The 55,818-nt window shown below is 60.7% G+C and carries 52 protein-coding genes, 3 tRNA genes and 1 other RNA gene (1 of these 56 running past the window's edge); 38 read left to right on the top strand and 18 right to left on the bottom strand.

What is annotated here, in order from left to right; genetic code table 11:
* Together H585_RS21775 and H585_RS0118765 are read left to right on the top strand one after the other, a co-directional pair.
* Window positions 1-595: PKD domain-containing protein (locus H585_RS21775; RefSeq protein WP_034628494.1), on the top strand; the 595-nt coding region annotated here is incomplete at its 5' end.
* 381 nt (window positions 596-976) lie between these two features.
* Window positions 977-1,378 (top strand): Ros/MucR family transcriptional regulator, encoded by a 402-nt coding sequence (locus H585_RS0118765; RefSeq protein ID WP_027368964.1) that lies wholly within the window; start codon window positions 977-979, stop codon window positions 1,376-1,378.
* A 161-nt stretch (window positions 1,379-1,539) separates the two neighbouring features.
* On the opposite strand, the gene H585_RS22760 is transcribed toward H585_RS0118765, so the two are convergent.
* From H585_RS22760 to H585_RS23315, 3 genes are all read right to left on the bottom strand, one after another.
* Window positions 1,540-1,815, bottom strand: a complete 276-nt coding sequence (locus H585_RS22760) for a tail fiber assembly protein (protein WP_081678712.1) — start codon at window positions 1,813-1,815, stop codon at window positions 1,540-1,542.
* On the bottom strand, window positions 1,700-2,872 hold the full coding sequence (locus tag H585_RS21765; RefSeq protein WP_051183207.1) for a CHC2 zinc finger domain-containing protein: 1,173 nt from the start codon (window positions 2,870-2,872) through the stop codon (window positions 1,700-1,702). Before H585_RS21765 ends, H585_RS22760 begins: the two co-directional genes overlap by 116 nt.
* Before the next feature lie 118 nt (window positions 2,873-2,990).
* Window positions 2,991-3,114 (bottom strand) — tRNA-Leu (locus tag H585_RS23315).
* Between the two features lie 203 nt (window positions 3,115-3,317).
* Here H585_RS23315 and H585_RS0118755 point away from each other — a divergent pair.
* The 8 genes from H585_RS0118755 to H585_RS0118720 all read left to right on the top strand — a co-directional run bounded on the left by H585_RS0118755 (window position 3,318) and on the right by H585_RS0118720 (window position 10,181).
* Complete coding sequence (locus H585_RS0118755; protein WP_161628437.1) at window positions 3,318-4,322, top strand: tyrosine-type recombinase/integrase; 1,005 nt, start codon at window positions 3,318-3,320, stop codon at window positions 4,320-4,322.
* 743 nt (window positions 4,323-5,065) lie between these two features.
* Entirely contained in the window at window positions 5,066-5,938 is an 873-nt protein-coding gene (locus tag H585_RS22270; protein ID WP_027368962.1) for a phage minor capsid protein, read from the top strand.
* A gap of 11 nt (window positions 5,939-5,949) precedes the next feature.
* A complete protein-coding gene (locus tag H585_RS0118745; RefSeq protein WP_027368961.1) occupies window positions 5,950-6,279 on the top strand; it encodes a hypothetical protein in 330 nt (109 codons plus the stop codon).
* Window positions 6,280-6,361: 82 nt separating this feature from the next.
* Entirely contained in the window at window positions 6,362-6,547 is a 186-nt protein-coding gene (locus H585_RS0118740; RefSeq protein ID WP_027368960.1) for a hypothetical protein, read from the top strand.
* Window positions 6,548-7,114: 567 nt separating this feature from the next.
* Window positions 7,115-7,306 carry a ribbon-helix-helix domain-containing protein gene (locus H585_RS23985; RefSeq protein WP_027368959.1) on the top strand — a complete coding sequence of 64 codons (192 nt, stop codon included), beginning with the start codon at window positions 7,115-7,117 and terminating at the stop codon, window positions 7,304-7,306.
* A gap of 1 nt (window position 7,307) precedes the next feature.
* Entirely contained in the window at window positions 7,308-9,359 is a 2,052-nt protein-coding gene (locus H585_RS23425; RefSeq protein WP_027368958.1) for a hypothetical protein, read from the top strand.
* Window positions 9,360-9,361: 2 nt separating this feature from the next.
* On the top strand, window positions 9,362-9,787 hold the full coding sequence (locus H585_RS0118725; protein ID WP_027368957.1) for a hypothetical protein: 426 nt from the start codon (window positions 9,362-9,364) through the stop codon (window positions 9,785-9,787).
* On the top strand, window positions 9,777-10,181 hold the full coding sequence (locus H585_RS0118720; protein WP_027368956.1) for a hypothetical protein: 405 nt from the start codon (window positions 9,777-9,779) through the stop codon (window positions 10,179-10,181). Before H585_RS0118725 ends, H585_RS0118720 begins: the two co-directional genes overlap by 11 nt.
* Window positions 10,182-10,186: 5 nt before the next feature.
* Here H585_RS0118720 and H585_RS0118715 read toward each other — a convergent pair whose 3' ends face one another.
* Window positions 10,187-10,597: an HNH endonuclease gene (locus H585_RS0118715; protein WP_027368955.1), complete on the bottom strand. Its 411-nt coding sequence runs from the start codon at window positions 10,595-10,597 to the stop codon at window positions 10,187-10,189.
* A 317-nt stretch (window positions 10,598-10,914) separates the two neighbouring features.
* On the opposite strand from H585_RS0118715, the gene H585_RS0118710 reads away from it, so the two are divergent.
* The 7 genes from H585_RS0118710 (at window position 10,915) to H585_RS0118680 (ending at window position 16,712) form a co-directional block, all read left to right on the top strand.
* Entirely contained in the window at window positions 10,915-11,361 is a 447-nt protein-coding gene (locus H585_RS0118710) for a hypothetical protein (protein ID WP_027368954.1), read from the top strand.
* Window positions 11,342-13,003, top strand: coding sequence for a hypothetical protein (locus H585_RS0118705; protein WP_027368953.1), 1,662 nt, complete (start codon window positions 11,342-11,344; stop codon window positions 13,001-13,003). The genes H585_RS0118710 and H585_RS0118705 overlap by 20 nt, the downstream gene beginning before the upstream one ends.
* Window positions 13,004-13,006: 3 nt before the next feature.
* A complete protein-coding gene (locus tag H585_RS0118700; RefSeq protein WP_027368952.1) occupies window positions 13,007-13,273 on the top strand; it encodes a hypothetical protein in 267 nt (88 codons plus the stop codon).
* Between the two features lie 17 nt (window positions 13,274-13,290).
* Window positions 13,291-13,686, top strand: coding sequence for a hypothetical protein (locus H585_RS0118695; RefSeq protein WP_027368951.1), 396 nt, complete (start codon window positions 13,291-13,293; stop codon window positions 13,684-13,686).
* 45 nt (window positions 13,687-13,731) lie between these two features.
* On the top strand, window positions 13,732-15,042 hold the full coding sequence (locus tag H585_RS0118690) for a hypothetical protein (protein ID WP_027368950.1): 1,311 nt from the start codon (window positions 13,732-13,734) through the stop codon (window positions 15,040-15,042).
* A 10-nt stretch (window positions 15,043-15,052) separates the two neighbouring features.
* Complete coding sequence (locus H585_RS0118685; protein WP_027368949.1) at window positions 15,053-15,400, top strand: hypothetical protein; 348 nt, start codon at window positions 15,053-15,055, stop codon at window positions 15,398-15,400.
* A gap of 400 nt (window positions 15,401-15,800) precedes the next feature.
* Window positions 15,801-16,712 carry a major capsid protein gene (locus H585_RS0118680; protein ID WP_034628488.1) on the top strand — a complete coding sequence of 304 codons (912 nt, stop codon included), beginning with the start codon at window positions 15,801-15,803 and terminating at the stop codon, window positions 16,710-16,712.
* A 102-nt stretch (window positions 16,713-16,814) separates the two neighbouring features.
* On the opposite strand, the gene H585_RS0118675 is transcribed toward H585_RS0118680, so the two are convergent.
* On the bottom strand, window positions 16,815-17,819 hold the full coding sequence (locus H585_RS0118675; protein WP_027368947.1) for a hypothetical protein: 1,005 nt from the start codon (window positions 17,817-17,819) through the stop codon (window positions 16,815-16,817).
* A gap of 831 nt (window positions 17,820-18,650) precedes the next feature.
* Window positions 18,651-18,737, bottom strand: a tRNA-Leu gene (locus H585_RS0118670).
* A gap of 108 nt (window positions 18,738-18,845) precedes the next feature.
* On the opposite strand from H585_RS0118670, the gene H585_RS0118665 reads away from it, so the two are divergent.
* The gene (locus H585_RS0118665; protein ID WP_014260530.1) at window positions 18,846-19,535 is read left to right on the top strand and encodes a DUF554 domain-containing protein; all 690 of its coding nucleotides are present in this window, start codon (window positions 18,846-18,848) and stop codon (window positions 19,533-19,535) included.
* A gap of 2 nt (window positions 19,536-19,537) precedes the next feature.
* Window positions 19,538-20,440: a delta(1)-pyrroline-2-carboxylate reductase family protein gene (locus H585_RS0118660; protein ID WP_027368946.1), complete on the top strand. Its 903-nt coding sequence runs from the start codon at window positions 19,538-19,540 to the stop codon at window positions 20,438-20,440.
* Between the two features lie 227 nt (window positions 20,441-20,667).
* Here H585_RS0118660 and icd read toward each other — a convergent pair whose 3' ends face one another.
* The 3 genes from icd to H585_RS0118645 form a co-directional block, all read right to left on the bottom strand.
* On the bottom strand, window positions 20,668-21,822 hold the full coding sequence (gene icd, locus H585_RS0118655) for an NADP-dependent isocitrate dehydrogenase (protein ID WP_027368945.1): 1,155 nt from the start codon (window positions 21,820-21,822) through the stop codon (window positions 20,668-20,670).
* Window positions 21,823-21,960: 138 nt separating this feature from the next.
* Window positions 21,961-22,602: a CatB-related O-acetyltransferase gene (locus H585_RS0118650; protein WP_027368944.1), complete on the bottom strand. Its 642-nt coding sequence runs from the start codon at window positions 22,600-22,602 to the stop codon at window positions 21,961-21,963.
* A gap of 79 nt (window positions 22,603-22,681) precedes the next feature.
* Window positions 22,682-23,215 (bottom strand): D-glycero-alpha-D-manno-heptose-1,7-bisphosphate 7-phosphatase, encoded by a 534-nt coding sequence (locus H585_RS0118645; protein WP_027368943.1) that lies wholly within the window; start codon window positions 23,213-23,215, stop codon window positions 22,682-22,684.
* 349 nt (window positions 23,216-23,564) lie between these two features.
* Between H585_RS0118645 and H585_RS0118640 the strand changes: the two genes are divergently transcribed.
* Window positions 23,565-24,545 carry an EF-hand domain-containing protein gene (locus H585_RS0118640; protein ID WP_027368942.1) on the top strand — a complete coding sequence of 327 codons (981 nt, stop codon included), beginning with the start codon at window positions 23,565-23,567 and terminating at the stop codon, window positions 24,543-24,545.
* Between the two features lie 586 nt (window positions 24,546-25,131).
* Here the strand turns inward: H585_RS0118640 and H585_RS0118635 are convergent.
* Both H585_RS0118635 and H585_RS0118630 read right to left on the bottom strand, forming a co-directional pair.
* On the bottom strand, window positions 25,132-25,485 hold the full coding sequence (locus tag H585_RS0118635) for a hypothetical protein (RefSeq protein ID WP_027368941.1): 354 nt from the start codon (window positions 25,483-25,485) through the stop codon (window positions 25,132-25,134).
* Entirely contained in the window at window positions 25,478-26,956 is a 1,479-nt protein-coding gene (locus H585_RS0118630) for a sigma-54 interaction domain-containing protein (protein ID WP_027368940.1), read from the bottom strand. The genes H585_RS0118635 and H585_RS0118630 overlap by 8 nt, the downstream gene beginning before the upstream one ends.
* 154 nt (window positions 26,957-27,110) lie before the next feature.
* On the opposite strand from H585_RS0118630, the gene H585_RS0118625 reads away from it, so the two are divergent.
* Window positions 27,111-28,331: a SpoIIE family protein phosphatase gene (locus tag H585_RS0118625; RefSeq protein ID WP_027368939.1), complete on the top strand. Its 1,221-nt coding sequence runs from the start codon at window positions 27,111-27,113 to the stop codon at window positions 28,329-28,331.
* A 163-nt stretch (window positions 28,332-28,494) separates the two neighbouring features.
* Here the strand turns inward: H585_RS0118625 and H585_RS0118620 are convergent, their stop codons facing one another.
* From H585_RS0118620 to H585_RS0118610, 3 genes are all read right to left on the bottom strand, one after another.
* Entirely contained in the window at window positions 28,495-30,177 is a 1,683-nt protein-coding gene (locus H585_RS0118620) for an FAD-dependent oxidoreductase (protein WP_027368938.1), read from the bottom strand.
* A gap of 147 nt (window positions 30,178-30,324) precedes the next feature.
* Window positions 30,325-31,293: a signal peptide peptidase SppA gene (gene sppA / locus H585_RS0118615; RefSeq protein ID WP_027368937.1), complete on the bottom strand. Its 969-nt coding sequence runs from the start codon at window positions 31,291-31,293 to the stop codon at window positions 30,325-30,327.
* A gap of 160 nt (window positions 31,294-31,453) precedes the next feature.
* A complete protein-coding gene (locus tag H585_RS0118610) occupies window positions 31,454-31,717 on the bottom strand; it encodes a hypothetical protein (protein ID WP_005988906.1) in 264 nt (87 codons plus the stop codon).
* A gap of 272 nt (window positions 31,718-31,989) precedes the next feature.
* On the opposite strand from H585_RS0118610, the gene H585_RS0118605 reads away from it, so the two are divergent.
* The 3 genes from H585_RS0118605 to H585_RS0118595 all read left to right on the top strand — a co-directional run bounded on the left by H585_RS0118605 (window position 31,990) and on the right by H585_RS0118595 (window position 34,308).
* The gene (locus H585_RS0118605; protein ID WP_027368936.1) at window positions 31,990-32,673 is read left to right on the top strand and encodes a class I SAM-dependent methyltransferase; all 684 of its coding nucleotides are present in this window, start codon (window positions 31,990-31,992) and stop codon (window positions 32,671-32,673) included.
* On the top strand, window positions 32,670-33,482 hold the full coding sequence (locus H585_RS0118600) for a hypothetical protein (protein ID WP_244432636.1): 813 nt from the start codon (window positions 32,670-32,672) through the stop codon (window positions 33,480-33,482). Before H585_RS0118605 ends, H585_RS0118600 begins: the two co-directional genes overlap by 4 nt.
* Before the next feature lie 199 nt (window positions 33,483-33,681).
* A complete protein-coding gene (locus H585_RS0118595) occupies window positions 33,682-34,308 on the top strand; it encodes an HPP family protein (protein ID WP_034628482.1) in 627 nt (208 codons plus the stop codon).
* Between the two features lie 226 nt (window positions 34,309-34,534).
* Here H585_RS0118595 and H585_RS0118590 read toward each other — a convergent pair whose 3' ends face one another.
* The 3 genes from H585_RS0118590 to H585_RS0118580 all read right to left on the bottom strand — a co-directional run bounded on the left by H585_RS0118590 (window position 34,535) and on the right by H585_RS0118580 (window position 38,128).
* Complete coding sequence (locus tag H585_RS0118590; protein WP_014260516.1) at window positions 34,535-34,969, bottom strand: ferritin-like domain-containing protein; 435 nt, start codon at window positions 34,967-34,969, stop codon at window positions 34,535-34,537.
* Between the two features lie 379 nt (window positions 34,970-35,348).
* On the bottom strand, window positions 35,349-36,473 hold the full coding sequence (locus H585_RS0118585; protein WP_027368933.1) for a glycosyltransferase: 1,125 nt from the start codon (window positions 36,471-36,473) through the stop codon (window positions 35,349-35,351).
* Between the two features lie 2 nt (window positions 36,474-36,475).
* Window positions 36,476-38,128 (bottom strand): glycosyltransferase family 4 protein, encoded by a 1,653-nt coding sequence (locus H585_RS0118580; RefSeq protein WP_027368932.1) that lies wholly within the window; start codon window positions 38,126-38,128, stop codon window positions 36,476-36,478.
* A 228-nt stretch (window positions 38,129-38,356) separates the two neighbouring features.
* Between H585_RS0118580 and H585_RS0118575 the strand changes: the two genes are divergently transcribed.
* The 7 genes from H585_RS0118575 to rnpB all read left to right on the top strand — a co-directional run bounded on the left by H585_RS0118575 (window position 38,357) and on the right by rnpB (window position 44,433).
* Window positions 38,357-39,835, top strand: a complete 1,479-nt coding sequence (locus tag H585_RS0118575) for a GGDEF domain-containing protein (RefSeq protein WP_027368931.1) — start codon at window positions 38,357-38,359, stop codon at window positions 39,833-39,835.
* Between the two features lie 232 nt (window positions 39,836-40,067).
* Window positions 40,068-40,775, top strand: a complete 708-nt coding sequence (locus H585_RS0118570) for a queuosine precursor transporter (protein ID WP_014260512.1) — start codon at window positions 40,068-40,070, stop codon at window positions 40,773-40,775.
* A gap of 124 nt (window positions 40,776-40,899) precedes the next feature.
* On the top strand, window positions 40,900-41,811 hold the full coding sequence (locus tag H585_RS0118565; RefSeq protein WP_027368930.1) for an NAD(P)/FAD-dependent oxidoreductase: 912 nt from the start codon (window positions 40,900-40,902) through the stop codon (window positions 41,809-41,811).
* Window positions 41,812-41,878: 67 nt separating this feature from the next.
* Window positions 41,879-41,954: transfer RNA gene (locus tag H585_RS0118560), tRNA-Ile, on the top strand.
* Between the two features lie 129 nt (window positions 41,955-42,083).
* Window positions 42,084-43,097 (top strand): Nif3-like dinuclear metal center hexameric protein, encoded by a 1,014-nt coding sequence (locus H585_RS0118555; RefSeq protein WP_027368929.1) that lies wholly within the window; start codon window positions 42,084-42,086, stop codon window positions 43,095-43,097.
* A gap of 140 nt (window positions 43,098-43,237) precedes the next feature.
* Entirely contained in the window at window positions 43,238-43,981 is a 744-nt protein-coding gene (locus H585_RS0118550; RefSeq protein WP_005989747.1) for a zinc ribbon domain-containing protein, read from the top strand.
* Between the two features lie 92 nt (window positions 43,982-44,073).
* Window positions 44,074-44,433: RNase P RNA component class A (gene rnpB, locus H585_RS22295), an RNA gene on the top strand.
* A 167-nt stretch (window positions 44,434-44,600) separates the two neighbouring features.
* Here rnpB and H585_RS0118545 read toward each other — a convergent pair.
* A complete protein-coding gene (locus H585_RS0118545) occupies window positions 44,601-46,067 on the bottom strand; it encodes a right-handed parallel beta-helix repeat-containing protein (RefSeq protein WP_027368928.1) in 1,467 nt (488 codons plus the stop codon).
* 248 nt (window positions 46,068-46,315) lie between these two features.
* Here H585_RS0118545 and ispD point away from each other — a divergent pair, with 248 nt between their 5' ends.
* From ispD to H585_RS0118510, 7 genes are all read left to right on the top strand, one after another.
* Window positions 46,316-47,560: a 2-C-methyl-D-erythritol 4-phosphate cytidylyltransferase gene (gene ispD, locus H585_RS0118540; RefSeq protein WP_027368927.1), complete on the top strand. Its 1,245-nt coding sequence runs from the start codon at window positions 46,316-46,318 to the stop codon at window positions 47,558-47,560.
* A 489-nt stretch (window positions 47,561-48,049) separates the two neighbouring features.
* Complete coding sequence (locus H585_RS21755) at window positions 48,050-48,592, top strand: YeeE/YedE thiosulfate transporter family protein (RefSeq protein ID WP_154658861.1); 543 nt, start codon at window positions 48,050-48,052, stop codon at window positions 48,590-48,592.
* On the top strand, window positions 48,589-49,116 hold the full coding sequence (locus H585_RS0118530; RefSeq protein ID WP_027368926.1) for a DUF6691 family protein: 528 nt from the start codon (window positions 48,589-48,591) through the stop codon (window positions 49,114-49,116). The genes H585_RS21755 and H585_RS0118530 overlap by 4 nt, the downstream gene beginning before the upstream one ends.
* 128 nt (window positions 49,117-49,244) lie before the next feature.
* The gene (locus H585_RS0118525; RefSeq protein ID WP_034628477.1) at window positions 49,245-51,962 is read left to right on the top strand and encodes a cation-translocating P-type ATPase; all 2,718 of its coding nucleotides are present in this window, start codon (window positions 49,245-49,247) and stop codon (window positions 51,960-51,962) included.
* 217 nt (window positions 51,963-52,179) lie between these two features.
* The gene (cysS, locus tag H585_RS0118520; RefSeq protein ID WP_027368924.1) at window positions 52,180-53,637 is read left to right on the top strand and encodes a cysteine--tRNA ligase; all 1,458 of its coding nucleotides are present in this window, start codon (window positions 52,180-52,182) and stop codon (window positions 53,635-53,637) included.
* 896 nt (window positions 53,638-54,533) lie between these two features.
* Window positions 54,534-54,968: a YsnF/AvaK domain-containing protein gene (locus tag H585_RS0118515; protein ID WP_027368923.1), complete on the top strand. Its 435-nt coding sequence runs from the start codon at window positions 54,534-54,536 to the stop codon at window positions 54,966-54,968.
* A gap of 77 nt (window positions 54,969-55,045) precedes the next feature.
* A protein-coding gene (locus tag H585_RS0118510; RefSeq protein WP_027368922.1) for a DUF2382 domain-containing protein crosses the window boundary here: on the top strand, window positions 55,046-55,818 show its 5' portion. 49 nt of this gene lie beyond the right edge of the window; the window shows 773 of its 822 coding nt (coding positions 1-773); the start codon lies at window positions 55,046-55,048; its stop codon lies beyond the right edge, outside the window.

Here is a 55,818-nt window from a genome sequence, read left to right as displayed (position 1 = left end):
TGACGACAAGATCGCCTGGTACGAGAACACGGACGGATTGGGCGCCTTCGGCTCGCAGCGGGTCATCAGCACCGCCGCGGACGGTGCCCAATACGTGCAGGCCGCGGACCTGGACGGCGACGGCGACCTGGACGTGCTCTCGGCCTCGATTTATGACCACAAGATCGCCTGGTACGAGAACCTGAACACGCCGCCCGTGGCCGATGCCGGGCCGGACATATTCGTCCTGGAGGGCGAACTCGTCACGCTCTCCGGCTCGGGCTTTGATGCCGACGGCGGGATCACCGCCTACGCCTGGACGCAGACAGGCGGCCCTGTCGCGGCGCTCACGGGCGCGGCCACGGCCACGGCGTCCTTCACCGCGCCCGAGATCGGCTCGTCCGTGACCGTGAGCCTGACCTTCAGGCTCACGGTCACGGACGAGCAGGGCGTCTCGGCCACGGACTTGGTAAACGTGATTGTCACCGACAGCGGTTCGGGCGGCGGCGGAGGCGGCGGGGGAGGCTGCGCCATGAATCCCACGGCCTCCTTTGGCCTTGAGTGGCTGCTGCTGTTTGCGCCGGTCCTCCTGTCTCGACGGAGCAGAAGACCCTAGCGACGCATCCCTGTCAGACACAGATAAAAGGAAAAGCCCGGCCTCGGCCGGGCTTCCTTCTGTTCTTACTCTGCAGCCGGCTCCGCCGGCCACGGCACGGCCGGATCATCCACCCCCACTCCACGAAAACCCTTCCTGCCCCGGCATGTCTCGCTTGACCTGCTCACTTCTCTCGCAGTTGCCTTGCAAACTGATAGCAGTAGGCGAAATTCGCTACATTTTTGTTGCAGTAGTTGTGCGACCAGAATTCGACACACTCCGACTTTGCGCAGAACATCTACTGGACTGAGTAAGTTAAAACTTATTTAAATTGACAAGCCTAGCCTAGAATGATTGGGAATTCGCCAGCCGACGACTATTAATAACTTTTGGGGGACAAGCATGGGAGATGCATTGAAAGAAGCGCTAGAGATTGTAGCGGCACAAGCTCGTGTTCGCCATATGACAGAGGATGAGATTGTCGCGATGACGAAATCCTTGGTCATAAGCTTGAATCAGATTCTGGGGGAAAGCTCCACCGACTCCACCCAGGATCAGGAGCCAGTTATCGACCCTGCCAAGCACAGGCGGGAGAAGTCCATTACCTGCCTGGAATGCGGCAAGAGCTTTAAGTCGATCACCTCCAGGCACCTCAAGTTGCACGGGTTGGACAAGAAGTCCTACCTGGCGAAATGGGACTTGCCGAAAGGCACCTCTCTTACCTGCAAGGCATTGGCTCGGGAGCGACGCGATAGGATGAAGGAAATGAAGCTCTGGAACTACAGAGAAAAAGAGAACAACTAAAATCCTGACGCCTTGTGATGATACATACTCAATGACGCCACGGGCGAATGCCAGAACTTGGGTTCCGCTGGATGCTTCTAGGGACAAAGGGGGAGTCTCGGAGGCATCAAGCGGAACCCTTTTTGTGATCAAAGGTCGATTGTCGGAACTACCCTTACTCTCTAACTAACCGGCTCCGCCGGCCACGGCACAGCCGGATCATTCGCTCCGCCCCACGGGAACCCTTCATGCTCCGGAACATTCCGCAAGGCCTGCCGGTAATCAAGCCAGGCCTGCCGCTCGGTCTCGTCCGTGTGGGGATAGTCCGGCAGGGCATAACGGTCAGAGGCCGTCAGCCGCCGGTCGCGCTCGAAGCGGATACGTATCCCGCGAGCTTCGGGACTGTTGTACTCGGCCAAAAGGCGGGGCTTGAACGAGATCCGGCCGCCCAGGCCCATGGCGAGGAACTGCCCGGGACCGGCCTCGGAGGGGGACGGGGGGGCCGAACGGCTCGGCCTGGGCGATGAGTTCGCGCAGGTCGTCGGGACCTTTGCCGTGCTTGACGAAAAAGTCGGTCAGGTCCTCGCCGTGCTTCTTGGGCCAGTTCCCGTGGAGCAGGCGGCCTATGAAATCCGGCCAGGTCAGCAGGCGCACCGACCTGGCCACGTCGGCCAGGGCCTTGGCGTGCTTGGTCGCGTATTCCTGGCCAGGTTCGTCCGCGTCGTAGCAGATGACCACGTCACGGCCGCGGAACTTGGCCGCTTGGTCCTTGGAAAAGGTGTTCGTCTTGGAGGTCTGCGTGATGGCGTTGAAGCCGTGCGAAAGCGCGCAGAGCGTGTCCGGCTCTCCCTCGCACAGCAAAATGGTCTCGTCCGGCCGTGGCTGGGCCGGAAAGAGCCTGGCCGACCCAAAAGCCTTGGCCCAGGAGATGATCTTGGGATCACCTCCTGGCTTGTAGAGCCGGATGTTTCGGAGCTTTCCGCCCGTGTCTCGCACCGGCATGGCGATGCGCTCTGGCCTCTCGACCTCGATGAGCTCGCCGGACTTGTTCAGCCGGACCGAGCCGACGCGCAGATCCAGGCGGCGGATGATCTCGGCGGTCCAGCCGCGCGTCCTGGCCAGCCTGTCGAGCCAGGCCTGCGGCATGGGCTGCATCTGCTGCCAGACGTCCTCGGATATGGTCTGCTCGATCTTGCGCGGCTTGGCCGGCCTGCTCTCCTGCTTCTCGTCAGCGCCCTGGCCAAACTTGGCCTTGAAGTCCTTGAAGCCCTCTCGCTGATCGAGCTGGTGGACCTGGCAATACAGGTTGATCAGGTCGCCATCAGGCGAACACCCAGCTTGGCAATGGTAGACGTCTTGCTTGAAGTTGTAGCCGAACGAAGGACGCTGATCGTCATGCAGCGGGCACTTGCCGTTAAGCCATTCATCGGTGGACATGTTTTCGTCCACCTCGAACAGCCCACGGGCGATCCGTTCACGATCAGATTCAGAGAGATGCTTGCCTGCCCAGCCCATGCCCTACTCCTTTCCTCTTGATAGAAAAGTGGGACAGGAGTGGGACAAATAGCCTTGAGAGCAAAAAAACAGGCGCCAGTCTCTTCCTATGGAAGCTACTAACGCCTTGAAATACTTCTGGTACCGGGAGGGGGAGTTGAACCCCCATGGCCTTGCGACCGGCGGATTTTGAGTCCGCAGGGCGGTCAGTATTCCGCAATTGATTCGGCATGTTACAGGTAGAGACTGGCGGCTAACCCGGCTTGACTCAGGGCTTAGTTCCCCATAGATTCCCCACAGCATAGGCTGATTTTACTGAATTTGTTCCCCTGGAGTATGGGGAACTTGTGGGGAACATGACATGGCAATCAATCTCCGGTGCGGCAACTGCTCAGCAGAGTTCAAGCTAGGCTTGCGTCGCTGCCCGAAGTGCAGCGACGCCTTAGCCACAAATCGGCGCTATCGCGTGGCAGTGAAGCTGCCTGACGGTAAATGGTTCAAGAAGACTGCCGACAGCCTGGAGGCTGCCCAGCGGCTTGAACGCAAGGTCCGGGCTGAAGTCTTCGAAGGCAAGTTCTTCGACGTTCAGCGCTCCCCTACCCTCGACGGGATATGGGAAAAGTATGAACCATGGGCCAAGCAGCATAAGCGCTCCTGGGATGACGACAAGACCCGCTATGAGCTGCACATAAAGCCGCACTTGGGAAGCCAGGAGATAGCCAAAATAAAGCCTCAGGACGTGGAGAGCGTCCTTCAGGCCATGCGCGAGAAGACGACGCCGCGCGGCAAGCCCTACGCTCCAGCCAGCATCAAACAAGTTCTCGTGCTCCTGAAGAGGCTCATCAACTGGGCTCAGGACCGGGAGCTATACCAGGGCAAGAGCCCTTGCGCTCGCATCAAAGCGCCTACCTTCGATAATCAGCGGACAACCTACTTGAGCAAGGCTCAGGCCCAACGGCTCTTCGAAGTGCTGGACGGCTGGAAGAACCGGCCCGTTGCCCTGGCCGTCTTGTTCGGCCTTGCCACTGGCCGGCGCAAGGGCGAAATCCTTGGGCTTACCTGGGACGGCGTAGACCTTGAAGCCGGCCTGATTACATGGCGGCCCGAGAACGCGAAGAACAAGCGGGCTCAGACGCTCCCAGTGAACAAGAAGGCCCTGGAAATCCTGCGAGAGTGCTGGAAGCTCCGGAACAGCGAATATGTCTTCTCGACCAGCAAGGGAAAGAGCCTGACGAGCTTAGACAACGCCTGGAAGCGCATCCGCGTTAAGGCAGGCCTGGACGGCTTCCGGTATCATGACCTGCGCCACAGCTTTGCAAGCTGGCTTGCGAGCAGCGGCCAGGCGAGCTTGTACGAAATCGGCAACCTCTTGGGCCATCGAACAGTCACGATGACGCAGCGCTATTCCCACTTGCTTGACGAAAGCCTAAGGCGAGCGGCGGCGACGGCAGATAGCATCTTCCCGGAATAGGCCTAGCCCTGTACTCTTTTAGCGTATAAAACTGACGCTGTATAGGTTTTTCTAATGGCCTCGAAAACGTCAGCGGCAATGCTGGCTCCCAGCCGGCAAGCAAAAGGCCCTTGGGCTACTCAAGCCAAGGGCCTTTTAATTTCAAGCACTTATAGCATACACCGCGCTACGCGGCCGGAAATGGCCTAATTTTCAATTTTTGCCTTATCCTGGCCCATGAATCGGATTCTTCTCGAAACGCGATTCTAGGGCCATTTCTGCGCGAATTAGAGGCATGCAGGAGGCATCGCCGGATGGAGCAAGGGCATATACCCGAAAACGGAGCGAAAGGCAACCCTGTGGGGAGGGCTGGGCGGGGCTCTTCCAGCCAGCCGGCTTCCAGGCAAGCCTGCAAGCGCTGCCTGGGATGTACTCCCGAGCCTCAGTAGCCTATGGCTAGCTTCAGGAGCCGCAAGACTCGCTGGGATGAATTCACCGTCCCAGGTGAAAGCGAAGCTCACGCGCGGCGGCTTTGGGCCGCGCGGCCGTTTTCCGAGTCTTCGAGGAAAACGGAATCTTAATGCCTTTCTCTTCTGCCTTTGTCTTCTCTTAATTCTTATTCTTAGATTCTTAATATACGCGCGTGCGCGCGCACGCGCGCGTCGTATTGAACGCATGAGGCTTTCACGGCTCCCAAACCTACGGGAAAATTTTCCCGCATGTTTCACCCGGCAGATTCGACCCGAGCGCTAGGAGGGCTCAGCATGAGCAACGCACTTACCAAGTTCAAGCAAGAGTACGCTAAAGGCGTACCTATAGAAAATCCTGATAGGTCAGCCGATATAGCCCAGGAGGCAGAACGGCGCATCCAGCAGGCATACGAAGACGCCTATAACAAGATTTTCAAGCTCCTGGCCGTCGAGCGCCGGGAGTTGTCCTATTCGGCTTATAGCAAGCAATCTGCCTTGCTCAAGCAGATTGCCGGCGAACTGGACCGGCTCAAGAACACGGCGGGCCGGGAGCTGAAGCGAGCAATGCTTGCCCTGGCTGATTATGTCACGGCGCAAGGCCTCGAAGACCTAACACTTGCAGGAGCCGCGCCGAAGCATCCGGAAAACTTCTTTCAAGAGCTGAATCGCGAGTACGTCCGGACAGCCTTCCAGGACACTTACAGACACATAGCCGGGCAGACAGAACGGATGACGCAAGAGGCAAAAGAACTGCTCCAGCGGGACGCGGCCATGATTTCCCGCCGGGCCGCCGTGGAAGGCCTCTCGCGCAAGGCGGCTTACAAGCTCCTGAAAGACCAAATCCAGAAGCGCGACCCGAGCTTTACTTTCGTAGACAAGAAAGGCCGCGCCTGGAGCATGAAGGACTATCTCGGAATGTTGACGAGAACGACCATGGCCGAAACGCAACGCGAGGCTTACACAAACACGCTCACGGCCGCAGGCCATGACCTTGTGAAAATCTCCAGCCATGGCGCAAAAGACGCCTGCCGAGGCTGGGAAGGCAAAGTCTTGAGCCTCACAGGCGCAACGCCTGGCTATCCGACGCTTGAAGAGGCCAAGGCATCGCGCGATATCTTTCACCCGAGATGCCGGCACAGGTTTACGGCATATCATCCCGAAGCATAGGAGAATCCATCATGGCAAAGATACTGCTCCAGGAAGCGACTTTTGACGCCTTCGGAAACCCTCAGGCCGGTGCATCGCATAGCCTGGACGCTTTCATTTCCGAGACCTTCCAGCGGCATGTTCAAGACAAGGACGCCCGGCGCATCGAACGCGGCCTGAAGGCCCTTGTTTCGCCTGTCGAGCTTGCGCCGCACTTGGCTTTTGCCTTCGGCGAAGCGGCACTGTACCAGCACGAAGGCAAGCTGTACTCGCTCCGCAGTATGAAGGAGAAACCCGGATTTGACGGCAAGACGGCCTATTATGAGCTTGTCCTAGTCGAGCAACTGCAAGCAACAGCATAGCATAAGCACTTACTTATTAAAGATTTTACTTGCACGATGCTTGGAACATGATAAGAGCAGCACAAACACGGAGGATGACTCTATGACTACTGCACTTGCCTTCATTGGCGCTGCCTTTATCACGCGCATCGTGGACCTTGAGTTTTTCTGCCGTTACAATTTCGAAGAGACAAGCATTCCAGGCCTGTTTATCTGTCCCGAGCTTGGTTCACTGGCAATGCTCCAGGGCTCGCATTGCGTGCTTCTTGAGATTCCCGCGAGGGAATAGCCCTTCATCTTTTCCCAGCGCATGCAGGGCGGACAGCTTTCTTGATTAGGAGCTGTCCGCCCTGCTCTTTCATGCGCTACCTACCGCCGAAAATTTTCTTTGCCAGCATTTACACGACTTCGCAGCCGTAGGCCTGAAAACGGCCAAGTCTCCAGGCTATAATATCTATGCAGCTGGCAGCATCGGCCATGCAGCAAAAGATACGGGAAAATTTTCCCGCAGGTTGCCCGAGCAGTTTTGCAACGCCGAAAAATTTTTTCGGCCAGTATTGACGCGACTTCGCAGTCGACAGGGCTTTTTCGAGCATTTCACCAGGCTATAATACAGTATCGGCATAGCGCGTTTACCCTTCGCCGAAAATTTTGTTTGCCAGGACTGACGCCGCTTCGCAGCCGCCGGGCTCAAATCGACCGTTTCTCCAGGCTATAATACATACAGGATGTCGGCTTCTGCGATTGGTCATTGCGAAGCTCCTATACGCGCGGCCTCTTGCCGCACTCCGGGCCGTCCTTCGGGGCGGCCCTTCTTTTTGGCTCATCATGTTTAACTCAGTGCCACGGAGGCCCTATGCCTCGACTCAATGACTTTACCGCATTCCGATGCGCCGAAGATACAAAGCGAAAGTTGGACGAAATGGCGCAACGTCTTGAAATGCCTCGCTCCGAGCTTCTGAGGCGTCTTGTCGAAACAATCCTGAACGCACCGAGCCAGGCCATTAGCGTTCAGCAGCTTTTAAAGTCCTGGACGAGGGGCGGATAGCATGAGCGACTTTGCGAAACTCTCAGGCAAGATAACGCTGGATTCGAGCCTCTTTGAAACTGGAATCCAGCGCGTAATGAACAGCTTCCAGCGCGTTCACGACAGAAGCATCAAGCTGAATCAGACAATCGAGCTGATGAAGAACGCCTGGGCAGGCTTCGGCAACGTGGCTTCTCAGGCCTGGGACTTGGCCGAACGCGGCGCAAAGCGCGCGGACATCGAAGGGACTTTCAAGCGGCTGGCACAAGCTCAGGGCCGGGCCGCCGAAGACATGCTGAAGCAACTCCAGGCGGCCACGAAAGGCTCGTTATCTCAAATGCAGGGCATGGCCCTGAGCACTCAAAGCATGATGGCCGGCATGGACTTTGACCAAACCGTGACGGCCATCCAGTACATACAACGATACAGCAAGGCCGCGAACAAGGACTTCAATCAGCTCGTTTCAACGATTATGACCGGCCTGGCTCGCGGCTCGACTTTGATGCTGGATGACGCGGGAATCCTCATCGACCAGACGAGCTTTCTTGCTCAGAAGTCCCGCGAATACGGCCGGGAGCTAACAGAAATTGAGAAGAAGAGCCTTCTCGTTTCCGAAGCTGTCGCCCAAATGTCACGAAAGATGGGAGCCTTGGGCGATGATACGATGACGGCCTATGACCGCTTTCAACAGCTCCGGGCGACCTGGGAGAACTTCAAGGACTTCCTTGGAAATCTCTCTCTCCGGCTCCTGGCGCTGGGCCAGCAATCAGTGGACGGCTGGAATCTCATCCTGAAGAGCCTTCAATTAGGCGTGGTGAACTTGCGCCTTTCCCTGGAAGAGGGCTTCGGCGCGGCCATGTCCGTTATCCGTGGCTTCATCCGGGAAGCTCTGGCAACGCTCCGGAACTTCAGCTTCTCAGTTGCCCAGGCCGCCCTTGAATCGAACTCGGAAGCCGTCCAGTCCATCGGCATGGGCTTCTTGAACCTGACTAACGCCTTGAACGCAGGCATTCGGGGCATGATTGAAGCCGAAGAAGGCGGAACTGGAGCGCTCAGGACACAACGGGGCGCTCTGGTCAAGGAGCTAGACGAACTCGCAACGGCCGTAGACGAACGCTGGAACGTCATCCTGGGCAATCTTTCAAGCGGGCCAGGCTCGCTTCCTATGTTCGACCTGTCCGCCAGCGTGGGCAATACGGCCGCCTTCCAAGCAGATAAGGACGCCATAGAGCGCCAGCGGGAAGAGGTGAAGCGGCTCCAGGAGCAGATTGCCCAGACCGCCAACACCTTCGACCAGCTCTATTCTCAGGTGGAGCAGCAGGAAGACGAGCTTCGCCTTGTGGGCCTCGAAGGCATGGCGCGCGACCTGGAACAGGTCAATATCACTTACGAGCGCATGCTTCAGCGCAATCCCGAGTTTCAGAACTTGATTGACCTTTGGCGCGATAAGCGCGTTGCGGTCATTGAAGCCGAAGCGGCCATGAAGGCTGCCCAGCAAAGAGCGGACTTGCTGCATGAGTCCTTCGGCAACCTGGGCAATTCGCTTTCTGCCAGCCTTACCCAAGCCCTAGACGACGGCAATTTGAAGTTGCGGAGCATCCTTCAGAGCATCGGCAAAGAGCTTCGCGGCTGGGCTATTGGAAAGACGCTTCACTTCAGCATGGAAGCGCTCTTTAACAGCATCATGGCGGCGATGTACCCACAGAATCCGCAGTATGCAAAGAACGCTGCTCTTGCTCAGCAAGGAGCCTTGGCAATGGCACCATTTGCCAGCGGCTCCGCTTTGGCTGGCATGGCGCACGATGGCCTAGATTACATTCCCAGGCAGGGAACCTGGCTGCTCGACAAGGGCGAACGAGTTGTGGACAAGCGCACGAACGAAGACCTGAAGGACTTCTTGCGCAGGCCAGAACAGGCGATGAACGTGCAAATCGTGTTGAAGAATGAGTCCGGCGAGAATCTGAAGCTATCGCGACAGGAAACGCAAATCGACCATCAACAGGTCGTCGTTTACGCCTGGCTCGACGCATACCAGAACAACAAGCACGGCTTACGGACGGCCATGGGCGGGTAGCCATGAAGATTGAATTTCAATTCGACCTGGACGAAGCCCGCCGCAAGCTGAAGGCCTTCGAGCGCAAGTCAGAACAGGACATTCTGAAGGCCATGCAGAAGGTTGAAGCCGCCGCACTGGAAGAGGCAGTCAAACGAGCTCCGATTGACGAAGGCAACTTGCAGCTATCGCTTCAATCGAAAACAGAAGTCCGCTTCAGGGCCTATGTCGCAATCGTCTACGTTGCGACGAATAGCCCGGCCTCGGACTATGCCCTTGTCATGCACGAAGACGATTACGAGCTAGGCCCGCTGTCTCAGCAAAAGCAGGCGGCGCTTCCAGGCGTCCGAGTCGGCCACAAATACTTGGAAAGGGCCTTCACCGAAGAAAAGGCCAAGTACGTCAAGATACTCGAAACCGAGCTGAAGGAGGCCTTCCGTGCTGATTGACCTTGCGCTTGCAACGCACATTGAACCCGTGTTCCCCGAGCTGGAGCTAGGCCGCAATCTCTTCGCCGGTAAAGCGCCGCACGCAACCCGCGCGGCCGTCTTCCGGATTACTGACCTGTTCCCAGGCGCGGACATCGACCAGGAAGACTTCCTGATTAAGATGGCCCATGTGCAGCTCTCGCTTTATGGCTTCGCAGACGGCGAAGCGGCCCTGCTTGGCGAGCGGATAGCCGAAGCGCTCAAGACGGCCGTAAACAAGGACATCGCCCTGGACCTTGTAACCTGTCGGGTTGCTTCGCTCGTGCGCCTGAATGGCCCGCTGCCAGTACGGGAAGGACTCGTCACGCTGAACTTCCGCGTGATGTACCGGCTTCTGGAACTCGCCGCGGCTTAGGCCGGCTAGTAATCGTCGTCATCATCGCCGCGGCGGTCTAGCCAGTCTTCGAACTCTTCGGCCAGGATGGACGGGTCATACTTCCAAACATTGTCTTCGCCGTATATCGCTGCAGCCCAGCCAAATAGCCGAGCGTCATATAGTTGCTCTGCTGCATAGCGCCGGGATTCTTCTGCTCGATTGGAATCCTCAATAGCATGGCAGTGACGACATAGGGCAAGAACGTCTTCCAGGCGTTCCCTACCAAGCGTCCTGTAATGCTTATGATGAATTTCCAGCTTATCGCGTGGAAAGTCCCATCCGCAGCGCTGGCAATGGTACTTGCCGAAGTAGAAGTTGTTCTCAAGCGCCTTTTCACGGAACTTTTTCCATTCAGGGCTAGCGAGATAGGCCTCATAGACTCTCTTGTCTAACATGCCATAAGAACTAGGACGATTCACGCGCGAGGGTCAATAGTTACCGTGCGGTAATTGGAAGTGACTTCATCCCTAAACCGCTGCCCAGGTTGAACAAATCAGAAGCAGCGGCCAGGCGAAAAAAGTGACCGGCGGATTCACAATCCCGCGTCACTCCTGGATTTCTACTGCATTTCAAGGGCTTACAGAGTCTTAATTTATACTGGGGAATGTGCGGGGAAACGGGCAAGGTATAGGCCCAATACCCGCTCATTCTATCACATATCCGGCCCGCCTTGGAACTGCTCCAGGGCGGGCTTTCTTTTGGAGCATGCACAATGAGCGACAGCACTTTGAAGAAGGCAGGCAGAAAGCGAAAGGACGGAACATACCGCGTGGACAAAGAGATTGAAGCAGCCGCCAGGCAAGACAGGCTGGACGGCAGGACAAAGGCCGCGCGGGAGATGCGGGAGATACAAGAGAGCTTGATTGCCGGCCTCGAAGATACAGTTATGGCAGGCTTGCGCCGTGATTATGCAATCCTGGACTACTGCGAAGGCATGCTGGTCAAGTTCATTGTCAACAATCCGGAGAAGGTCATTGACGGTGCAACGGGCAGCCTGAATGAGCCTATCACGAAGGAGTTGCTACGCTACATTGAAGCAAGGCGGCGCGTATCGTCTACGCTGACCCAGCTCCAGGAGAAGAACGACGGCGAGCCAGGCGGCGTGGTCTACGACCTTGCAGAGAGCGGCGGCGGTAAAGATGAAGATAAAGATAACTAAGGCAAAGCTCGAAGCCTGGAGCAACGGCGCGGCCGGCTTCTTCAAATGGCTTGCCGACATCAAGCCGCGCATCCTGGGAGGCGACAACCGCTTCCAGGAAGTCGAGTTGGAGCCCTGGCAGCGTGAAGCCGTGGAAGGCATCCTGGAAGCGGATGATGACGGCCGCTTCTTGCGCTCCATGGCCCTGCTCGTCACGCCCCGAAGGCACGGCAAGACGAACCTGTTTGCCCTGATAGTGCTCTGGCTCTTCACCACGCGCCAGAACCAGACAATTCAGGTACTCGGCACCTCAGAAGCCCATACGGACAAGGTTCAGCTCCGGACCTTGCGCCGGATAATCCAGAACACGCCAGGCTTGAAGGCCATGGTAGGCGAAGCCGGCCTGCTCAAGAGCCGCATAGAGCTTCAGGCCCTCGGAAACGTAATTCAGGCAGACGCCGGCACGCTCGCGAACGCCTTTGGCGACAAGCTGAACGTGCTTTGGGTAGGCGATTTTCACGCCTGCCCGGATACAGCGCCCTTCGAGGCCTTTCAGGCAAGCCTTCTGGACTCCCAGGACACGCTTTGCTTGATAGACGCGAACCCGGACGCTGAAGGCGGGCATGTCCATGCCCTCGAACAGGCGGCCGCGACAGACGCGAAGCTCTACTGCCGACGCATAGAGTATGCGGATTTCGAGACGTACAAGAGGACGGCTCCCAAGTGGATTAAGCGGCATGAGGCCGAACGCCTGAGGAAGACTCAGCTTCCGGCGGCCTTTGACCGTGACATCCTGGGCAAGCGCTCTTGCGCCGTGAATGCGCTCTTCCAGCCGGCGGACATCGAAGCGGCCAAGGCAAGCTATCGAATCCCGCTGGACGGCAAGACGCTTCCAGGGCTCTTTGCCGGCCGTAAGTACGTTACAGGCGGCGGCCTTGATAGAGCCTACGGCTTCTCGCTCCACGGCGACAACACGATATGGACGAGCGTTGCCAAAGTCGCAGGCGACAACGAAGAGCCGGAATACTGGGTTCTGAACCAGAAGAAGGTTCCCTTCTCATCCGGCAAGGGCATCAAGCAGGAGCTAGCCGCCGACTTCGAGCGCTACAGGCTCCAGAACGTAGTTATCGAGCGCTACAACTCGCAGGACATTCTAGCCTGGTGCTCTGACGCGAAGATTCCTGCAGAACTGGCGAACGCTTCCAGTAACGAGCAGGTAAGCGCCTTCACGGAGCTGCACCGGATTATCTCCGAGCGCCGGCTTCACTTTCCGCGAGAGCTGCAAGCCCTGGCCGAAGAGCTGGGCGCCTTCCGGTATGACTCATCCGGCCGGAAGGTATCCTTCGAGGCCGCCAAGGGCTTCAAGGATGACCGCATTTACTCTCTCGCCTGGGCAATCTGGGCTTTGAGAGAGCAAGAGCTTCATACATACGAGCTGCCCGGCTTCGCTTGCGCTTCACGTAGCAGGCATGCCGGGCTTTGTTTCTTGCGCGGCGGCGAGCTGTCGCACCTGGCATGCTGCCAGACCTGCGAGGCTCACAAGCGCGTCGAGGCCATGCACCTGCAATATACGCGATTCAAGACGGGCGAAGAGCTGAGCCTGCCCGAGTTCTACAAAACCAAAGTGCGGCTTGTAGGGCCGCGCATAATCCAAGGAGTCTAAGCCATGTCCAGCGTTATCAATCTCGACCAGTTCAGCACAGGCAAGGTCTTTGAAATTCAGGGCAAGCGGTACCAAGCCCGGCCCATGACCGTGGAAGAAATGATTCAGAGCAGCAAGGATGCCAAGCAGATGGAAGGCGGCGGCGAAGCTGAGCAAATCGACTTCATTCTGAACATGCTTGAGAAGCGGACGGACATCCCGCGTGACGTGCTGCTGAAGCTGAACTTCCCGCAGTTCAACAAGCTGGCCCAGGAGATAGCGGGCAGCTAGGCCCAGGAGCGTAAGCGATGCAAGCCCCATTCATCGACCCCATGGAAGCGGACGCCATCCTTGAAGCGCAGTTCGGAACAGATGCCTGGTTTACCCTGGACGAAGCCACAAAGGCGAAGCTCCTGCAGGTTGCGAGCTCATACTTGCGCCTACTGCTCCAGGAAGCCCTTCCCGACGTGGACCCGGAAACCCTGGCTGATTCCGTGGCCCTTGAAGCCCTGTACCTCTACGAAAATCGGGAAGTCATGCGGCAAGGGCTTTCGGACAGGGCCTTAGGCGTCCAGAACAAGAGCCTGGGCAGCATGTCCTTGACTCGCGCCGGCGGCTACAGCCTGAAGAGCAACTTCCATCCTCAAGTTCTGCTCATGCTCAGGAAGCATATCCGCAACGGCATCCGGCTTGAGAGGGTCTAGGCCGTGTTCAAGTCATTCTGGAACCTCTTCACCCGAGAAAGGCCTATGCCCGTAACGACAATCCTTCAGAGCCGGCGCAAGCAGGAAGCACAAAAGCGCCTGGACTTCTACAATGACAAGCACCGAGAGCACCTTCTAGGCCTGCTCGCTCAGCGCTTCCAGGAGCCCGAGCGCTTCCAGCCCGTCTTTGTGAACGTGCTGAAGAAGGTCATCAACAACCTTGCTCTGGTCTATCTGGAGCCGCCCAAGCGCGAAGTCTTGAACGGCTCTGAGCAGGACAAGGCCATCTTCTCCGAGATGGCCGAATCTTGCGGCTTGTCTCTCAAGCTGAAGATAGCGGCCCGGCAAGTGAAGCTCCTGAAGACGGTCATGCTTCGGCCCGTGTGGCGACAAGGCCGGATGGAACTGGACCTACTCCAACCTCACGTTCTGGACGTGGAGACCGGAGACACGCCGGAAGAGCTGAAAGCCGTCATCGTGACGCACTTTCCGGAGTCGGGCCGCGATGAAGATACCGTATTCAAGCGCTGGACCGCTGAGAGCGTTACGACGCTGGACGCGCGAGGTCATACGATAGGCCAGGAGCCGAACCCGTATGGCGTTCTGCCCTTCGTGCCTCTCTGGGACGGCATCCCAGCCGGCGACTTCTGGCTTGAAGGCGGCGACGACCTGATAGCCCTGCAAGAGGCCATCAATACGAAGCTGACTGACCTTCTCTTCATCATAGAGAAGCAGGGCTTCGGCGTGGGCTATCTGAAAGGCGGCGAAGGCTCCGAGCTGAACCCGGTCTATCAAGTCGGGCCGGGCTCGCTCGTTTCGCTTCCTGAGAACGGCGAACTGGGCTTTGCGGCTCCGAACGCGCCGATTCTGGACATCCTGAAGAGCATTGACTTCCTCATCAAGCAGGCGGCCATCACGAACGGCTTGCCAGCGTCCAGCCTGTCCACGGAGGCGCGCGAAGAGAGCGGCATATCCAGGCTCATCGAGAACCGAGAGCTTCAGGAGAAGCGAAGCGACGACATAGAGCTTTTCCGGACCTACGAGAAGCGCCTTTTCGAGGTCATGCGCGTTGTCTGGAACGCTCACAACGCCGGCCGCCAGCTTTCCGAGAAGGCGCAACTGTCCGTGGACTTTTACGACCTGAAGCCCAAGGCGTCACAAGGCGAGCAGATTGCCGCCTGGGAGAGCCTGCTTTCCATGGGCATCAAGGACGAAGCCGATATTGTCCAGGAGATGAACCCGGACATCAAAACCCGAGAAGAGGCGGAAGCCTACCTGCTCCAGCGGCAGACCTTCCGGGCCAAGCTCAAGAGCCCGGCTATGGCTAACAATGAACCCGACTTTCTGACCGAATAGGAGAAAAACCATGTCTGACGAGAACAAGCAGGCCGGCGAGCCTGCCGGCAATGGGGAACCCACGGGGAACGGCGAGCCCGCAACCCAGGAGAATCAAGAGCTGAAGGCCATGCAGGACGCCCTTTCGAGCGTTCTGGAAGACCTGAAGGCGGACATTCCCGAGAACATGCGCGAGCTGATTCCCGGCGGCCTTCCGCCTGCCGAGCAAATCAAATGGATTCGGCAGGCTCAGAAGAAGGGCCTCTTCGCCAAGCCGGCCGCGAACAGCCCGGACAGCAAGCAGCCCAGCGGCAAGAAGCCAGCGGACCTGGACGGCATGACGCCGCATCAAATGCTTGCCATGGGCTACGGCAATTAGCTTAGGCCCAGCGCTTTTGACATTGAGTAGTCAGGCGCATTGGAAAGGAACCACTGCCAAGCCTGCTTATTATTGGACTTGTATTGATACTGTGAGTTCGTGTTCCTGAAGGCACCATATTCAGGGTAAACAGCCAATTCCCAATGGCGAGTATCAAGCTGTCATCTGCCCGCAGTCTACCCTTAGGACAAAAGCGTTTCTTGTGAAGTGCGTGGCTTAACGCTTCAAAGATTGTTGGATTCAAGCAGACATTTACGAGCCTTCCATTGCTGAAAGTAACATAGTTCTGGAAGACGTGCTTCACGACATTCCAGTTGTGCTCAGCATAGTCCATCGCCCCTCCATAAAGCCGGCTCAACCGGTTATTCTTTTAACCATACTACCTTTTGGAGTGATTTCAATGCTTACTCTGACCGAGGCCTCTAAGCTCATCCAGAACCCGCTTCAGCGCGGCATCATCGAAATCTTCCCGCGTACCTCTCCCGTCCTGGAGCGCCTGCCGTTCCTGACAGTGAACGGTAACGCCTACAGCTATAACCTGGAGAAGACCCTTCCGGGCATCGCCTTCCGCGACTACAACCAGACCTATGACGAGTCTACGGGCGTCGTGAACCCGTACACGGAGAGCCTGAAGATTTTCGGCGGCATCTCCAAGGTGGACCGCGCCCAGGTCAAGACTCAGGGCAACGTGAACGACCTGCGCGCCATTCACGATGCCATGAAGGCCAAGGCCGCTGCTCTGGAGTGGACGAAGGCGTTCTTCAAGGGCGACACGGACGCCAACACGCTTTCTTTCGACGGCCTGGAGAAGCGCCTTACCGGCTCCCAGGTCATTGACGCGGGCGCTTCCACCGGCGGCGATGCCCTGACGCTCGCCAAGCTGGACGAGCTGATTGATTCCGTCCAGGCTGGCCCGGGCGTGCTCTTTATGAACAAGGCCATGCGCCGCAAGGTGAATACGCTTATGCGGGCCGCCGGCCAGGCTACCGAGGTTGTCTCCGACAGCTTCGGCCGCATGATTCCGACCTATGCTGGCATTCCCATCGGCGTCATCGAAGTGGACAAGGACGGCAACGAAATCCTGAGCTTCACCGAAGCCGACAGCGCCGGCAGTGCTGCTGCCTGCACGTCCATCTATGCCGTCCGCTTCGGCGTCATGGAATGGGTTTCGGGCCTGCAGGCTTCGCCCATGGAAGTCATTGACCAGGGCTTGAAGGACGTCTTCTATCAGACCCTCATCGAATGGATTTCGAGTATCGCCATCTTCCATCCGAAGGCGGCGGCTCGGCTCCAGGGCATCAAGAACGCCTAACGGCATTTCGGGCCGGAGATTGGCTCCGGCCCTTCAATCTGATTCGGTGTAGAAATGAGAGAGGGCCGGGAGATTGGCTCCCGGCCCTTAAATGCATAAACGTTATTCTGTACGAAGAGCGGTCTCTGTCGGCTGAGAAGCCTCTCTGAGGCGGAAATATGAAGTCCAATGCTTAATGCGTTCAAAGGTCCTATAGATGATGTTCTCTTGTTTCTTCTTCACTAGCTCGTTACTCCGACACAACTGCAATCGCAATATCATATCAGGAGTCCATTTCTTTATGACAATATCTTTTGCCAAGCGCAGGAAGATATAGTCTCCAGCCTTACCTAGATAAATTAAAGGGACCTCATCTGTTTTTGACTCGATTTTCAAATCTAGCAATTCTGGAGTCACCTTCGTGTAATAGTATTCTTTATCAACGAAAAAAGCCGCAGTCCTAGACCAAGCAAAGGAACTAAACAACACCATGATAATAACAATAACAATCGGAAAACCAATGTTAATACTTTCCAAAAAGTTTTGAATGCGCCCACTTTTGTATAGCATTTTTACAAGCCCATAAAAAATGAAATACGACAAAAAGGTTAACAAGAGGTCGCTATCAAATTGCCAGACTCCAATCAAAAAGAAGCCTATGAAAGCATACATAATATAAAGAGCAGCTCGTTCCAGGTAGTAAAAAAATTTTCGAGTTTTTGTTATTTTTTCTACATCATTACTAGTAGAATCTAAATGGTGTTCTAATTCATGACACCTGACACAATCTCTCACCTCTCCTTGCTTGCATTGAGTGAGAACTTCTCGCATGCTTTCAGCAGTTTCTTTAGCCTGCTTTGTTTTAGAGATGGCTTGTTCATTGTAAGACATCAACCTAGGCAGAACACCAAAAAGCAGGAATAACCACAGAACAATAGAAAGCCAGCTTGCCTCCATTATTGGAAACAAGGTACTAATAAGCACATCGGAAGGACTCATGTACTCGTATATGTTAATACCAAAAGTATTCCAATATGCAAAGTGGTATATAAATGCACTAACAAATGCCAGCCCAAGAAAGATGAACCAATAGTCACTCTTGGTCAGCTTAATACCATCATTACTCATAGCATTCCTCTAATTAAGGGCTAATAGACTGGCCCAGCAGAGGCCATTTGCTTAATTTTGTTGATTGTATTCTATGTTACTACGAATGCCGAACAGGACAGTCGCCTTCCGCCGGCTAGCTGAATGCTTGCGGCAAGACCTATTTGATACCGCACAATAAGGGCTTAGTGAAAATTTAAGGGTGCCGGGCGGGCCTGACACCCGGCACATATACAGACTACTTCTTTTTGCTGGGCTTCGGGGCGGGAATCTTCTCAATGACCGTGGTTTTCGGGCGACGTTCAGCTTCCTTCACAGGGATAAACTGTCCGTTTCCTGCGTCACGTCCAATCTTGCGGTCGTTAGCCATTTTTATTCTGCCTTTCCAGACAGGGTTAAGGGCTTGCCCATTGCCCGTCAGGCATGATAGCAATTAGTATCCCAAAGCCTCTTGCTATCCAGGCCATGCCTTCGGAGTAATGGCCGGATGCCCTTGTCTAGGATTGAGGGCATCCACCCGTAAAACCGTCTGGTCCGGCAAGGCCAGACGGTTTTACTTCTCAAAGCCTTATTCTAGGGCTTGCGACAAACGCAAATCCCATGAACTGTGTGCACAATAAGTTGCAAGCTAAGTTTTGTATAGTACCTGCGCGCAAATGTACCGAGTTGCACATTGAAGTCCCGAACTGTGCCCAGAGGTACCACTTTCGCTGGAGCCCTCAAGCGCGGCCATGCTTCGCTAGTTCAGCTTTCCCGCCGCCCAGCGAATCTTGTTCCCCATATTTTCCCCAAGAGCAAAAACAAAGGCGCCAGTCTCTTCCTATGGAAGCTACTAACGCCTTGAAATACTTCTGGTACCGGGAGGGGGAGTTGAACCCCCATGGCCTTGCGACCGGCGGATTTTGAGTCCGCTGCGTCTACCAATTCCGCCATCCCGGCGTAAAAAAGGTCTTTTATGGCAGTGAGTGCTTACTGTCAAGCCAGGCCGGTTATTGACAGTGGAAAGCAGTTTCTCCATTGTGACCCCTCTTAAACAGGGGGACTTGCATGCTTCCCGTCGGCACCATCGTCAATGTCGCCGCCATTCTAGGCGGCGGAACCATCGGCCTTGTCATCGGCCGCCGCTTTCCAGAAAACATCCGCAATCTCGTATTTCAGGGCCTGGGCTTATGCACCTTCATTATCGGCGTGCAGATGGCCCTCAAGTTCAGCAATCCGCTGCTCATGATCTTCGCCATACTTTTAGGTGGCGTCACGGGCGAGCTGCTGCACCTGGAGGAATTCTTCGCCAGCCTGGGAGACCGGGTGAAGAGGCTCGTGCGCAGCCGCAACACCATGTTCACCGATGGCATGATCACCGCCTCGCTGCTCTACTGCGTCGGCTCCATGGCCATCCTGGGTTCCTTTGACGAAGGCCTGCGCGGCGACCCGACGCTCCTGTTCACCAAATCCATGCTCGACGGATTCGCCTCCATCGCCCTGGCCTCGACCTACGGCATAGGCGTGCTCTTCTCGGCCGTGCCGCTGTTCCTGTACCAGTTCTCACTGACCATGTTCGCCTCCATGTTCCGCGAAGTCATCACCCCGGGCCTTGTCACCGAACTGACTGCGGTAGGTGGTTTACTCATCATCGGCATTGGCATAAACCTCATGAAACTTACCTACATCCGCATCAGCAATCTCTTGCCGGCCCTGGGATTCATCGTGATCCTGGCCAAAATCTTCGCGGAGGGCTAGACATGCGCGCCTACGACCGCCAGGAAACCTTCGACATGCTCCCCTTCCGGGCCCTGGCCCGGTCGATCGACGCCATGCTCCAGGCCAAGAAGACTGGCAAGGCCGTGGCTCCCGCGCGAATGACCGTGCAGATGGAGGACAAGGGCACGCTGCTGATCATGCCGGCCTCCCAGGGCTCCCTGGCCGTGGTCAAACTGGTCACCGTGCACCCGGACAACTACGCGGTGCGACGCATGCCGACCATCCAGGGAGAGGTGGTGGTCATCGATACCGACGACGGCTCCCGTCTCGGCGTCCTGGATGGCATGGCCCTGACCGCCAGGCGCACCGCCGCCCTGACCATGCTCGCCGCGCGCAAGGTTGCCCCGGACCCCTACGGCCCGATCCTCGTAGTCGGCGCAGGCGCACAGGCCCGCGAGCACCTGCGTGCCTTCCGCGAGGCCCTGGTTTCGGAAAAAGCCTATATCTATTCCAGGCACGGCTCGAGCGCTCGGGAACTGGCTCGAGAGGCCAAGTCCTGGGGGTTGGATGCCGAGGTCGTGTCCTCGCCTGCCGAGGCCATGGACAAGTGCACGGTCATCATAACCGCCACCACGAGCCGCACGCCGGTCATCGGTCCCGAGGTGCGCGACGACGCCTTCATCGCGGCCATCGGCTCCTTCACGCCCGATGCCACCGAGTTGCCGCCGGAGCTCGTGCGCAAGTCCAGGCTGTTCGTGGACACCATGGAAGGCGCGATGGAAGAGGCCGGCGATTTCATCCAGGCCGGCGTGGACTGGTCGACGGTCATGGCCCTGGAGGACGTGGAAGACAAGGACAAGCCCGAGAAGGGTCCGGTGATCTTCAAGTCCGTGGGTCACGCACTATGGGATCTGGCAGCGGCCAAACTAGCTTTCGGACGTTAGAAAATCGGGAGGGGGTGCGACCCTCTCCCGAACCCTCACCCGCCAGGGAGATGATCTCCCTGGACCCACCATCTTCATGCTGTCCGCCTGAGCTTCCCTGTTGCCCGACGTGCATTGGCCAGCCATATTGATTCTGGTGTATTGTGCGTCCAGCGGCCGACCGGCCCGACATAAAAAGGGCCGCTGGCTTTCCACCAGCGGCCCTTGTGCATTCGGGAAAAGGAAGGCTACAGCGCGGCCTGCAGCAGTTCGCCGAACTTCTTGCAGCCCACCTGCGTGGAGCCTGGGATCTGGCCGGCCAAGTCCACGGTGACCTGCTTGCCGGAAAGGACCTTTTCCACGGCCTTGTGGATGAGCTTGGCCGCGTCATGCCAGCCGATGTGCTCCAGGAGCATGGCACCCGAGAGCACCAGGCTGCCAGGATTGGCCATGTCCTTGCCGGCGATGGACGGGGCCGTGCCGTGGGTGGGCTCGAAGAAAGCCAGCCTCTCGGACATGTTCACGCCCGGAGCGAGGCCCAGCCCGCCGACCTGCGCGGCAAGCGCGTCGGACAGATAGTCACCGTTCAGGTTCGGGGTGGCGATGACGCTGTACTGCTCCGGGTACATGAGCACGTTCTGGAACATGGCGTCGGCGATGCGGTCATTGAGGATCAGGCGCTTCTTGGCTCCTGCCTTAGCCTCCTCCTCGGTCATGACCTCGGCGGCGAACTCAGTCTTGGCCATCTCGTAGCCCCAGGCGCGGAAAGCGCCCTCGGTGTACTTCATGATGTTGCCCTTGTGGGCCATGGTCACGCTGGGCTTGTTCTGGTCCAGGGCGAAGCGGATGGCCTTGCGCACCAAGCGCTTGGAGCCGGCCGGGGTCATGGGCTTGATGCCTATGCCGGCGGTCTCGTCCACGTTTTTGCCCAGCTCGTCGCGCAGGAAGGCGATGAGTTTCTTGGCCTCGGGCGTGCCAGAGGCCCACTCGATGCCCGCGTACACATCCTCGGTGTTCTCGCGGAACACGACCATGTCCACAAGGTCGGGCCGCTTGACCGGCGACTCGATGCCCTGGAAGTAACGGATAGGCCGAATGCAGGCGTACAGGTCCAGCACCTGGCGCAGGGTCACGTTCAGGCTGCGGAAGCCGCCGCCCACGGGCGTTTCCAGCGGTCCCTTGAAGGCCAGGTCGGCGGACTTGAGCGTCTCCATGGTTGCATCGGGCAGATAGTTGCCGGTCTGGTCAAAGGCCTTCTTGCCGGCCAGGATTTCCTTCCATTCAAGCTTCTTCTGGCCGCCGAATGCCTTGGCCACGGCCGCATCCAGGACCGGCCGGCCCGCTGCCCACACCTCGGGGCCGATGCCGTCGCCTTCGATGAAATATACTGTTCTGGTTTCCATGCGCTCTCCTTGCGGTGTATGCCGATGGGCTGCGGGGGAATGGTCCCTTGGCAGGGTATGCCGGACCGATAGTGCCGAGTTTCACGAACAAGATTCGGTTTGTAGAGGCAAGCCGGGCCAGGGGTCAAGCCCGAAGCATCACAAGAGCGCCCGCAGCCGCTCCGGATCGTTGCCGTACAGGTCCGCAATGTGCCGCGTGATCTTGTCCGGCGGCCAATCCCACCAGGCGATTTGCAGCAACAGCTCGATAGTCTGCTCGTCGAAGCGCGTGCGCACCACGCGCGCCGGATTGCCGGCCACGATGGCGTACGGCGGAACGTCCTTGGTCACAACCGAGCGCGAAGCCACCACGGCTCCGTGGCCGATCTTCACGCCGGGCATGAGCAGACAGTCATAGCCGAGCCAGACGTCGTTGCCCACAACAGTGTCGCCCCTGAAGGGAAAATCCGGCAGCTTCGGCAGCGCCGTGTCCCAGCCGTCGCCGAAGAGGGTGAAGGGATAAGTGGTGAAGCCGGCCATGAAATGGTTGCCGCCGTTCATGATGAACTTCGCCCCCGCGGCGATGGCGCAGAACTTGCCGATGATGAGCCGGTCGCCGAGGAAGTCGAAGTGGTACAGAACGTTCCGCTCGAAGTTCTCCGACCCGTCGGGGTCATCGTAGTATGTATAGTCGCCCACGAGGATGTTGGGGCGGGTGATGAAATTTTTGAGGAAGCAGAGCCGCTTGACGCCGTGCATGGGATAAGGCGTTTCCGGGTTTGGGCCCTGTGCGCTTGGCATGGTTGGCCTCCATGGGTTGGAATAGGACGCGGGAGGGCAATGCTCTTTCCAGCTCTTGCTTGCCCTTGCGCAAACCGTCTCAGAGCAGTTTCAGGATGACCTCGGCTGCGGCAGCCAGATCGTCCACGGTGTAGTCCGCCCCGGCCTTGGCCTCACAGGTCGCGCCCTTGCCCGTGCGCACAAGGATGCTCACTGCCCCCGCCCTGCGGCCCAACTCGACATCGCTGACCTTGTCCCCAATAACGAAAGCCTGCCTGGGGTCCAGGCCCAGTTCCCGGGCAGCCTGGTCAAGCAGGCCCGTGCAGGGCTTGCGGCAGGCGCAGTCCGCCTCCGGGCCGTGCGGGCAGAAATAGTAGCGCTCGATGTGCACACCATGCTCGGCCAGTACCTCGGACAGCCGCGCGTTGACGAGATGCATGTCCTCCTCGCCGAAGTAGCCGCGTCCGATGCCCGATTGGTTGGTGGCAACGACAAGGCCCAGCCCCGCGCCAGCCAGCCGCGCCAAGCCCTCGACCGCGCCGGGCAGAAGCTCCACGCCCTCGGGGTCCGCGAGGTAGTGTTTGTCCACGATGATGGTGCCGTCCCGATCCAGGACGACATAGCGCTTAGTCATGCGTTTCTACCTGCTCGAAGTTGTACGATTGATTCGTCCCGCTAGTACCCGCCAGGTCTGAAGCGGTCAATCGCATCCACTCATTATGGCCGCCGTGCTGCGCAAGGGCCATGTTCGAGGCCCTGGACGCCGCTGCCCATGGAAACGCCACCGCAAATGTAACCATCTAATTTGTTTTGTAAATATTTGTAAAGAAACGTCCATCGGGCTCACAACTTGCTTCCTGTTGCCTGCGCAACTTCAAAAAGCTTCCTTGCAGGGCAGCCCGCCATAAGCATGGCTTGGAGACGTAAAGCGCATGCGTGAATCATCCTAGACACCTGCATCTCTCAGTAGCAAGGAGTCCCTTATGATCAGCGGCATAGGCGGCAGTACAGGGTATCTCTCCAACATGATGTCTGAAATGCGCCGGCAACAGACGAAGAGCGCCAGCCAGATGTCCGAGGAGCTGTTCTCCAAGGCCGACGCCAACGGAGACGGCGCTGTAGATGAAACCGAGCTGGCTAAGGCCCTGAGCAGCCAGTCCAAGGTCGGGGGCGGTGACGGGCCGAGCGCCGAGGAGCTGTTCGACTTCCTCGATGCCGACGGCGACGGTGGCATCACTGAGCAGGAACATGCCGACGGCCTGCAGACCCTTCAGGACCAGCTGCAAGGCCAGCAGGACAACATGGCCATGATGGGCATGCTGGATATGATGGGCATGAAGGCTCAGTCCGACCGGGATCAGACCTCCGGGGGACTGTTCTCCGAATTGGACGCCAACGGTGACGGTGTCATAGACGAAACCGAGTTGGCCAGCGCTCTGGGAGACAGCTCCAGCGTTGACAACGAAGAAGAGTCTGGTGTGGAGGAACTGATTGCCGCTCTCGATGCGGACGGCGACGGAGCCATCAGCGAGGACGAACTGGACGCCGGTTTGAAGACGCTCATGGAAGAGCTTGAAAGCCAACGCTCCGGCATGGCCATGCAGGGTATGGCCCCGCCCCCACCGCCGGAGCAGGGCCAGACGGACGGCGAGCTGTTCTCCGAGACTGACGCCAATGGCGACGGCGTCATCGACGCGGACGAACTGGCTAGCGCCCTGGAATCCAGGCAGGCCGAAGGCGGCAACGGGCCGAGCGCCGATGAACTGTTCGCGGCACTTGATGCGGACGGCGACGGAAGCATCACCCTGCAGGAGCACAGCGACGGCTTGCAGGTTATGCGCGCGCAGCGGGAAGCCGGCGGGTTTTCCGCTAACCTTATGGCTTCGGCGCTCCAGCAGTACCAGACCATGAGCCAAGGCATCCTGGGAATGCAGGCCATGACGCAAGTCAGCTTCTTCGCCTAGCGATCCTACGGCCGGGCCACTCCGAGCCACAAGGACGGGCTCGGTTCACTCGATTTCATTCACCCTTCCGGCGACGATGGAGCCTGGGTCTCAAGGATGGACCCGGCTCCTTTTCTTTTCTACCCCTTTGCCCTGGCGGCATTCTTTTCCCTTCGGCAACTCTTGCCGACCTACTCTGCCCGAAGCCCTGCTCTCCAGGCACTGCCCTGCCCCACGGGATTCGCTGCCGTACGGGATTCGCTGCCGTACGGGCCAGGATGCCCCGCCCAAGGCCAAGTATCCGTGGGCAGTGAATGAGCTTTGCTCAAGAGTTGCGGAGCTGAAAGAGCCAGAACGGCTTTTTCAATGGTCCGTCAGGGCTGGCTTCGAATTCCTTCTGACTGTGGATTCCCTGAAGCAGCTTGCTAGTGGGAGGGGTCCGAGGGGGACAACGCTCTCGCCCGGTTCACATGCAGCTTAGAGCATTTTGCTTTTGAAAATGCTCTGCAAGCCATGCGTCGGCATGGCTTGCCGCCGCATAGGCGTAGGCGCAATTCACTTGCGCCGTCAACGCCGGAGCGGACGTCTTAATAGCGATCTGCTCTAGTTATCCGAGTTCGTACAGGATGTCGCCGGGCTTGAGCTCGCCTTTAGCCAAGGCCGTGGCGGCCTTGACGCGGGGGCCCAGCACCGAGTCGAAGACTTCCACGCGCTTCCAACGCAGGTATTGATAGAATTCCTCTTCGATGCCGCCGCAGACCAGCGTGCCCACGGCCTCGTGGAGGATGAGATTGCACAGGTTCTCGGCCGAGGCCTGGGGCAGTACAAGCGTGCGCTCATCATGCCAGACTCCATCCTCGCCAAGCACTCCGATCCAGACTTCGGTGGCCAGATCGAAGCGCGGAGCCACGTCGTCGTCGTGTAGCAGAATCAGGACCTTGCTCTTGCGTGGCTCAGCCATGGTGTTCGTCCATGCCGTAGGATTTCATTTTACGCCATAGTGTGCTGCGGCCCCAACCCAGGATCTCGGCGGCCTTGGAGCGCCGGCCTCCGGCGCGCACCAGGGCATCAAGGATCATCCGACGCTCAACGTCCGGCCAGCTTTCGCCCAAGACCGGGTGCACATGCGGGCTGCCGCCTGCCGCGCCGGCAGGGGTCGAGATCGGTTGCAGGGCCTGGGTCTCGGCGGCCGGAACCGGCTCCGACCTCACACCGGAGCAAGCCGGAGCCTCGGTGATGTAGGCTGGCAGGTGCGCGCTGCGGATGCGTTCGCCCGGACAGACGTTGACAGCATATTCCACGATGTTGCGCAACTCGCGCACATTGCCGGGATAGGCATAGCCCGTGAGCAGCTTGAGCGCTTCCTCGCTGAATCCGCTCACGGCTTTGCCGAACTGGGCAGCGATGCTGCGCAGAAAGTGATCCAAGAGCATACGCACGTCCTCGCCGCGCTCGCGCAAAGGCGGCAGGGGCAGATGAACCACATTGAGACGGAAGAACAGGTCCTGACGGAAACGGCCTTCGGCCACCATATGCTCCAGGTCGCGATGCGTGGCCGCGATTACGCGCACGTCCACCTGCGCGCCGCGCGAAGAGCCCAGGGGGTATATGATGTGATCATCCAGGAAGGTCAGCAGCTTGACCTGCAAGGGCAAGGGGAGATCACCTATTTCAGTCAGGAACAGGGTGCCGCCCTGGGCCATGCGGAAGCGGCCCGGCCGGTTCTCCTCCGCGCCGGTGAAGGCGCCCTTGCTGTGACCGAACAACTCAGACTCGAGCAGCGGCTCGGGCAACGCGCCGCAGTTGACCTTGACGAAGGGCCCTTTGGCCCGCCGTGACGCCTTGTGGATGGCCTCGGCCAGCACGTCCTTGCCCGTGCCCGTTTCGCCGGTGATGAGCACTGGGGAGTCGGTCTGGGCGATGCCCGGCAGGATCTGAAAGATGCGCTCCATGCGCGGGCTGTTGCCGATGATGTGGCTGAAACCGAAGGCTTGGTTCTGGCGTGCGCTCAATTCGCGTATTAGCCGCAAGTCCTCCAGGGTCTCCAGATAGCCCGCCAGCCTGCCAGCGGTGTCCACCACGGGTGCGAAGGTCGCCCGCACCGGGATTTTCCGGCGCTCGCGAGTGAGCACATCGCCTTCCAGGCTCGTGGGCCGGCTCTCGGCTCCCATGCCGAGCAATGGGCAGCCTTTCACGCAATAGTTTCCGCGGAAGACATACATGCAAGGCGCGCCTCTGATCTCCTCGCGGGTGTAGCCCGTCAGGGCCTCGGCGGCGAGATTGATGGCCACCACGCGCCGCTCGGGCGTGAGCAGGGCCACGGCCATGGGTATCTCGTCCAGGAGGGGCAGCAGACACACGGGTGCGGCGTACAGGCCGGCGACCCGGGGCGCCGTGGTTTCACGAAATAGGGAAAGCTGATTATGTATCATGAGTGTTCATCCACTGCCGGCCATGATTCCATGGAACAGAACGAAACACAACGCCCGATTGCCGACTGCCTGCCTTTGCCCTGGCATGCCGGCCCAAATACGGTATGCTCGGATAAATACGACAGGCCCAACCGGCCGAACGAGGTCGCGACATATGACCATTGTCATCAATGATCCACAGGAATCCAAAGAATTCCTAAATGCAATCCTGGACAATATGGAGTCCGCGGTGCTGCTCCTGGACGCGGACATGCGCATCCATCATGTCAATCGGCGTTTTCAGGAACTGTTTCGCCATTCAGGGGAAAACGTCGTCGGCATCTGCTGCGGCAACGCCCTGTCCTGCGGCCATGCCGTGGAGGAGAACGTGACCTGCGGAAAATCCTCCCGCTGCGCCGAGTGCGGGTTGCGCGCTGCGGCGAAGCAGGCCTTGACCGGCGAAATCCCTAAGCGAAGCAGGCTGGTGAGGCGTTTCTATTTGCGCGGCACCCCCGAACGCAAGCACCTGGACTTCTGCTGCCGGCCCATGAACTACCGTGGCCGGAACATGGTCCTGGCCGTGCTGCACGATGTGACCGAGTTGGAGGAGCACCGCCTGGGGCTTTTGGAACACAAGGAACGACTGGAAATCGATCTGCGCTCCGCGGCGCTCATCCAGAAGAGCCTGCTGCCCCAGCCCGGCCTGCGCTTCCCCGGCCTGGAGCTGAGCTGGCGCTTCCGACCTTCGGAGGCCGTGGGCGGCGACATGTTCAACATCTTTCGCCTGGACACGCGACGCGTAGGCCTGTTCCTGCTGGACGTGTGCGGCCATGGCGTGTCCGCGGCCATGATGGCCGTGTCCGTATCGCGCCTGCTCTCGCCCGACGCAGGGACCGTCGTGGATGTGGACCAGTCCGTGTCGCCGCCCGAGCGCATCATGGAGCGTCTGGAGCGCGAGTTTCCCTTCGAGCGCTTCGGCAGCTACTTCTCGGCCCAATACGTCATTCTGGATGCGGTTGACGGCAGCCTGACCTATGCCAGCGCAGGGCACCCCCCGCCCGTGCTCGCGCGCGCGGATGGCCGCACCGAACTGCTGGACGTCCATGGTCCGGTCATCGGCCTGGATGCGGGTCTGCCCTTTCCCGCCGGTCAGGCCCGGCTCGAACCCGGCGACCGGCTCTACCTGTACACCGACGGCATTCCCGAACGTCGCGGCTCTGACGGCAGCCTGTTCGGCGAAGAACGCTTGACGCGCCTGCTGTCCACTGACGCCGGTCAGACCCTGGAGCAGGCCGTGGATGCGGTCTTCGCTCAGACCCTGGCCTTCGGCGCCAGCGCGCCAGCCGACGACATCTGCCTGCTGGGCGTGGAACGCAAACTCCTGAATATTACGTAGCTATCAGAAAGCCGCCTCTCGATCAGAGCAGATTGCTTTTAGAGCAGATTGCTTTTAAGACGCCCGCTCCCGCGTTGACGGCGCAAGTGAATTGCGCCTGCGCCTACGCAGCGGCAAGCCATGTCGACGCATGGCTTGCAGAGCATTTTCAAAAGCAAATGCTCTAAACTTCACCGCGCTTGCTCAAGTCCTCGAACAGGGTCAGGGCCGCGGTGGTGCCCTTGCCGATGGCCGTGACTATCTGGCGGATGCCGCCGGTGATGTCGCCGGCCGCGTAAACGCGCGGGATATTCGTGCGCATGCCTTCGTCAACGAGGATGAAGCCGTCCTCGTCGGTCATGACGCCGATCTGACGAGCCAGATCGGAATTGGCCTGCTGGCCGATGGCGATGAACACCCCGTCCACCGGCAGCGAGGATTCCTCAGCCTTGACGAGATCCTTGATCCTGAGGCCGGTCACAGCGGTCTCGCCCTCGATGGCCATGACCACGCTGTTCCAGCGCATGGGAACCCTCTCGCGCACCAGGGAATCCTGCAGGTGCTTTTCGGCGCGCAACTCGCCCCGGCGGTGAATCACGGTGACCTCCGCGCCCAGGTGCTTGAGGTGCAGGGCGTCCGTGATGGCCGTGTTGCCGCCGCCCACCACGGCCACCTTGCGGCCTCGGTAGAAGTAGCCGTCGCACGAGGCGCAGTAGGACACTCCCCTGCCGAAGAACTTCTGCTCGCCGGACACGCCGAGCTGACGCCAGGTGGCGCCCATGGCCAGCACCAGGGCCCGGCAGGTGTAGACCTCGCCGCCCAGGGTGTAGACCTCGATGCGCTTGCCCAGCTTGACTTCGCTGACCTCGGTCAGTTCCTTGACCTCGGCGTACTCGCGGGAGTGCTGGAACAGGATGTCCACCAGCTTGGCCCCGGCTATGGCCGGAAAACCGGGATAGTTCTCCACCACCGGCGTCAGGGCCACCTGACCGCCCACGTTCTGCTTTTCCAGCACCACGGCCGACAGCCCGCTACGCACCACATAGATCGCCGCGGCCAAGCCGGCCGGTCCACCGCCCAGGATGACCACGTCCACATCCTTGACCCCTTCCGGCGCGGCCAAGGCTGCGCCATGCTCCTTGAGCCACTCCTCGGCGGACTTGAGCGTGACCAGCTCGACCACGAAGCGCACCTCGGGCTCCTGGCCCAAGGCCACGAGAGTGTCGTTGAAAACTGTATGCGGCACCGAGCCCACGTTATAGCGATCGGCCAGTTCAGAATTTTCGCCGATCTCCACGTAGCGGAAGGAGACCAGATCGGGCCGCTCGATGGCCGCGCGTACGCCGTTCATGACCTGCCCTGGGCAGTAGGGACAGGTAGGGCTGGTGAATACCTTGGCTTCGCGTGGCTCCTTCAGAGTGGCCAGCAGTTCCTTGGAGGGCTGGCTCAGGCCGCTGTCGCCCGTGGAGGCCAGCATGATCGTCTCGATGAACGAGCGAGCTTCCTCGCCAGCCGGCGCGCCGGTGAAGCGCAACTTGTAGCGGTCGGGACTGACCAGGATTTCGGGCGTGAAATCGATGCCCGCCTCCCGGAAGCGCTCGTCATCCGGGCCGTAATGCCGCACCTCGATCTTGTCCGAGATACGCGCCAGGTCGCGCAGAAGCTTTTCGCAGAACTCGCTGAACTTGTCGTTTTGACCCGGACGGGTGAACAGCTCCAGGATTACCGGCTGCTTGAGCTGGCCGAACAGACCGCGCAGGTAGTCGCGGGTATCCAGCGGCAGAAACCACTGCTCCTGCTCATCCCGCGCTGCGGGAGTGTCCTGAGCCGGCTTTTCATCCTTCCTGCTTCCGAAGAGAGGGCTCATGGCTGCTCCAGTACGCTTGGGGTTAAACTCAAATACTTGCCGCCAAGCTATAACAATCCCTTAATGAACTACTCGGGCCCAGGGACGCACGCGCACCTAGTGGAGTCCGGGGAGGGCAAGCCCATCCCCGGTCTTACGCAAAACGCGCTAATAGCCGGGTTCCCACAGGTAATAGAAGCCGGTTCGCCTGCGCAGCAGGTCGCCGGCCGCGCCCAGGTCCACCAGCGCGGGCTGGGAGGCCATGCGCGTGAGCAGCGAGTTGTACGGGTTGTCGTCGGCGTACTCGGTGCGGCGGTAGACCACCAGCCGGGCGTTCTCGGGCAAGCCGGCCTGCTTGCGGGCCGTGGCCACGGCGAAGTCGATATTCCCGATCTCGTCCACCAGCCCGACCTTGCGCGCCTGGTTCGCCGTGAACACGCGGGCCGTGGAAACCTGACGCATGTTCTCGTCCGAAAGCTTGCGGTGCTTGGCCACCAGGGACAGGAAACGGCTGTTCATGTCGCCCACGATGCCGTCGAACATCTCGACCTCTTCGCGCGAAGGTTGGCGGAAGGGCGAACCCATGTCCTTGTTGACCCCGGACTTGGTCACATCCACGTCCACGCCGATCTTATCCATGAGCCCCACCACCTTGGGCCGAATGAATATGGTGCCCACCGAGCCGGTGATGGTCGTCGGATGGGCCACGATGACGTCGGCCGGCAGCGATATGTAGTAGCCGCCGCTGGCCGCCACTTCGAGCATGCACACCACGAGCTTGGCCTTGGTCTTTTCCTTCCAGGCCAGCAGCTCGCCATACAGGATATCGCTGGCCGTGGCCGTTCCGCCGGGGCTGTCCACGGCCAGAACCAGGGCCTTGACGGATGGATCGGCCGCGGCCTTGTCGAGTTGGGACACGGTTTCCTGAACAATGCCAGGCTTCTCGCGGAAGGTCTCCTCGTCCGGACCGGTCTCCAGCGTGCCACGCACGGTGACGAGCACGACCTTGGGCTCGGCCGTGCCTTCAAGGGTGAATTCGCGCAGGGGCTCGGAATAGTCGGGGAACAGGTTGACCGACGCGCAACCTGAAAGCGCCGAGGCAAGGAGCAGGAACAGGAGCATATAGGCAGAACGCATGGCGAACCTCCGCTGAGGACGTGAAATGAATCATCATTCTATGACCCAAAGGAGGTTGGAAGGCAAGCTCGGGCGGATTTGACCCAGGGTTCGGTCAAGAGAAAATCAGAGCGCCCCGGATGGCCGGGGCGCTCTGGAAATACGAGGCGGTAGAGAGAGGTTATCTGTCAGCCAGGCGGCTGCGCATCTCGGGCGTCATATCCAGGCGATCCATGCGAGCGAGGCCAACGGACGCCTTGCCGGCCAGCAGCCAGTTGTGGCTGCTCTTCCAGCCTTCGTTGCGCAGGCACAGAACCAGCCACACAGGCAGCCAAAGCCCCAAGGTCAGAGCGGTCATAAGCATGTGCGCCGCGTGGTTCAGGTTGCGCCGACGGGCCAAGGGATTGCGGGCCGAGGTCTTACGCAAAGCTTTCATGATCTTCATAACGGCAACTCCGGAAATAGTGAGTCCATGGCTATGGCTACTAAGACCTCCACGTGGGCTCGTCAAGCAGTTCCAGAGACTATTTATTAGATTATACTTATTAATACAGAATAAAATTCAATAAAAAAACCACATAAACGAACGAAATTCTCACATTATTCCTGGAGAGTTCCTTTTGCACTTCTCCATCAAGGCTGCCCAAAGCCGCGCGCCTGGTGTATGTTCGTCTGACCCGTCCCGTTTCCGGGTCCACCGAACACGAGGAGGTATGCATGCCCACGGCGCGCAACAGGCTGGCCCAGGAAATCTTCGCACCCATTGCCGTCGACTACGAACGCTGGTCGCGCGCGCTCAGCTTCTGGCAGGACCCGCGCTGGCGACAAGAGCTGGTGAACGGCCTGGGTCTGCCGCCCGGCTCTCGGGTACTGGACGTGGCCGCCGGCACCGGCCAGATCAGCCGCCTGCTGGAAAAGCAGGGCCTGCGCGTGGTGTCATTGGACCAGAGTCTGGCCATGCTCACGCGAGCCAGGGCCAGGGGGGCTGCTGCCGTGGCCGCCAGGGCCGAGGCCCTGCCCTTCCCGGATGCTAGCTTCGACGGTCTTACGGCAGGATACCTGCTGCGCTATCTGGAAGATCCCTTGGCCGGTTTGCGCGAGCTGGCGCGCGTGGTGCGTCCCGGCGGCCGCGTGGCCCTGCTGGATTTCGGTCGGCCGCGCGGCGTGTGGGGCGGCCTCTGGCGGCTGTATACAAGCCTGGGATTGCCCGCGGCCGGCGCGCTCATCTCGCCAGGCTGGCATCGAGTGGGAGCGTTCCTGGGCCGCAGTATCGACGATTTCCACCGAGCTTGGCCCAAACCGGCGATGGAGCGGCTCCTGAGCCAAGCGGGCCTCAGCCATGTGCGTTCGGCCAACCCCTCCCTGGGCGGAGGGCTTATTCTGTGGGGGACACGCCTGTGAGCGAAACAACCGGCACGACAAACATGACTGATGCGACAGGCCTCGCCGCGAAGAATCACACTGCGAACGGCGGGCTAGGCGCAGCGGCGATCACTCCGGCCTACTACGCCCGCAAGGGCGGCTTGTGGGCGGATTTCTGGACCATCCTGCACCCGCCCTACACCCTCTGGAACCTGTCCTTCGTGGCCATGGGCGCGGCCCTGGCTCCAGCCCTGGACTGGCACATGCTCGCGCTCATGCTCACGGCTTTTCTGGCCGGCACGGGTGTAGCCTCGCACGCCCTGGACGAGCTCAACGGCCGTCCCCTGCGCACGGGCTTCAGCGACCGGGCGCTCAAACTCATGGCCCTTGCCGCCTTGGCAGCGTCCCTGGCATGCGCCCTGCTCAGCCTGCTGTTCGTCTCGGCCTGGATCATACTGCTGGCCCTGCTCGGAGCGTTCCTCGTGGCGGCCTACAGTCTGGAGTGGTTCGGAGGGCTGCTGCACACGAACTTGGGATTCGCCCTGAGCTGGGGCGGCTATCCGGTGCTGGTGGGCTATTGGGCTCAGACCGAAGCCCTGACGCCTGGCGTGCTGCTGCTGGCCGCTGCGGCAACGCTCATGAGCCTGGCCCAGCGGGAGTTGAGCACCCCGGCGCGCTTCCTGCGGCGCAAAGCCAACGCTGGAGGGGCCACCTTCGCCACGGCCGAAGGCGTTGCGCAATGGGACATGCAATGCCTGCTGGCTGGCTACGAGCGCCCCTTGCGCCTGCTGTCCTGGATGGCGCCGGCCCTGGCCGCAGCCATGCTGCTGGCCAAGCTGGGCCAGTAGGGCGATTCCCGCCGCCTGTGCGTGGGCCGAAACGCATTTCAGACAAAAGCCGCGAAGCTCCATGCTTCCTACTCGAGCATGGTTATTCTCGGGTAAGCCCGGCGCAAAAACATGTCTTCCGTGACCCAGGTCACGGTCTGACGGGACAAGTCGTTATAGCCTTGGCCTTGGACAGCCATCGATCAAGGAGAATATGTCTATGAATAATAAAGATATCCCCACCGCGACTCTCGACAGCCGCTCTCTCCGGCCTGAAGAGTGCGAGGGGAACTCCTGTCGCGAGTCAGTCCTGCGCTATCTGACTAAAATGCGCGGCAAGAGCGTCGCACCGCCCTGCCCGTGCCTGCGCGAAGTCTGCTGGTCCTGGCTCGGGGCCTTCCTCGGCATTCTCGCCGTATCCTTCCTGAGCCATAAGATGATGGACGGCACCGGTCCGCTCATGCTCGTGGGCTCCTTCGGAGCTTCGGCCGTGCTCATCTACGGGGCCGTGGAAAGCCCCCTGGCCCAACCGCGCAACCTGCTGGGCGGCCATGTGCTCTCGGCGCTCATCGGCGTGGCAGTGGCCAAGCTGCTGCCCGAAGCCGTGTGGATCGCCGCGCCGCTGGCCGTGGCCACGTCCATCGCGGCCATGCACGTCACGCGCACCCTGCACCCGCCCGGAGGGGCCACGGCGCTCATCGCGGTCATCGGCGGCGAGCCTGTGCGCGCCCTCGGCTTCATGTACGCCCTGGCGCCCGTGGGCCTGGGCGCGCTCATCATGCTCGCCGTGGCCCTGGCGGTGAACAACCTCTCGCCCAGGCGCTGCTATCCGGTATTCTGGCGCTAAGACCGGCCTTTCAACTGCTTACGGGAGAGGCGCCGCCCCTCTCCGTGCCGCAATCCGCCAGAAACCGCGGGCCTTTGACCCCTGTGCTTTACCGTGGGATGTTATAAGGCGCGGTTAATCGACACCGATCAGTGGCTTTAAAGACACGTCTCAAGCCTGCCTAATTTTATATTTTTGATCTGAGGGGCCTGACGGCCCCTTTTCCATTCATGCGTGCATCCGGTCCTCAGCTCTCCTCCAGGAACCCCGTGAACGTGTTGTGGTGTTCCTCTTCCTGGCCCAGGATGTCGCGGAACATGTCGGCCGTGACCTTGTCGTCCTCGCTCTCGGCCTTGGCGATGATCTTGCGGTACAGTTCGATTGCCCCCACTTCCTGGCCGGCGTTGATCTGCATCATCTGTTTGAGGTTCTCGCCGACCTTGATTTCCGTCGGCTGAGTCGTGGGCTTGCCGCCCAGGTACACCAGCCGCTCGGCGATTTCCTCGGCGTGCTTCATCTCCGCGATGGATATCTTCTTGATCTCGCCCCGGACCGCGAAGCCCTGGACGCCGGTCATGAGCACATGCTGCCACATGTACGAAATGGACACCGAAAGCTCGCGGGCAATCGCCTCGTTGAGCATGCCTTTCAATTCATCCGACACCTTGATGGGCACCGCCATTGCTTCCTCCTTCATCTTTCTGAGTTGCCGCCGCCGGGCCTGGATCCGCCGCCTTGTGCCATGGGCAGGAGGCTCAGGATGACGAAGAGACGAAGAGCGCGTTCTCCGCAGAGCCTCCTTTGGGGGCATGCTACCAGAAATCCCTCCGGATGCATCAAGCCAGAGGACGAATAATCTCTCAGTACATGGAATCCGGCGCAGGGGGCTGCTCGAAGTAGGTTCGATTTTGTGGGCGGATCGCCCGTGGGGATGGCTGGAAGCGGCGAATGAACAAAACTGGAGCGCTTCGCGAACGAACTGCGCGGGTCTAGGGCGTCGTCACGCCCTGTTGGGTGGGGCTGGGGAGGGCAAAGCCCTCCCCAATTCTCGTGCGAAATGCTTAGTCGGCTACGGCCTGTGCGTAGACGCGCAGGTAGTCGGCGGCCATCCGCTGGAGCGAGAAGCGTGCGCGGCCCGTCTCGAAGGCATTGATGCCCATGGTTCGCGTCTGTCGGGGGTGCGCAAGCAACGTCGCTGTCCGCTCGGCCAGGGCGAGCCAGTCGCCGCGCACCAGTGCGCCCGTCTCGCCGTCGCGGATCTGCTCCGGAATGCCGCCCACGGCGGTGGCGGCCACGCAGGTCCCGGCTGCCATGGCCTCCAGCACGATGAGCGGATGATTGTCCGCGCGCGAGGGATAGACAAGCACATCGGCCGCGGTGAGGAATAGCGTCATGCGCTCACGGTCCACGTAGGGCCACAGGAAAACGTCGCCTCGGCGCTCCTGCTTTTCCCCGCCCAGCATGCAGGCCACGGCTCGCGGTTCGCGGGTCTTGATGAGCTTGAACATGTCCATCCAGATGTCGCCGCCCTTCCAGGCCGCGGACGTGCCGCCGTGGGCCACGAACAGGGTCAGGCGCGCTTCGGCCGCCAAGCCCAGACGCCTCCGGGCTTCGACCTTGTCCGGCCGGGCTTCGGGCCACTCCACGCCATTGGGAACCACACGCAGGTCGAGCCAGGGGAAGCGTTGCGCCGCAAGATCCCGCAACCAGCGCGAGGGACTGACCGCCAGCGGCGACAGGCTGCGCAAGGCCTGCTCGATGTGCTCGCGGCGTTCCCGCACCTGCCCGTGGCTCCTGGGGCAAGGCTCCACGCAGCCGAAGGCGTAATGGGGGCAGTTCAAAATGTAGATGCACCCGCCCGTAAGGAGCGCGCAATCGTGCAGCGTGAGCACGGGCTTGGGCAGCGGCGGAATTTGGCCGGCCAGACCTTCCAGCAGCGCCGGCCAGTCGCGGGTGGCGTGCAGGTGCACAAGACCGCCGCTCCTGGCGGCATCCCGCAAGTCATCCAACCAGATCCTGGACTGCTGGCGTTGTCGGCCGGCTTCGGTCTCGGCCAGCTCGAAGGTATGCCCTACGCGCATGCCGGACCCGGCCTGCCAGCCGGCAAGCATGTCTGCCACGCGGGCCGCGCCGCCGCGCTGCTCCAGACAGGTGTGGTGCGTAACGGTCAAGGCGCTTGCGGTCATGCTCAGGCAGTCTCCGCGCGTTCGAGGAAGTCCTGTTTGAGAGTCCACAGGAGCAGGAACTCGGCGCGCTCCAGGCTCAGATCCGGCTTGGCCTCGCGCAGCCGCGTCAGCAGATCAAAGGCCTGCGCGGGCTTGCGGGCCAGGAAGATCAGCATGCGCAGGAGCCTGGGATCGACCCACTCCGCCACGCCTCCATAGATCAGCGGGAACTCCCGCTCGCGCAACACTGCCTCGCCGGCCTTGGTACAAACAAGCCGGACATCGGGCGAGAGCCGGGAGCTCGGATTAGCGGCAAATATTTCCGCATAGGGCGCATGCAGGGGGTGCGCGGCAGCCAGGTCTCCGCCGGGCTCAACATCCCACAAGGCGTCCCACAGGGCCACATGGCGCTGGATCACCGACTCCCAGGAATACTCGCGCTCCACGCGGCGCCGGCCCGCCGCGCCCATGTTCAGGCGAAGACCGGGATCGGCCGCCAGACGGCCCAGGGCCTCGGCCAGAGAGCGCACGTCCACGACAGTACCCTGACCGAGCAGCAGGTGGTACTGGTTATCGAAGAGCACCCGCGCCTGGGCGTCGAGCTCGCCGCTGCGGGCCATCCCGAGGGTGGGCGCGAGCAGTCCGGTTTCACCATGAACCACCAGGTCCCGGTAGCCGTCGTAGTCCGAGGCTACAATCGGCAGTCCCATGGCCGAGGCCTCCAGCATGGTCAGACCGAAGGTCTCCTGCGGGTTGTCCGAGGGTGAGCAGAACACGTCGGCCGCGCCGAACAGCTCGCGCTTTTGCTCGTCCGTGGGCCGCAGGACCACACGCATGTGCAGGCCGGCATTGGCGGCGATCTCCTGCAGGGTTGCGTGGAATGCATCGCCCTTGTCCGCCCAGCCTCCGAGCACCAGGCCCACCCGATCCCGTCCCAGGCCCATCGCGGCCAGACGCTGAAAAGCGCGCACCATGGGCAGCAGGTCCAACTTGGAATGATGCTGGATGCGTCCGAACACGAGCACCATGACCATGTCCGGGCCGAAGCCCAGGGTCTTACGCACCTCCGCCCGGCGCTCGCCGGGCAGCGGGGCCATGGCCGCAAGGTCAACGCCCAGAGGGATGCGCTCCACCTTCGGCTCGCGGAACCGCTCGGAATCCAGGCCGAGGCGCTGGCGCAGCTCGCGGAAATAGGCCAGCACGGCCTCTTGGCCCGAGCGCGACGTGGCTACGATACAGTCGCGCGCCGTTGTCCCGGGCCAGAGGTGCTGGAGCATGGCCGTCATGTGCTCGGAATAGCTCAAGGAGTGCGTAGGGCCCGTGACCGGGAAGATGCGCCCGGAATAGAGGTTGCGCAGCCGGGCCATATGCGGCTGGCTCACGATGCAATCCGAGAGGTGGAAGCAGTGATAGTCCGTGGCGTGGAGCATGCGAGGCAGGTCCAACCTGGAAAAAAAGCGCAATCCGCCTTTCCCGGCGAGGCCGGGAAAGCGCTGCTCCAGGAACTCGCGCAGGGCCTTTTCCTGACTTCCGCCAGCCAGGAAGAAATGATGCTCATCAAAAGCCCCGGCGGACAGCAGGGAGCATAGAAAGTGCTCGTTGGCCACCCGGCGGCCCAGAATCGCGCCGGGCTCATGATAGGGGTCCAAGGTGGCCCAGATACGTCGTGCGTGCATGAGCTTCCAAAGACATACAATGTGGGCGATGTCAAATACTGCACACGACGGAATTTTTTGCCCCCCTTTCCTGCCAGCTTCCCGACTAGCGCGGTTCTACTACATTGGATTTACCTCGCTTCCTGGCGGATTGACCTGGTTTTAACACGAGCCGGCGCCATGGCCCCATATTTGCTTTGATACCAGCGGAAAACTTGTCTTGATCTCCAGTGCATCCAGGAGGACGGAATGGATCTCGGTACGAGCGTGGAGCTCATGTGGGGCCTGGGATTGGCCGAATACGAAGCCACGCTTCTGCAGTCCCTTGCCGGCGATGAGTACCAGTTGCGCAACTGGCCGCTTTCGGCCCTGCCCAACCCGGCCGACATGCAGGGCGAGAGCCCGGCGTTGGCCTGGATTTCCGCCGACGCCTGGGACGGCCTGCCAGCCGAGCACAGAACCGCCCTGCAGGAATGGGATGCACCGTTGCGCATTCTCATCCTGGACGAAAAGGCCACGGACCTCTGCTATGAGGATGTGGCCGAGCAGGGCTTCCTGACCACCATACGCTGCCCCCTGCGACGCGAGGCTGTCCAGGACGTATTGTTCCGGGCCCGCGAAATCCGCACCATGTACACGGACGTCATCTCCATGACCAAGGAGATACTCCTGGAACGCGAGTTGCTGGCGCGCAAGACGGACCAGTTGCAGTTCCTCAACCGCATCCTGACCCGCGCCTCCGAAAGCCTGGACCCGCGGACCATCATGAACCGCGCCCGCGAGGACATGGACATGCTCTTCCCGGTGCAGGCCGTGCAGGCTCTGTTCTGGCGCGAAACCGCGGCCGGCCCCGAGGCTGAGCTATATCTTTCGCCCGGCCTTTCCGCCGAGAGCCGTCGCCATTGGTGCGCTTATCTCCTGGAGCAGGCCGCGCCCATCATCGGGCGCGAGGTCCGCAGCTACACCATTGTGCCGTTGGAGACCCGTTCCCAGGGCCAGGAAGGCGACATAGGCGGGCCGCAGCCCGCCGCGGTCGTAGCCATGCCCCTGCGCACGGGCCTGACGCCCTTCGGCCTGCTGGCCTTGTCCAGCAAGGAACCCGTATCCCTGGCCCGCGATCAGGTACAGACCATCACCGCCGCGGTGCAGCATTTGGCCCTGGCGCTCAAGAACGCCCTGCTATACCGCGAGGTCCAGACCATGGCCGACTTCGACGGCCTGACGCGCATCCACAACCGCCAAAGCTTTGATAGGCGATTGCGCGAGGAGCTGGCCCGCCACAAGCGCTACCAGCAGCCCATCTCACTGCTCATGCTCGACCTCGACCACTTCAAGCGCATCAACGATTCCTTCGGCCACGAGGCCGGGGACATGGTCCTGCGCGAACTTGGCCGCATCCTGAGCGAAAGCATGCGCGAGACGGACATTGCAGCGCGCTACGGCGGCGAGGAGTTCGTGGTCATCCTGCCGCACACGGACGAAAGCAATGCCCACACTTTGGCCCAGCGGCTGCGCGCGGCCATCTGCGGCAAGATATTTCATTTCCACGGCCAGACATTCCAGGTCACCGTTTCCATCGGCATCTCCTCCATCGACGCCGCAAGCGTGGACCTGGACACCAACCTTGTGCGCGAGGCGGACCAAGCCTTGTACCTGGCCAAACGCAACGGCCGGAACATGGTCTGCCGCCAGGCCGACGAAGACAGTCTGCAGGCGGCCGGAAACTAGCACCGCACGGGGGCCTGTTCCCTCCCATATCTCCCGACAGCAGCCATTTCGAGAGGCGGACCATGAGTCCGCCTCTCGAAAACTCGCCGTATCCTGCTGCCTTTTGTATTTCCCCCTCTTGACCCTCCATTCTGCAAGCGCTAAGCAGACCCCTCCAAGACGGCCTTGACCTCTTCCCCGTCTATCGCCCGCCGACCATGTGGCCCGCGGGAATCCTGAAGGAGGCCTTTCCTTGAACGAACTCATCTTTTTTCTCTTCGCCCTGGTGGACATGAGCATGGTTCTGGTGCTCATGCGCTTCTTCGGCCGCACCGGCCTGTTCGCCGCCATTGTCATGAGCATCATCCTGTGCAACATCCAGGTGCTCAAAACCGTTGAGCTGTTCGGGCTGACCACGACGCTCGGCAACATCCTGTACGCGAGCATATTCCTGGCCACGGACCTGCTGAGCGAGTTCCACGGCAAGCGCACGGCGCACAAGGCCGTGCTTCTGGGTTTCGCAGTGCTGGTCCTGTCCACGCTGTACATGCAGGTCAGCCTGATCTACACGCCCGCTCCGTCGGATTTCGTGCAGCCGCACCTGGAAGCCATCTTCGGCTTCATGCCGCGCGTGGCCGTAGCCAGCCTGACGGCCTACCTCATCTCGCAAATGCACGACGTATGGGCCTTCCACGCCATTCGCAGGCGCACCGGCGAGCGCCATCTGTGGCTGCGCAACAACGCTTCGACCATGGTAAGCCAGCTCCTGGACTCGGCCATCTTCTGCGCCATCGCTTTCATCGGCGTTTTTCCGTGGCCCGTATTCTGGCAGATACTACTGACCACCTACATTATGAAGCTCATGGTGGCGGCCCTGGACACGCCGTTCATGTACATCGCCCGGCGCATGCATCGAAACGGTTGCCGTGCGGACATACCGGCCGAGAGTGAACTGGCCTAAAGCAACCTGCGGCCGCCATTGCCAAATTCCCTGTGCTGACCTATCTTAAGCACACATTCGCCCCGCATGCGCCACGGTTGCCGGCTGTCGCGCATGCGGGAGCCGTTTCTCCAGGAGGTCCACCATGGAAAAGGTGGAGTTGCTCATTCTAGGAGCCGGTCCGGCTGGCTTGTCCGCAGCCATTTACGCGGCCAGGGCCGGCATAAAGGTACAGGTCATCGGTTGCGCGCCAAAGTACGCCGGTGATTATGACATCGACAACTACTTCGGCTTTCCCGAAACCATCTCGGGTCGCGAACTGCAGGAGCGAGGCATCAAGCAGGCTGCCCGCTTCGGCGCCGAGGCCAGTTGCGAGCAGGTGCTCGGCATCCACCAGGAGGAGGACGGCACCTTCAAGGTCAAGACCGAGCAGCGCGAGATCAAGGCCTGCGCCGTGATCCTGGCCACTGGCGTCTCGCGCGTGCGCCCGGGCATCAAAAACCTGGCCGAGTACGAAGGCAAGGGCGTATCCTACTGCGTGAGCTGCGACGGCTTTTTCTTCAAGGGCAAGAAGGTCGTGGTGCTCGGAGAATCGCTGTTCGCCGCCAATCAGGCTCTGGACCTCAAGCACTACACGCAGGACGTGACCATCTGCACCAACGGCAAGCAGACCAACATCGGCCCTGAACTCCAGCAAGCCCTGGAACTGGCCGGCATACCCATCGTCACGCAAAAGATTGTCCGCCTGGAGGGCCAGAACGGCCTGGAGCACCTGTCCTTGGAGGACGGCAAGACCCTGGAGGCTTACGGCCTCTTCGTGGCCCTGGGCGAAGCCGGTGCCGGCACCTTCGCCCTGACGCTGGGTCTGGAACGCAGAGGCGAGTTCATCGTTACGGACAACGAGCAGAAGACCAATATCCCTGGCGTGTTCGCTGCTGGTGACTGCACCGGCGGCTTCATGCAGATCAGTGTGGCGGTGGGTGAAGGCGCCAAGGCCGGCCATGCGGCCATCAACTTTATCCGTACGGTCTGCCGCAAGAAGCAGGAAGTAGACTGAAGATGGGCTTCGCCTGTCTTGACACAGCCGGACTTGAGCTGTAAATTAATCTGCTCGACATCAAACAGGGCCAATAGCTCAGTTGGCAGAGCCCCCGGCTCATAACCGGATTGTCGGAGGTTCAAATCCTCCTTGGCCCACCAATTCAAGGTACGTCATTGCTGGGCTCATACACGCACACGCGCATTTCTGAAGCTCTCTGTGAAGCTTATGATCAAGGTGCTCTCCGGGCCTGCACCCCCGGGGAGCACCTTTCACGTTGAGAGGTAGTCATGCTGGACGTACAAGAGATCATACGCCGCATAGAGGGCGTGGCGCCGCCCAGATACCAGGCCGACTGGGACCGTAGCGGAGTGCAGGTGGCCGGCCGGGCCACCGAGACCGACAGGCTGGCGGTCATGCTCGACCCCCGCCCCGACAGCGTGGCTAAAGCCCTGGATCGGGGCGCCCGCTTCATCCTCTGCCACCACCCCTTGAGTCTGTCCCCTCGTCTGCCCGACCGCCTGGACGATTACCACGAAACCCTGCGCCTGCTGCTCGCCTCCGACGCCTGGCTTTACGCCGCGCATACGTCACTGGACTGTCAGCCCTTGGGCCCCGCGGCCTGGCTTGCGCGCAGACTCTGGTTGGTCAACCTGCGGGTCCTCCAACCACTGGCCGATGTGACGGCCAGCGAGATGCGTTTTGACCTGGCCGAGCCCCTGACCGCAGAGCAGAAATCCGCGCTGCTCATGCTGAACGAAGTGGCTTCCATGCACGAGGAGCAAGGCCAGCTGAGGGTAATCTGCGAGTCCGACGCGCGGCGCAAGGTCGTCGATCTGCTGGCGCAGGCCACCGGCCGCAGCATCGGCTACTCGGCCCTGACCCTGGACGAGCCCAAGCGAGCCCTCGGTTTTGGCCTGCTGGGTGAGCTCAAGGACCCTTTGCCGGCCAAGCAATTCTTGAGGGACTTGGCGGGCTGCATGGGCCGGAATTTCTGGATCGCCGCAGGCCAGGAGCCGGAGACGATTTCCAAGGTCGCCTACTGCCCCGGCTCTGGCGGCTCCCTCGTCCGGCGCGCCTTCGAGCTTGGCGCCGACGTATACATCACCGGCGACGTAAAATATCATGAGGCTCTGGACGCGGCCGGGCTCGTCCTGGACGTGGGCCACTTCGGCCTCGAAGAAAAGATGATGCAGGCCTTCCACGACCGCCTCAGGGCCGATCTCGGCACGCAGGGAGTCGAAGCGGAATTTTTTCCAGGCCGTGAGCCCATGCGGCTCGTGAGCCACGGCCGCCCGGAATGACCCGGCGCAGCCAGCAACCTTTCTACGCGGCATTCCACAGGTCCCGCGGGCACGGCAGGGACGGTGAGCGCCCCGACGCCGGGACGCGCCGCGACAACGTTCATGCGCGGCCTTTGGGGCCGGGCTGCAAGGAGTAGCATATGTACCAGAAGCAGATCGAACAGCTCGTAATCCTCCAGCAGATCGATGCGGAGATCACGGATATCCGAAAGGACCTGGAGGGCGCGCCCAAGGAACTGCAGACCCTGGAGCAGCAATACAAGGATGTGCAGGAGCGCCGGGATCAGACCGCGGGCAAGATCGAAAACCTGCGATCCCAGCAGTCCCACCTGGGCCAGGATATCGAGGATGACTCTTCGCGCATCAAGAAGAGCAAGAACAAACTCATGATGGCCAGCAACACGCGCGAGTACCATGCCATGATGCGTGAGATGGACAACATGGAGAAGGTCAACCGCCTGCGCGAGGAAGAAAACGCCGCCCTGATGGATGAGCTCAAGCGCCAGCAGGAGCTGCTCACCTCCGAGGACGAGGAGCTGTCCACGCTGGGCACGCGGCTGGATGAAATGCGCAAGACCCTGGACAAGCGGATGGCCGAGGCGCAGAAGCTGCTGGACGGTCTCATGAAGCGCCGCAAGGCCGCCGGCGAGATCATCCCCAAGCCCATTCTCAGCCGCTACGAATTCATCCGCGCCCGGCTCAGGCACCCGGTTATCGTCTCCGTCGGCGAAGGCGTCTGCTCGGGCTGTCACATCCTCATACCGCCCCAGACCTTCAACGACCTGCAGAAGGGCAAGCAGATCCACAGCTGCCCCAACTGCCAGCGGCTCATCTTCTGGAGCGAGCACCTGCCCTCCACCGCGACCGAGCGCGAGGAAGCCTAAAAGCCACACGGCCCTCCGCCTTGCTAAGCTCTGCGGAGGGCCTTATTTTCTTTTCAGGACATGGATGGAAGACCACTTCCGTCCATGTCCTTGGAGTCGGACAGGCTGTCGCCGCGGACCGCAAGGCCCGGGGAGGAAAGTCCGGGCTCCGCAGGGCAGGACGCTGGATAACGTCCAGCGGAAGCGATTCCGGGAAAGTGCCACAGAAAACAAACCGCCCGCCGCAAGGCGGGTAAGGGTGAAACGGTGGGGTAAGAGCCCACCAGCGGTCGCGGTGACGCGGCCGGCTAGGCAAACCCCGTCCGGAGCAAGGCCAAATAGGGAGGCGCATACGGTCGGCCCGGCCGTTGCCTCCGGGTAGGCTGCTTGAGGCCTGGAGCAATCCAGGCCCTAGAGGAATGACGGCTGCCCCGCAAGGGGAACAGAACCCGGCTTATCGTCCGACTCCATGCTTTAAAAGCGGCCCGGAGACACTCCTGGGCCGCTTTTTCATGCGACGTGTCCCTCCCCTGTGCGAAGGTCAAGACTTACGGACGAATACTGACAGGGCCGGAGCTTGCGCACCGGCCCTGTTCCTCCTCCATTGCGCCGATGCGGCACACCCTCCGATATTCTTGCGCTATAAGCCCCCAACCCCGGCTGCTTGCTCGCTATCCAGTTGGCTGGGCAGCAGCAGCCGCGACAGGGCGTCCCTGGGCAGCTGAGACAACTCGTAGGCGCCCATGTCCGGGGCCGAACCCATCATACGCCGCTTGCCGGTGTAATCCGTCTCCGGCAGATCCGGGATATTCGCGGTGCCAGCATCCACGCACGGAGAAGTGGGCTGCAACTTGAAGTTGTAGTTCTCCAGGTCGACAAACAGCGGGTCGGCGTCGATGTTGCCTTCACCGGCATAGCCGCCAGATACCAGGGAGTAGGTCACTGACACATCCGGGCTGCCAACGAAAATGGGATCATCTCCTGTATTCCTGAGGATCGAGTTGACGATACGGCTTCCACTGGCCTGCAGGCTTCCTGAGCCACTGCGCGGGGCCCGTGTCGCGATTGTGCAGTTCACCAGGGAAGAAGCGTTGAGATATGCCACGCTGGGTTGGGCCTCGCTTTCGTTGTCATGTATCACGCAGTTGTACAGCTTTGCATTGTCCGCGATGATCGTGCTTGCCCCATGGTCGATATTGCCGAACATTCTGCAGCGGTTGACTGTCGTTCCTTCGAATTGTCCCGCTGCTCCCGCGAGCGCATAATTGGCGGAAAAATGCGAATCCTGAACGACGTGATCACCCTGGATGCTTATCCCCCCGCCTTGACCACGCCCCGAGGTATTTCGGAGGAATTGGCAGCGCTCCACAAGGAGATTCCCGCCCTCGGCGTAAATCCCTCCTCCGTCATGCGATGCGCTACAATTCAGGATCGTTGTCTTGGATATCTTTCCGGCGCAGTTTCCAAGATACATGCCGCCGCTGGTACCTGTGGGGATGTCGGCTGCAAAGCTATCCTCGATGCGGATGTCGCAAATATCCAACTGGCAGTTGTCGGCTCTCATTGCACCATGGGAATTTCCAGTGATCCTTCGCAAGGTGCAGTTGCGCATGGTCAACTTGGCGTTTTCAGCCGTGATGCCCGCGCCGGGCAAATACTTGTTCGGATCATGACCGCCGCCGGAGTTGACGTAGGAATTGCACTCGAAGAAATCGATGCCGTCCAGAAGAGTATCCGCGGAGATCGCCATGCAGGCGGTGCTGTCGCCGCCGTCGATGGTCGAACGCAAATCTCCCACGCGTGCGTCCGGGGATTGTTCCACCCCCAGAAAGCCGCCATAGATGTTCAGTCGTTTGGTTATCTTGATGGATTTATCAATAAGATACTCACCCTCGATAACCCAGATGCTGTCTCCGTCCGTGGCCGCTGCCACGGCTTCCGCAATGGTCGTGAACGGATCGCTCCAGGCCTTGCCGCTACCTGAGCCCTGGCCGGGCTTCACATACCAGACCCAGGCCTGCGCCTGCCCTGCCGCGATTCCGAGCAATGCCGCGAGCAGGGTCGCCACGATCCCCAACCTGAAGACGCGTAAAAAGATTCTTTCCATGACGCATCCTTCCTGCTGAAGCTACCCCCCGCTTTCCAAACACCCTCTTACGGATAACTACTAAGAACATGGGGCATGCAGGATGCACAATGATCAATGTGAACAGTGACAATATACCCACCACCGCATCAACCGCTACTCCGGCTTCCATCTTTACCTCCCGCAAAAACCCCTGTATCCCTTGGCCCGAATCAAAACCCTCTCTTCCCGCGCAACGGAACCAAGTTTTGGAAGGGGTGGAGGCACGCATGATTTTGTCTTCCCACAAGTGGGGCCACACCTGGGCCGTGCTGCTGGCCGCCGGCTCGGGCACGCGGCTGGCTAATGCCTGTGCAGGTCGGCGCAAGCAGTTCCTGGAATTCCAGGGGCTGCCGCTCTTCTGGCATTCGGCCCTGACTTTCGCGCGCGTGGTCGCCATCAAGGGCTTGGTATTCGTCTTCCCGCCCGAGGAGATTGAAGCCTGCGCCGCGCAAGTCCGCGCGCTGGACGCCGCCAACTCCCTGGGCCTGCCCTGGCTGGCCGTGGCCGGGGGCGCGCGGCGTCAGGATTCGGTGCGCAACGGATTGGCCGCCCTGCCCCACGACTGCGGCCGCGTGCTCGTGCACGACTCCGCTCGGCCCTTCATGAGCGCGTCGCTCGTGCAGCGCATCTGCGTCGCACTGGAAGCTGGCGCGCAGTCCGTCATCCCGGCCTTGGCCGTGACCGACACCATCAAGCGCGTGAGCGGCGGGCTGGACGGCGGCCGCGTAGCCGAAACCCTGCTCCGCGAGGAACTGGCGGCCGTGCAGACTCCCCAGGGCTTTGATTTGGCCCTGCTGCGCCAGGCGCACGAACGCGCCGAAACCGAAGACTGGCAGGTCACGGACGACGCCTCGCTCATGGAGCTCGCCGGCGGCGAGGTGCGCGTGGTGCCGGGCGAGGCCTGCAACGTGAAGATCACCAACCCAGAGGATCTGCGGCTCCTGGAGGAACAGGCCATGCCCGAAGTGAGCGTGACCGGCTTCGGCTACGACGTGCACCGCTACGCCCAGGCGACCGAGAACCCCAAACAGCCCGCCCGGCCCATGGTCCTGGGCACGGTGCCGATCCCCGGCGCGCCCGAGGTGCTGGCCCACTCGGACGGCGACGTGCTCCTGCACGCCCTGACCGACGCCGTGCTCGGCTGCCTGGGCAAGGGCGACATCGGCACGCACTTCCCGGACACGGACAAGGCCTGGGACAATGCGGCCAGTTCCCTGCTCCTGTCGGAGGTGCTCCTGCTGGCCCGGCGCGAAGGGCTGCGCTTGATGCATGTCGACCTGACGGTCATCGCACAGGTTCCGAAGTTGGCCCCGCATCGTGAGGATATCCGCAAGAGCGTGGCCAACCTGCTGGGGCTGTCGGCCGCCATGGTCAACGTCAAGGCCACCACAGAGGAAGGCCTGGGATTCACGGGCCGCAAGGAAGGCATCAAGGCCGTGGCCCTGGTCACGGGCCTGCGCCGGCTTCCATAGCCGTCGTACGCAATTTGGGAGAAGATTCAGTCTTTCCGGTCTCTTACTCGTCCGGGCTTCCGGCCAAATAAGGGCGACCCGCGCATCCCCTCGCGCCACAGCTTTCACGCCGTGGCGTAATCTCTTCGCCTGGAAAGTCGCCTGGAACCCGAGCCGATTCGTCCTTAAAGCGACCTGCATTTGAATTGGAAGAAGCGCTGCCCTCTCCCGACCCCACTCCCGCCAGAGCCATTCCGCTATTCCGGATAAAGCCCGGATAAAGTGCGCCCCTGGACCCGCGCAGTGTATTGGCGAAGTGCCACAGCGTGCTTCGTTCCGGCATTCGCCAATAGATGGCTGCCCTTTATCCCCCGCCGCGCAAATTATCTCCCCCCACGGCCGCACCATGCTCAGACCTGTGCCACACCGCCTCGACGTGACATAAAAATATGTCCATGCTATGCATATAAGGTATTCACTCTCTTCACCTTCTCATCGCGAGGTGCGTTTATGCCCAAAAACGATCACGGTCGTTGGAACCCTTATTTAGCCGGTGCGCTTGCCGGTCTGCTTATCGTGGCCTCCGTCTGGATTGCGGGCAAATACGTGGGTGCATCGACCACCTTCGTGCGCGGCGCGGGCATGATCGAGCAGCTCTTCAATCCCGAGCATGTCCAAGCCCTGGAGTATTTCGCCAAGGAGAAGCCCATCATTGAATGGCAGTGGATGTTCGTGGTGGGCATCTTCGCGGGCTCGCTCATTTCAGCGCTCACATCCGGGTCGTTCCGGCTGCAGGCCGTGCCCGACTCCTGGCGGGAGCGCTTTGGGCCGTCGATCGGCAAGCGCGGACTGACAGCCTTTTTCGGCGGCGTCGTGGCCATGTACGGCGCACGGCTGGCCGGCGGCTGACCCAGCGGCCATGGGCTGAGCGGTTCGCTCCAGCTTGCGCTGTCCGGCCTCGTCGCGCTGGTCTGCTTCTTCATCGGCGGCATGATCACCGCCCGCCTGATCTACGGCTCCAACCACTGGGGTCTGCCAAGGAGGTCCAGATGAGCACGCTCCTGGCCGGCCTGATTACGGGCATCCTGTTCGGCTTCCTGCTCCAGCGCGCCCGCGTGGTGCGCTACGATGCGCAACTCGGCGCCCTGCGCCTGCGCGACATGACAATCATCAAGTTCATGCTCACAAGCGTCCTGGTGGCTTCCGTGGGCATATACCTCCTGCACGGCCTAGGCTTGGTCGCTCTAAGCATCAAGCCCATGGTCGTCGGCTCCATCGTCATCGGCGGCCTTCTGTTCGGCGTCGGCTGGGGACTCCTGGGCTACTGTCCGGGCACGTCCCTTGGCGCGCTCGGCGAAGGCCGTCTCGACGCCTCTTTCGGCATTCTCGGCATGCTCGCCGGAGCGGCCCTGTTCGCCGAGACATATCCGACGCTCAAGTCCACGGTCATGACCTGGGGCAACTTCGGCAAAATCACCCTGCCCGGAGTGCTCGGCGTAAGCCCTTGGCTCGTCATCGCCGCATTCACGATCGGCGCAATCCTGCTCTTCCGCTGGTTTGAGCGACGAAGCCTGTAAATTCTGTTATCAGTGACGGGATGGCCTCCTTCGAGGATGTTGGCTAACGCTTCATCCATATTTTTGTAGGAAAGACGACGGGGCCATCCCATCACTGTTATGACCGAAGGCTGGAGACGGCCAACGCCATGCAACAAAACATCACGGGCATTGCCTGGCACACGCTGAGCGCCGACGAGGCGCTGAAAAGATTGGAAAGCTCGCCCCAGGGCCTCACCCCGAACGAAGCCGCGCGGCGGCTCGTACGCTTCGGCCCCAACGACCTTGGCGAAGAGGAAGGCCTCGACCGCCTCAAACTGCTGCTCGATCAGGTCAAGAGCCCGCTCATCTATATCCTGCTGGCCGCGGCCGGCGTCACGTCGGTTCTGGACCACGTCAAGGATGCCCTGGTCATCCTGGCGGTCATTCTCGTCAATACGGCTTTGGGCTACTGGCAGGAGCTGCGCGCCGAGAAGTCCATCCGCGCCCTGCGCGGCATGGTCAAAGCCAGGGCCTGGGTGCTGCGCGACGGCAAGGAACAAGAAGTCGAGAATGCGTTGCTGGTTCCCGGCGACATCGTGCTGCTCGTCTCGGGCGACCGCGTGCCGGCGGACCTGCGTCTGCTCTCGGCCAAGGAGCTGAAGATCGAGGAGGCCGCGCTCACGGGCGAATCCGTGCCCGCGGACAAGGCCACGGCGACGCTCGACGCAATCGACCTGCCGGCCGGCGACCGCGCCAACTTGGCCTTCATGTCCACGGTGGTGGTCGCGGGCCGGGGACGAGGCGTGGTCACGGCCACCGGCCGGGCCACGCTGGTGGGCCAGATCGCCGAGGACGTGCGCACGGTCTCCCTGGTCAAAACGCCGCTGCAGGACAAGTTCGATCGTTTCGCCAAGCGGTTGGGCCTGGCCGTGCTGGGCATGAGTCTGCTCGTGTTCGCCTTAGGCCTGCTGGGCCTTGCACCGGGCGTGACGGGCATGGACCTGTTCATGACCGCTGTGGCCATGGCCGTGGCCATCATCCCCGAAGGCCTGCCCGTGGTGGTGACCATCACCATGGCCATCGGCGTCTCGCGCATGGCCAAGCGCAACGCGGTCATCCGCAAGCTGCACGCCGTGGAGACCCTTGGCTCCACCACGGTCATCTGCACGGACAAGACCGGCACGCTCACGCGCAACGAGATGACCGTACGCGCCTTGTACTCCATGGGCCGCTATTTCGACGTCAGAGGCAGCGGCTACGAGTTGCACGGAAGCATCACCGACAGGCAAAGCGGCGAGCCGGCACGCCTGCCGTCCGGATCGGATCTGGAAATGGCCCTGCGCATCGGCCTCCTGTGCACCGAGTCGAGTATCGAATGGGTGGACGGCATGGCCGCCATAAAGGGCGACCCGACCGAAGCCGCGCTCATCGTGGCGGCCATGAAGGCGAATATGGATCCGGAGCGGGAGCGCGCGCTCTGGCCCACGCGGGCCGTCATTCCGTTCGAGTCGCACCGGGGCTTCATGGCCACGCTGCATGAGCGCAACGGCCATTATTACGTGTTCCTCAAGGGCGGGCCGGAAAAGCTCCTGGATATCTGCGCCTTGCAGCGTTCGCAAGTGGAATGCGGCCACGAGGAGGTTCTGGCAGCTGCCGAGGAGCTGGCCCGCGAGGGTCTGCGAGTGCTGTCCCTGGGCTGGAAGGAGCTGCCCCATGGCATGTCCTTCGAGGAGCTGACCGAAGAGTTGGCCCAGGGCGTGATCTTCGCCGGCCTTGCGGCCATCATCGACCCTCCGCGCGAGGAAGCGGCCGAAGCCGTGGCCGGCTGCGCCAGGGCCGGCATCCGCACTGCCATGATCACCGGCGACCACGTCGTGACGGCCAAGGCCATCGCGGCCCAGATCGGCATCGGCGGCCCGGAGCCCAAGACGCTGACCGGGCGTGAGATCGAAGTGCTGGATGACGCGCAGCTCAGGGAACGCGTGGCCGATGTATCTGTCTTCGCCCGCGTCTCCCCGCGCCACAAGCTGCGCATCGCCCAGGCCCTCATGGCTAGCGGCGAGGTAGTGGCCATGACCGGCGACGGAGTGAACGACGCGCCAGCGCTCAAGGCCGCGCACATCGGCGTGAGCATGGGCCGGACCGGCACCGAGGTCGCCAAGGAGGCCGCGGACATGGTCCTGGCCGACGACAACTTCGCCTCCATCTTCCACGCCGTGGAGGAAGGCCGCATCGTCTTCGAGAACATCCGCAAGGTCACCCTATACCTGCTGGCCGGCGGCGCGGGCATTCTGCTGGCCATCCTGAGCACGCTGCTGCTCGGCTTTCCCCTGCCCCTCAACCCCACGCAGATTATCTGGCTCAACTTCGTAACCGGCGCCCTGCAGGACGTGGCCCTGGCCTTCGAGGAAGGCGAGCCGGGCATCCTGGACCAGCCGCCGCGTAATCCCAAGGCTGGCATCCTCTCGGGCACGCTCCTGCGGCGCATCCTGCTGATAGGCGCGGTCGAGGCCCTGGGCGTGTTGTACGTCTTCAACACGGCCATGGCTGCCGGACGCAGTCTGCAGGAGGCCCGCACCCTGGCCCTGACCACGCTGGTCTGCTGCGAAATCTTCCAGGTTTTCAACTGCCGCTCCCTGCGCCGCTCCGTGTTTCGTATGAACCATCTGCACAATCCCCTGCTCTTCGCGGCCATCGGCCTGGCCGTGCTGGCCCAGCTCATGGTGCTCTACGTGCCGCAGCTCGAATGGCTGGTGCGCACCGTGCCGTTATCGGGCTTTGATCTGCTCATGTGCCTGGCCGTGGCTTCCTCGGTGCTGGTGGTTAGCGAGGTGGACAAGCTGGCCATGCGTCGATTCGGACGCCGGCCAAGCCGCATGCCCTGACCGCCGCCAGACCCGGTTGTCGTCTCACCCAGACCTCCGCCACGCACGGCCCGGCGGCCAGCGTCCTTGAGCGCATTGACCTCGCCGGGAATTTGGGGTTTATGGGGAGTTTCGGCCGCACAACACCCCCACGCCGCAGGCTCGCCGCCCACGTCCCGAGCGGACCGGCAACACGATCATGGCGGCGGCCCAAGCAGACCACGCAAGCGGAGAATGCATGCAGCTCTACAATACCCTGCGCAGAAAAAAGGAACCCTTCGAGCCCCGCGTCCCGGGCAAGGTCAGCATGTACGTATGTGGCATCACGGCCTACGACTTGTGCCACATCGGCCATGCCCGCTCGGCGGTGGTCTTCGACATCCTGGTGCGCTACCTGCGCAGCACCGGCCTTGAGGTGACCTTCATCCGCAACTTCACGGACGTTGACGACAAGATCATCAACCGGGCCAATGAGCGCGGCGTGTCGTCCCAGGAGATCGCCGAGAAGTATATCAAGACCTTCCACGAGGACATGGACAAGCTGAACGTGCTGCGGGCCGACATCGAGCCCAAGTGCACCGAGCATATCCCCGAGATGCTCACGTTGACCGGGGAACTCATCGCCAAGGACAGGGCCTACAAGACCCTCTCCGGCGACGTGTACTTCCGCGTGCGGGCCTTCGAGCCCTACGGCAAGCTCTCGGGCCGGGACATCGACGACCTGCGTGCCGGCGCGCGCATCACGCCCGGCGAGGCCAAGGAAGACCCCCTGGACTTCGCCCTGTGGAAATCCGCCAAGCCCAACGAGCCCTTCTGGGAAAGCCCCTGGGGTAAGGGCCGGCCCGGCTGGCACCTGGAATGCTCGGCCATGGCCGCCAAGTACGTCGATCTGCCCCTGGACATCCACGGCGGCGGCCAGGACCTGATTTTCCCGCACCACGAGAACGAAATCGCCCAGACCGAGGCCGCCACTGACGGCGAGCTGGCCCGCTTCTGGGTGCACAACGGCTTCGTGCAAATAAACCAGGAGAAGATGTCCAAGTCCTTGGGCAACTTCTTCACCATCAGCGACATCCTGGACAAGTTCATGCCCGAGGTGCTGCGCTTCTTCCTGCTGGGCCAGCACTATCGCAGCCCGCTGGACTTCTCCTTCGAGAGCCTGGAAGAGGCCGAAAAGGGGCTGCGGCGCATCTATGCGGCCATGGGCCAAATGCGCGAGGCTCTGCAAAAGGACAAGTGGAGCAAGGCCGCCTTGCCCACTGAAATCATCGACGAGCTGTCGACCGCGGAGAAGGCCTGGGACGAAGCCATGACCGACGACCTGAACACGGCCGCGGCCTTGGGCCATGTGTTCACAGCCGTGCGCCTGGCCGGCCGGGTCATGGACGACAAAGCCATGCGCAAGAGCGAAGGCGCGCGCGACTTCTGGCAGCGCGTGCTGGACGATCTGGCGCGCTGGTCGCAAGTCTTCGGCGTCTTCTACAGCCAGCCGCAGGAATTCGTGGACGAGCTGCGCGCCTGCCGCGCCCGGCGCAAGGGCATCGATACGGCCAAGGTCGTGGCCCTGCTGACCCAGCGCCAGGAAGCCCGTGCAGGCAAGGACTTTGCCCGCTCCGACGCCATTCGCGACGAGCTTGCGGCCATGGGCGCGGAGGTCAAGGACACGCCCCAAGGCCAGACCTGGGATGTAAGCTGATTCCGGCGGCTTCGTCGCAGCCTGGTCCCTGGTAGCAGCGGGTTGCAGCAGCCTGCTTGCGCCCGATCGGCAAACGAGCCGCGCGGGCTGTTTAGCGAATGATTATTTGATCCGCATGCAGCCGCGAACAGGAACACTCTCCTGCTCGCGGCTGTTTTTTTCTCCGCAGGTCATCACGACCTGATCTCATGACTTGATCTCGCTCCCTCGGCGCTTCCGATCTGGCGGTCTTCCCTTCATGCAAATCGACCCGACCTTGAAGCCACTCGCTTCAGCTTCGCCGCGCGCATCTTGCGGATGACACCCCCTGGGGCTGGCATCAGCTTTCCGGAGCCGTTGCATAAAAATTGAGCAGAGCGTTGCCTTCCAAGACCCCACTCACCAGGGCCTTTCCGGATTGGTGGGACGACCTGGACCCGCATACTCCATTGGCGACTTGCTCTTGAAACAGGTTCGCCATCCTTGTCCGGCCTGCCGACCTTATAGCAATTCAAGAAGGAACTCAGTCTTTTCAGTGCGATGCCACACCTGATGGAGCTATGATCAGGCAAGGATCTTCCCATTTTTTATGCAAATGGCTCTAGCCACTACCAATTTGAAGCTATTAATCAATTCTCAGGATAAATCCGGCTCTTAGGCTAACCAGAAGCTTTTTATCCGTCCTCATCTCGAATACATGTTGACAATAGAGCCATATTATTTCTGTATTGTATCATGACTAATAAGCGCACATGTCAGACTAATTACTACGGAGCTACGCGAAAAAATTCTACAAAATGAGTATAATATTAATTATTACAAGCCTTACTTGGCTCTAAATTTATTCATTTTGCAAGTACTTAATTTTGTAAGCACTTAAAGAATTAAACTTTGGATTGCTACTGGAGAAACAGACAATGATAAACATTAAAGAAAACACCCCAAGCAAAGCTACATCTACGGATAATCAGATCATTCCAGTTGTCGAAGAGAAACTCCACGTGGAAAAACATACGCTGGATACCGGCACAACTCGAGTCAAGAAGATCGTACATGAGCGGGAAGAAGTCATCAGCGAGCCGCTCCTTCGCCAGGAGGCGCAGATATCCAGGGTGCCGATCAACCGTTACGTGGATCAGGCCCCTGCCATGCGGCAGGAAAAAGATACGCTCATCATGCCTGTCGTGGAGGAGGTCCTGGTGGTGGAAAAGCGCCTATTGCTCAAGGAAGAGCTTCACATCACACGCAAATCCAAGACCGTCAGGGAGCCGCAACGCGTCGTGTTGCGTAGCGAGGAGGCCGTTGTGGAGCATGTGGATGCGCAGGCTCCACGTGAGCCGAAGAAGCGTTGAATGCGGGAGGCGTGCGGCACAGGTCAGCCTGCGCTCCGTACCGCTTCATCAATAAGTAGGACTCAAGGAGGCACATTATGGCAAAGACAGTTGCCGGATTCATGGACACTCCCATGTCGGCTCAGGATGTCGTGCAGGACTTGGTGACCAGCGGATTCAGCCGCGATGACATCAGCCTGCTGATGATCGACAAGACAGCCGGCCACGGGGGGTACTCCTGGAAGACTGCCGATAAATCCAGAGGAGGAGACGCCAGAAATGCCCGTGATGACCTGACGAGCATGGGCATACCTGAAGACCATGCCCACTATTACCTGGAAGGCGTACGGCGCGGTGGAGTGCTCATTACCGTGAGCACCGATGACGATTCGGCCGACCGTGCCGCGGACATCATGCACCGCAAGGGTGCCATCGACATCGACAGGCGGTCCGAACAATGGAAGGCGACGGGCTGGAAGCGCTTCGACGAACGAGCCGCGCCCTACACGACAGAGGAGATCGCCAGGGAGCGCGAGACGATCCTCCCGGTGACAGAGGAGGAAATACACGTCGGCAAGCGCGAAGTGGAGAGGGGCACTGTGCGCGCTTACACCAGGGTGGTCGAGCAGCCGGTCGAGGAACGGGTCACCTTGCGCGAGGAGCATGCCACGGTCGAACGGCGCCCTGTGGATCGTCCCCTGACCGATGCCGATCGGGAGAGCGCCTTCCGCGAGCAGACCATCGAAGTGCGCGAGACATCGGAAGAGCCCGTGGTCTCGAAGGAAGCCCGCGTAACGGAAGAGGTGCACATAGGCAAGGAAGCCACGGAGCGCACCGAGACGGTGCGCGAGAAAGCCCGCAAGACGAAAGT

The organism is Desulfocurvibacter africanus subsp. africanus DSM 2603 (assembly GCF_000422545.1).
Taxonomy (GTDB): domain Bacteria; phylum Desulfobacterota; class Desulfovibrionia; order Desulfovibrionales; family Desulfovibrionaceae; genus Desulfocurvibacter; species Desulfocurvibacter africanus.
The sequence above is the reverse complement of the archived record's forward strand: the minus strand, read 5'-3'. Positions and strand labels throughout refer to the sequence as shown.

Excerpts from the sequence above, each read along its gene's own strand:
- H585_RS0118765 (WP_027368964.1), top strand. The coding sequence starts at position 977 with ATGGGAGATGCATTGAAAGAAGCGCTAGAGATTGTAGCGGCACAAGCT.
- H585_RS22760 (WP_081678712.1), bottom strand. The coding sequence starts at position 1,815 with ATGGGCCTGGGCGGCCGGATCTCGTTCAAGCCCCGCCTTTTGGCCGAG.
- H585_RS21765 (WP_051183207.1), bottom strand. The coding sequence starts at position 2,872 with ATGGGCTGGGCAGGCAAGCATCTCTCTGAATCTGATCGTGAACGGATC.
- H585_RS22270 (WP_027368962.1), top strand. The coding sequence starts at position 5,066 with ATGAGCAACGCACTTACCAAGTTCAAGCAAGAGTACGCTAAAGGCGTA.
- H585_RS0118745 (WP_027368961.1), top strand. The coding sequence starts at position 5,950 with ATGGCAAAGATACTGCTCCAGGAAGCGACTTTTGACGCCTTCGGAAAC.
- H585_RS0118740 (WP_027368960.1), top strand. The coding sequence starts at position 6,362 with ATGACTACTGCACTTGCCTTCATTGGCGCTGCCTTTATCACGCGCATC.
- H585_RS23985 (WP_027368959.1), top strand. The coding sequence starts at position 7,115 with ATGCCTCGACTCAATGACTTTACCGCATTCCGATGCGCCGAAGATACA.
- H585_RS23425 (WP_027368958.1), top strand. The coding sequence starts at position 7,308 with ATGAGCGACTTTGCGAAACTCTCAGGCAAGATAACGCTGGATTCGAGC.
- H585_RS0118725 (WP_027368957.1), top strand. The coding sequence starts at position 9,362 with ATGAAGATTGAATTTCAATTCGACCTGGACGAAGCCCGCCGCAAGCTG.
- H585_RS0118715 (WP_027368955.1), bottom strand. The coding sequence starts at position 10,597 with ATGTTAGACAAGAGAGTCTATGAGGCCTATCTCGCTAGCCCTGAATGG.
- H585_RS0118710 (WP_027368954.1), top strand. The coding sequence starts at position 10,915 with ATGAGCGACAGCACTTTGAAGAAGGCAGGCAGAAAGCGAAAGGACGGA.
- H585_RS0118705 (WP_027368953.1), top strand. The coding sequence starts at position 11,342 with ATGAAGATAAAGATAACTAAGGCAAAGCTCGAAGCCTGGAGCAACGGC.
- H585_RS0118700 (WP_027368952.1), top strand. The coding sequence starts at position 13,007 with ATGTCCAGCGTTATCAATCTCGACCAGTTCAGCACAGGCAAGGTCTTT.
- H585_RS0118695 (WP_027368951.1), top strand. The coding sequence starts at position 13,291 with ATGCAAGCCCCATTCATCGACCCCATGGAAGCGGACGCCATCCTTGAA.
- H585_RS0118690 (WP_027368950.1), top strand. The coding sequence starts at position 13,732 with ATGCCCGTAACGACAATCCTTCAGAGCCGGCGCAAGCAGGAAGCACAA.
- H585_RS0118685 (WP_027368949.1), top strand. The coding sequence starts at position 15,053 with ATGTCTGACGAGAACAAGCAGGCCGGCGAGCCTGCCGGCAATGGGGAA.
- H585_RS0118680 (WP_034628488.1), top strand. The coding sequence starts at position 15,801 with ATGCTTACTCTGACCGAGGCCTCTAAGCTCATCCAGAACCCGCTTCAG.
- H585_RS0118675 (WP_027368947.1), bottom strand. The coding sequence starts at position 17,819 with ATGAGTAATGATGGTATTAAGCTGACCAAGAGTGACTATTGGTTCATC.
- H585_RS0118665 (WP_014260530.1), top strand. The coding sequence starts at position 18,846 with ATGCTTCCCGTCGGCACCATCGTCAATGTCGCCGCCATTCTAGGCGGC.
- H585_RS0118660 (WP_027368946.1), top strand. The coding sequence starts at position 19,538 with ATGCGCGCCTACGACCGCCAGGAAACCTTCGACATGCTCCCCTTCCGG.
- icd (WP_027368945.1), bottom strand. The coding sequence starts at position 21,822 with ATGGAAACCAGAACAGTATATTTCATCGAAGGCGACGGCATCGGCCCC.
- H585_RS0118650 (WP_027368944.1), bottom strand. The coding sequence starts at position 22,602 with ATGCCAAGCGCACAGGGCCCAAACCCGGAAACGCCTTATCCCATGCAC.
- H585_RS0118645 (WP_027368943.1), bottom strand. The coding sequence starts at position 23,215 with ATGACTAAGCGCTATGTCGTCCTGGATCGGGACGGCACCATCATCGTG.
- H585_RS0118640 (WP_027368942.1), top strand. The coding sequence starts at position 23,565 with ATGATCAGCGGCATAGGCGGCAGTACAGGGTATCTCTCCAACATGATG.
- H585_RS0118635 (WP_027368941.1), bottom strand. The coding sequence starts at position 25,485 with ATGGCTGAGCCACGCAAGAGCAAGGTCCTGATTCTGCTACACGACGAC.
- H585_RS0118630 (WP_027368940.1), bottom strand. The coding sequence starts at position 26,956 with ATGATACATAATCAGCTTTCCCTATTTCGTGAAACCACGGCGCCCCGG.
- H585_RS0118625 (WP_027368939.1), top strand. The coding sequence starts at position 27,111 with ATGACCATTGTCATCAATGATCCACAGGAATCCAAAGAATTCCTAAAT.
- H585_RS0118620 (WP_027368938.1), bottom strand. The coding sequence starts at position 30,177 with ATGAGCCCTCTCTTCGGAAGCAGGAAGGATGAAAAGCCGGCTCAGGAC.
- sppA (WP_027368937.1), bottom strand. The coding sequence starts at position 31,293 with ATGCGTTCTGCCTATATGCTCCTGTTCCTGCTCCTTGCCTCGGCGCTT.
- H585_RS0118610 (WP_005988906.1), bottom strand. The coding sequence starts at position 31,717 with ATGAAGATCATGAAAGCTTTGCGTAAGACCTCGGCCCGCAATCCCTTG.
- H585_RS0118605 (WP_027368936.1), top strand. The coding sequence starts at position 31,990 with ATGCCCACGGCGCGCAACAGGCTGGCCCAGGAAATCTTCGCACCCATT.
- H585_RS0118595 (WP_034628482.1), top strand. The coding sequence starts at position 33,682 with ATGAATAATAAAGATATCCCCACCGCGACTCTCGACAGCCGCTCTCTC.
- H585_RS0118590 (WP_014260516.1), bottom strand. The coding sequence starts at position 34,969 with ATGGCGGTGCCCATCAAGGTGTCGGATGAATTGAAAGGCATGCTCAAC.
- H585_RS0118585 (WP_027368933.1), bottom strand. The coding sequence starts at position 36,473 with ATGACCGCAAGCGCCTTGACCGTTACGCACCACACCTGTCTGGAGCAG.
- H585_RS0118580 (WP_027368932.1), bottom strand. The coding sequence starts at position 38,128 with ATGCACGCACGACGTATCTGGGCCACCTTGGACCCCTATCATGAGCCC.
- H585_RS0118575 (WP_027368931.1), top strand. The coding sequence starts at position 38,357 with ATGGATCTCGGTACGAGCGTGGAGCTCATGTGGGGCCTGGGATTGGCC.
- H585_RS0118565 (WP_027368930.1), top strand. The coding sequence starts at position 40,900 with ATGGAAAAGGTGGAGTTGCTCATTCTAGGAGCCGGTCCGGCTGGCTTG.
- H585_RS0118555 (WP_027368929.1), top strand. The coding sequence starts at position 42,084 with ATGCTGGACGTACAAGAGATCATACGCCGCATAGAGGGCGTGGCGCCG.
- H585_RS0118550 (WP_005989747.1), top strand. The coding sequence starts at position 43,238 with ATGTACCAGAAGCAGATCGAACAGCTCGTAATCCTCCAGCAGATCGAT.
- H585_RS0118545 (WP_027368928.1), bottom strand. The coding sequence starts at position 46,067 with ATGGAAAGAATCTTTTTACGCGTCTTCAGGTTGGGGATCGTGGCGACC.
- ispD (WP_027368927.1), top strand. The coding sequence starts at position 46,316 with ATGATTTTGTCTTCCCACAAGTGGGGCCACACCTGGGCCGTGCTGCTG.
- H585_RS0118530 (WP_027368926.1), top strand. The coding sequence starts at position 48,589 with ATGAGCACGCTCCTGGCCGGCCTGATTACGGGCATCCTGTTCGGCTTC.
- H585_RS0118525 (WP_034628477.1), top strand. The coding sequence starts at position 49,245 with ATGCAACAAAACATCACGGGCATTGCCTGGCACACGCTGAGCGCCGAC.
- cysS (WP_027368924.1), top strand. The coding sequence starts at position 52,180 with ATGCAGCTCTACAATACCCTGCGCAGAAAAAAGGAACCCTTCGAGCCC.
- H585_RS0118515 (WP_027368923.1), top strand. The coding sequence starts at position 54,534 with ATGATAAACATTAAAGAAAACACCCCAAGCAAAGCTACATCTACGGAT.